This window comes from Pseudomonas sp. 11/12A, from assembly GCF_000800055.1.
In the GTDB taxonomy this organism is placed as follows: domain Bacteria; phylum Pseudomonadota; class Gammaproteobacteria; order Pseudomonadales; family Pseudomonadaceae; genus Aquipseudomonas; species Aquipseudomonas mohnii.
This window is the reverse complement of record NZ_JUGV01000001.1, coordinates 2,617,845-2,675,515: the sequence shown is the minus strand read 5'-3', so window position 1 is coordinate 2,675,515 and position 57,671 is coordinate 2,617,845. Positions and strand designations below refer to the sequence as shown.

At 61.3% G+C, this 57,671-nt stretch carries 50 protein-coding genes (2 of these 50 cut by a window edge); 31 read left to right on the top strand and 19 right to left on the bottom strand.

All coding sequences use genetic code 11. From position 1 onward, the window contains the following. The 16 genes from GQ39_RS12255 to GQ39_RS12180 all read left to right on the top strand — a co-directional run. Positions 1 to 695 carry the 3' portion of a VOC family protein gene (locus tag GQ39_RS12255; protein WP_047530141.1) on the top strand. The gene continues 247 nt to the left of window position 1, outside the view, so 695 of the gene's 942 nt are visible here — the last part of the coding sequence; its start codon lies beyond the left edge, outside the window; the stop codon is at positions 693 to 695. Positions 696 to 816: 121 nt separating this feature from the next. Next, positions 817 to 1,227 (top strand): Rieske (2Fe-2S) protein, encoded by a 411-nt coding sequence (locus tag GQ39_RS12250; RefSeq protein WP_047530139.1) that lies wholly within the window; start codon positions 817 to 819, stop codon positions 1,225 to 1,227. Between the two features lie 86 nt (positions 1,228 to 1,313). Beyond that, on the top strand, positions 1,314 to 2,438 hold the full coding sequence (locus GQ39_RS12245) for an FAD-dependent oxidoreductase (protein ID WP_047530137.1): 1,125 nt from the start codon (positions 1,314 to 1,316) through the stop codon (positions 2,436 to 2,438). 58 nt (positions 2,439 to 2,496) lie between these two features. Then, a complete protein-coding gene (locus tag GQ39_RS12240) occupies positions 2,497 to 4,194 on the top strand; it encodes a DUF1302 domain-containing protein (protein ID WP_047530135.1) in 1,698 nt (565 codons plus the stop codon). Between the two features lie 12 nt (positions 4,195 to 4,206). Beyond that, positions 4,207 to 5,595, top strand: coding sequence for a DUF1329 domain-containing protein (locus tag GQ39_RS12235; protein WP_047530133.1), 1,389 nt, complete (start codon positions 4,207 to 4,209; stop codon positions 5,593 to 5,595). Between the two features lie 58 nt (positions 5,596 to 5,653). Continuing rightward, the gene (locus GQ39_RS12230; RefSeq protein WP_047530131.1) at positions 5,654 to 6,760 is read left to right on the top strand and encodes a WD40/YVTN/BNR-like repeat-containing protein; all 1,107 of its coding nucleotides are present in this window, start codon (positions 5,654 to 5,656) and stop codon (positions 6,758 to 6,760) included. Positions 6,761 to 6,764: 4 nt separating this feature from the next. Further along, positions 6,765 to 9,239 (top strand): efflux RND transporter permease subunit, encoded by a 2,475-nt coding sequence (locus tag GQ39_RS12225; protein WP_047530129.1) that lies wholly within the window; start codon positions 6,765 to 6,767, stop codon positions 9,237 to 9,239. Then, on the top strand, positions 9,229 to 10,491 hold the full coding sequence (locus GQ39_RS12220; protein WP_052193567.1) for an MFS transporter: 1,263 nt from the start codon (positions 9,229 to 9,231) through the stop codon (positions 10,489 to 10,491). Before GQ39_RS12225 ends, GQ39_RS12220 begins: the two co-directional genes overlap by 11 nt. A 13-nt stretch (positions 10,492 to 10,504) precedes the next feature. After that, positions 10,505 to 11,086 carry a cupin domain-containing protein gene (locus tag GQ39_RS12215; RefSeq protein ID WP_047530127.1) on the top strand — a complete coding sequence of 194 codons (582 nt, stop codon included), beginning with the start codon at positions 10,505 to 10,507 and terminating at the stop codon, positions 11,084 to 11,086. Further along, positions 11,083 to 12,066 (top strand): fumarylacetoacetate hydrolase family protein, encoded by a 984-nt coding sequence (locus tag GQ39_RS12210; protein ID WP_047530125.1) that lies wholly within the window; start codon positions 11,083 to 11,085, stop codon positions 12,064 to 12,066. Before GQ39_RS12215 ends, GQ39_RS12210 begins: the two co-directional genes overlap by 4 nt. Positions 12,067 to 12,076: 10 nt before the next feature. Beyond that, positions 12,077 to 13,081, top strand: a complete 1,005-nt coding sequence (locus tag GQ39_RS12205) for an NAD-dependent epimerase/dehydratase family protein (RefSeq protein WP_047530123.1) — start codon at positions 12,077 to 12,079, stop codon at positions 13,079 to 13,081. Beyond that, on the top strand, positions 13,059 to 13,853 hold the full coding sequence (locus GQ39_RS12200) for a cyclase family protein (protein ID WP_047530121.1): 795 nt from the start codon (positions 13,059 to 13,061) through the stop codon (positions 13,851 to 13,853). The genes GQ39_RS12205 and GQ39_RS12200 overlap by 23 nt, the downstream gene beginning before the upstream one ends. A gap of 61 nt (positions 13,854 to 13,914) precedes the next feature. Next, positions 13,915 to 15,570 carry an arylsulfatase gene (locus GQ39_RS12195; RefSeq protein WP_047530120.1) on the top strand — a complete coding sequence of 552 codons (1,656 nt, stop codon included), beginning with the start codon at positions 13,915 to 13,917 and terminating at the stop codon, positions 15,568 to 15,570. Between the two features lie 132 nt (positions 15,571 to 15,702). Next, on the top strand, positions 15,703 to 16,992 hold the full coding sequence (locus GQ39_RS12190) for an NAD(P)/FAD-dependent oxidoreductase (RefSeq protein ID WP_047530118.1): 1,290 nt from the start codon (positions 15,703 to 15,705) through the stop codon (positions 16,990 to 16,992). Positions 16,993 to 17,017: 25 nt separating this feature from the next. After that, the gene (locus tag GQ39_RS12185) at positions 17,018 to 17,572 is read left to right on the top strand and encodes a helix-turn-helix domain-containing protein (RefSeq protein ID WP_047530116.1); all 555 of its coding nucleotides are present in this window, start codon (positions 17,018 to 17,020) and stop codon (positions 17,570 to 17,572) included. A 35-nt stretch (positions 17,573 to 17,607) separates the two neighbouring features. Then, positions 17,608 to 18,954 carry a glutamine synthetase family protein gene (locus tag GQ39_RS12180; RefSeq protein ID WP_047530114.1) on the top strand — a complete coding sequence of 449 codons (1,347 nt, stop codon included), beginning with the start codon at positions 17,608 to 17,610 and terminating at the stop codon, positions 18,952 to 18,954. 65 nt (positions 18,955 to 19,019) lie between these two features. Here GQ39_RS12180 and GQ39_RS12175 read toward each other — a convergent pair whose 3' ends face one another. Next, on the bottom strand, positions 19,020 to 19,520 hold the full coding sequence (locus GQ39_RS12175) for a PaaI family thioesterase (protein ID WP_047530113.1): 501 nt from the start codon (positions 19,518 to 19,520) through the stop codon (positions 19,020 to 19,022). Between the two features lie 373 nt (positions 19,521 to 19,893). Between GQ39_RS12175 and GQ39_RS12170 the strand changes: the two genes are divergently transcribed. The 6 genes from GQ39_RS12170 to GQ39_RS12145 all read left to right on the top strand — a co-directional run bounded on the left by GQ39_RS12170 (position 19,894) and on the right by GQ39_RS12145 (position 27,840). After that, entirely contained in the window at positions 19,894 to 22,092 is a 2,199-nt protein-coding gene (locus GQ39_RS12170) for an OsmC domain/YcaO domain-containing protein (protein WP_047530111.1), read from the top strand. A gap of 26 nt (positions 22,093 to 22,118) precedes the next feature. After that, positions 22,119 to 22,622 (top strand): GNAT family N-acetyltransferase, encoded by a 504-nt coding sequence (locus GQ39_RS12165; protein ID WP_047530109.1) that lies wholly within the window; start codon positions 22,119 to 22,121, stop codon positions 22,620 to 22,622. A 106-nt stretch (positions 22,623 to 22,728) separates the two neighbouring features. Then, positions 22,729 to 23,382 carry a hydrolase gene (locus GQ39_RS12160; RefSeq protein ID WP_047530107.1) on the top strand — a complete coding sequence of 218 codons (654 nt, stop codon included), beginning with the start codon at positions 22,729 to 22,731 and terminating at the stop codon, positions 23,380 to 23,382. Positions 23,383 to 23,597: 215 nt separating this feature from the next. Continuing rightward, a complete protein-coding gene (locus GQ39_RS12155; RefSeq protein ID WP_047530105.1) occupies positions 23,598 to 23,864 on the top strand; it encodes a ParD-like family protein in 267 nt (88 codons plus the stop codon). After that, positions 23,861 to 24,655: a type I methionyl aminopeptidase gene (map, locus tag GQ39_RS12150; protein WP_047530104.1), complete on the top strand. Its 795-nt coding sequence runs from the start codon at positions 23,861 to 23,863 to the stop codon at positions 24,653 to 24,655. The genes GQ39_RS12155 and map overlap by 4 nt, the downstream gene beginning before the upstream one ends. 287 nt (positions 24,656 to 24,942) lie before the next feature. Then, the gene (locus GQ39_RS12145) at positions 24,943 to 27,840 is read left to right on the top strand and encodes a sensor domain-containing phosphodiesterase (RefSeq protein WP_047530102.1); all 2,898 of its coding nucleotides are present in this window, start codon (positions 24,943 to 24,945) and stop codon (positions 27,838 to 27,840) included. 254 nt (positions 27,841 to 28,094) lie between these two features. Here the strand turns inward: GQ39_RS12145 and GQ39_RS12140 are convergent, their stop codons facing one another. Continuing rightward, positions 28,095 to 28,394 carry a DUF4189 domain-containing protein gene (locus GQ39_RS12140; RefSeq protein ID WP_047530100.1) on the bottom strand — a complete coding sequence of 100 codons (300 nt, stop codon included), beginning with the start codon at positions 28,392 to 28,394 and terminating at the stop codon, positions 28,095 to 28,097. Positions 28,395 to 28,617: 223 nt separating this feature from the next. Between GQ39_RS12140 and GQ39_RS12135 the strand changes: the two genes are divergently transcribed. Then, complete coding sequence (locus GQ39_RS12135; RefSeq protein WP_047538801.1) at positions 28,618 to 29,313, top strand: tRNA (adenine(22)-N(1))-methyltransferase; 696 nt, start codon at positions 28,618 to 28,620, stop codon at positions 29,311 to 29,313. A 219-nt stretch (positions 29,314 to 29,532) separates the two neighbouring features. On the opposite strand, the gene GQ39_RS12130 is transcribed toward GQ39_RS12135, so the two are convergent. Next, positions 29,533 to 30,195, bottom strand: coding sequence for a hypothetical protein (locus GQ39_RS12130; RefSeq protein WP_047530098.1), 663 nt, complete (start codon positions 30,193 to 30,195; stop codon positions 29,533 to 29,535). 239 nt (positions 30,196 to 30,434) lie between these two features. On the opposite strand from GQ39_RS12130, the gene GQ39_RS12125 reads away from it, so the two are divergent. Continuing rightward, positions 30,435 to 31,433, top strand: coding sequence for a bile acid:sodium symporter family protein (locus tag GQ39_RS12125; RefSeq protein WP_047538799.1), 999 nt, complete (start codon positions 30,435 to 30,437; stop codon positions 31,431 to 31,433). Positions 31,434 to 31,462: 29 nt separating this feature from the next. Here the strand turns inward: GQ39_RS12125 and GQ39_RS12120 are convergent, their stop codons facing one another. From GQ39_RS12120 to GQ39_RS12095, 6 genes are all read right to left on the bottom strand, one after another. Continuing rightward, positions 31,463 to 32,446, bottom strand: a complete 984-nt coding sequence (locus GQ39_RS12120; RefSeq protein WP_047530096.1) for a helix-turn-helix domain-containing protein — start codon at positions 32,444 to 32,446, stop codon at positions 31,463 to 31,465. Between the two features lie 95 nt (positions 32,447 to 32,541). After that, a complete protein-coding gene (gene capA, locus GQ39_RS12115) occupies positions 32,542 to 34,632 on the bottom strand; it encodes a caprolactamase subunit alpha (protein ID WP_047530094.1) in 2,091 nt (696 codons plus the stop codon). A gap of 39 nt (positions 34,633 to 34,671) precedes the next feature. Continuing rightward, positions 34,672 to 36,417, bottom strand: coding sequence for a caprolactamase subunit beta (gene capB / locus GQ39_RS12110; RefSeq protein ID WP_047530092.1), 1,746 nt, complete (start codon positions 36,415 to 36,417; stop codon positions 34,672 to 34,674). A gap of 180 nt (positions 36,418 to 36,597) precedes the next feature. Then, positions 36,598 to 37,959 carry a purine-cytosine permease family protein gene (locus GQ39_RS12105; RefSeq protein ID WP_047530091.1) on the bottom strand — a complete coding sequence of 454 codons (1,362 nt, stop codon included), beginning with the start codon at positions 37,957 to 37,959 and terminating at the stop codon, positions 36,598 to 36,600. Between the two features lie 167 nt (positions 37,960 to 38,126). Next, positions 38,127 to 39,914: an IlvD/Edd family dehydratase gene (locus GQ39_RS12100; RefSeq protein ID WP_047530089.1), complete on the bottom strand. Its 1,788-nt coding sequence runs from the start codon at positions 39,912 to 39,914 to the stop codon at positions 38,127 to 38,129. Positions 39,915 to 39,961: 47 nt separating this feature from the next. Then, positions 39,962 to 41,143 (bottom strand): fumarylacetoacetate hydrolase family protein, encoded by a 1,182-nt coding sequence (locus GQ39_RS12095; RefSeq protein WP_047530088.1) that lies wholly within the window; start codon positions 41,141 to 41,143, stop codon positions 39,962 to 39,964. A gap of 114 nt (positions 41,144 to 41,257) precedes the next feature. On the opposite strand from GQ39_RS12095, the gene GQ39_RS12090 reads away from it, so the two are divergent. The 5 genes from GQ39_RS12090 (at position 41,258) to GQ39_RS12070 (ending at position 47,036) form a co-directional block, all read left to right on the top strand. Next, the gene (locus GQ39_RS12090) at positions 41,258 to 42,208 is read left to right on the top strand and encodes a LysR family transcriptional regulator (RefSeq protein WP_047530086.1); all 951 of its coding nucleotides are present in this window, start codon (positions 41,258 to 41,260) and stop codon (positions 42,206 to 42,208) included. A 152-nt stretch (positions 42,209 to 42,360) separates the two neighbouring features. Next, a complete protein-coding gene (locus GQ39_RS12085; protein WP_047530084.1) occupies positions 42,361 to 43,941 on the top strand; it encodes an aldehyde dehydrogenase (NADP(+)) in 1,581 nt (526 codons plus the stop codon). Positions 43,942 to 44,030: 89 nt separating this feature from the next. Then, positions 44,031 to 45,413, top strand: a complete 1,383-nt coding sequence (locus GQ39_RS12080) for an MFS transporter (protein WP_047530083.1) — start codon at positions 44,031 to 44,033, stop codon at positions 45,411 to 45,413. Next, positions 45,410 to 46,150 (top strand): SDR family oxidoreductase, encoded by a 741-nt coding sequence (locus tag GQ39_RS12075; protein WP_047530081.1) that lies wholly within the window; start codon positions 45,410 to 45,412, stop codon positions 46,148 to 46,150. Before GQ39_RS12080 ends, GQ39_RS12075 begins: the two co-directional genes overlap by 4 nt. Before the next feature lie 37 nt (positions 46,151 to 46,187). Then, entirely contained in the window at positions 46,188 to 47,036 is an 849-nt protein-coding gene (locus tag GQ39_RS12070; protein ID WP_047530079.1) for an ureidoglycolate lyase, read from the top strand. Between the two features lie 133 nt (positions 47,037 to 47,169). Here the strand turns inward: GQ39_RS12070 and yghU are convergent, their stop codons facing one another. The 8 genes from yghU to GQ39_RS12035 form a co-directional block, all read right to left on the bottom strand. After that, positions 47,170 to 48,009, bottom strand: a complete 840-nt coding sequence (yghU, locus tag GQ39_RS12065; protein ID WP_047538796.1) for a glutathione-dependent disulfide-bond oxidoreductase — start codon at positions 48,007 to 48,009, stop codon at positions 47,170 to 47,172. Positions 48,010 to 48,057: 48 nt separating this feature from the next. Further along, positions 48,058 to 48,192 (bottom strand): DUF1330 domain-containing protein, encoded by a 135-nt coding sequence (locus tag GQ39_RS33765; protein WP_081997901.1) that lies wholly within the window; start codon positions 48,190 to 48,192, stop codon positions 48,058 to 48,060. A 43-nt stretch (positions 48,193 to 48,235) separates the two neighbouring features. After that, positions 48,236 to 49,003 (bottom strand): metallophosphoesterase, encoded by a 768-nt coding sequence (locus GQ39_RS12060; RefSeq protein WP_047530077.1) that lies wholly within the window; start codon positions 49,001 to 49,003, stop codon positions 48,236 to 48,238. Positions 49,004 to 49,229: 226 nt separating this feature from the next. Further along, entirely contained in the window at positions 49,230 to 50,702 is a 1,473-nt protein-coding gene (locus tag GQ39_RS12055; RefSeq protein WP_047530075.1) for an aldehyde dehydrogenase family protein, read from the bottom strand. Then, a complete protein-coding gene (locus tag GQ39_RS12050; RefSeq protein WP_047530073.1) occupies positions 50,695 to 51,522 on the bottom strand; it encodes an ABC transporter permease in 828 nt (275 codons plus the stop codon). Before GQ39_RS12050 ends, GQ39_RS12055 begins: the two co-directional genes overlap by 8 nt. Position 51,523: 1 nt before the next feature. Beyond that, the gene (locus tag GQ39_RS12045; RefSeq protein ID WP_047530071.1) at positions 51,524 to 52,441 is read right to left on the bottom strand and encodes an ABC transporter permease; all 918 of its coding nucleotides are present in this window, start codon (positions 52,439 to 52,441) and stop codon (positions 51,524 to 51,526) included. Between the two features lie 30 nt (positions 52,442 to 52,471). Then, positions 52,472 to 53,614 (bottom strand): ABC transporter substrate-binding protein, encoded by a 1,143-nt coding sequence (locus GQ39_RS12040; protein WP_047530069.1) that lies wholly within the window; start codon positions 53,612 to 53,614, stop codon positions 52,472 to 52,474. Positions 53,615 to 53,653: 39 nt separating this feature from the next. Beyond that, positions 53,654 to 54,769 carry an ABC transporter ATP-binding protein gene (locus tag GQ39_RS12035; protein WP_047530067.1) on the bottom strand — a complete coding sequence of 372 codons (1,116 nt, stop codon included), beginning with the start codon at positions 54,767 to 54,769 and terminating at the stop codon, positions 53,654 to 53,656. Positions 54,770 to 55,164: 395 nt separating this feature from the next. Here GQ39_RS12035 and parS point away from each other — a divergent pair, with 395 nt between their 5' ends. Then, on the top strand, positions 55,165 to 55,734 hold the full coding sequence (parS, locus tag GQ39_RS12030; protein ID WP_047530065.1) for a type II RES/Xre toxin-antitoxin system antitoxin: 570 nt from the start codon (positions 55,165 to 55,167) through the stop codon (positions 55,732 to 55,734). Beyond that, the gene (locus GQ39_RS12025) at positions 55,734 to 56,231 is read left to right on the top strand and encodes an RES family NAD+ phosphorylase (RefSeq protein ID WP_047530063.1); all 498 of its coding nucleotides are present in this window, start codon (positions 55,734 to 55,736) and stop codon (positions 56,229 to 56,231) included. The genes parS and GQ39_RS12025 overlap by 1 nt, the downstream gene beginning before the upstream one ends. Positions 56,232 to 56,307: 76 nt before the next feature. Here the strand turns inward: GQ39_RS12025 and GQ39_RS12020 are convergent, their stop codons facing one another. After that, positions 56,308 to 57,156, bottom strand: coding sequence for a response regulator transcription factor (locus GQ39_RS12020; RefSeq protein WP_047538793.1), 849 nt, complete (start codon positions 57,154 to 57,156; stop codon positions 56,308 to 56,310). A gap of 227 nt (positions 57,157 to 57,383) precedes the next feature. Further along, positions 57,384 to 57,671: the final stretch of a methyltransferase family protein gene (locus tag GQ39_RS12015; RefSeq protein ID WP_047530061.1), read on the bottom strand. The gene runs 372 nt beyond the window's last position; 288 of the gene's 660 nt are visible here — the last part of the coding sequence; its start codon lies beyond the right edge, outside the window — the gene reads right to left on this strand; it ends in the stop codon at positions 57,384 to 57,386.

Here is a 57,671-nt window from a genome sequence, read left to right as displayed (position 1 = left end):
CCATCGAAGACGAACTGGCGCGAGACCGCCAGGTCATCCGTGACGACAACGGCGTGCTGCACAGCGTTGACGACATGGGCTTTGCAATCGCCTTTCAGGTCACGGTGCGCAAGGCGTACAGCGCCCCGGACGATTTGACCAATGCCGCTGGCAATGCACCGCAGCGCCCGCTGAATCAGCCGGGCATTACCCTCGACATGAGTGCTGTGCCGCGCACCTTGTCCCACGTGGTGTATTTCGTCCCGGATGCGGCCAGAGCCGAGGCGTTCTACGCCGAACGCCTGGGCTTTCGGACCACGGACACGTTCATCGGCGCCGGGCCGTTCATGCGCCCCGCGAGCTCCGATGATCACCATTGCCTGTTCATGATCCAGACCCCGCCGCACATGAAGGGCTGCGAACATTTCACCTTCCACGTGGGCAGCGGTACCGAGGTGTTGTTGGCCGGCACGCGTTTCGAGCAAAAAGGCTGGACCAGTTTCTGGGGCCCTGGCCGCCATCTCTTTGGTTCCAACTGGTTCTGGTACTTCAACAGTCCCCTGGGTTGCCACATCGAATACGACGCCGACATGGACAAGCACGATGACGCTTGGGAGGCACGCCGCGCGCCGCTGTCGGCGGATAACTCGCAACTGTTCCTGTTCAGTTCGAAAGAAAAATGGGCACCCGGCGGCCCGCCTCCCAAACACTTGTAGGAGCGAGCCTGCTCGCGATGGTCGTTAACGATAAGGCGCGTTTGTTGGATAAACGCGTTGCCCTCAAGTCCATCGTCGGAGCGCCGCCCGGAGCAAGCTCGCGCCTACAAAGGTTTCTGTCATGAACCATAGCGATTTCCCCCTGTGCCGGGTGGACGAACTGGTGGAAGGGCAGGCGCGCGGATTCGACCCGTTGCAGCGCGGCAAGGACAGTGTCTTTGCCTTGGTGCACGAGGGACAACTGCGGCTTTATCGCAACAGTTGCCCGCATCTGGACGTACGCCTGGAGTACCGCAAAGACCGTTTTCTGTCCGCGGACGGCCAGTTGATTGTCTGTTACGCGCACGGTGCGCAGTTTCTGCCCGGCACCGGCGAATGTGTCTACGGCCCTTGTTTGGGCCAGAAGCTGGAGGCGCTGCCATGGCGTGTGGAGGAGGGCTGGCTGGTGCTGCAAATGCCCGGCATGAAGGCCGCGCCGCCTCACTTCCAGGTATCGCGTTTGACGATACATCGCATCCCTGATCGCGATTAGTCAAATCCCTGCTTTGACCGGAAGCTGAACCCAACGACGCAGTGCGTGGCGCTGCATCGAATCACAAGAATAAAAGTGAGAAAGCCATGAGTGCAGTGAACAAAGTTCTGATCGTGGGCGGTGGTATTGGTGGCTTGTGTGCGGCCATCGCACTGCGGCGCAAGGGCATTGAGGTCGACCTGATCGAACTCAAGTCAGAGTGGACCGTTTACGGCGTCGGCATCATCCAGCAGAGCAACGTGGTTCGTGAAATGGCCAGGCTGGGCGTGCTCGACGGTTATCTGGATGCGGCGTACGCCTTTGAAGACGTCGCCATTTATGGTCCGGCCGGCCAGCAGCTGGCGCGCATCCCGGGGCAGCGACTGGCCGGGCCTGAGTATCCGGCGAACGTGGGTATTTCGCGTCTGGCCTTGCACAAGGTCCTCAGTGAAACCGCCCTTGAACTGGGGGCCAGGGTACGTCTGGGGCTCAGTGTGGAATCCCTGACGGACCAGGGCGACAGCGTGGATGTGCTGTTTACCGATGGCACGGGCGCTGGCTACGACCTGGTGGTCGGCGCTGACGGTCTGTTCTCCAGGGTCCGCGATTTGCTGTTCGGCGACACCTACACGCCACGCTTCACGGGTCAATCGGTATGGCGCTACAACTTCCCCCGAGCACCGCAAATCGATCATCTGGCCAACTACCAGAGCGCCGAGGGCAATGCCGGTCTCGTTCCGTTGGCCGGTGACCTGATGTACCTGTTCCTGACCTCCCACGAACCGTCCAACCCCTGGATGGATCCCGCGACACTGGCCGGGCAAATGCGTCAGCGCCTGCAGGGTTTTACCGGCCTGATCGGGGAATTGCGCGAGCAAATCGGCGACAGCAGCCAGGTGGTCTACAAGCCGATGGAAGTGGTGTTCGTCGACGAACCCTGGTATCGCGGTCGCGTGCTGTTGATCGGTGACGCCGCCCATGCCACCACGCCGCACCTGGGCCAGGGCGCCGGCATGGCGATCGAAGACGCCATCGTGCTCAGTGAAGAACTGACCGGCGACGGCGGTGTTGAACAACAGCTCCAGCGCTTCATGGCGCGCCGTTTCGAGCGCTGCAAGTACATCAGCGAAAGCTCGATCCTCGCTGGCGACAAGGAGATGCAGCACGACCGCGAGTTCGACCGCATTGGCCTGGTCAAGCAGATGCTCGCGCGCACGGCGGAGCCCATCTGATTCTCAATCTGTAGCTCATCCACAGCAGTTACCACTATAAAAACAAGAGGTTAACGCGATGGTTAGTTCCGCGACTGCGACGCTTGCGCGCCGCCCGGTCAGCACGTCTGCACCCTTTGGTTTCAGTTTGGCCGCGGCGTTGGTGCTGTGCAGCCAGGCGGCCCACGCCTTTCAGGTGGATACCGGCAATCCGGATTTCAGCCTGCGTTGGGATAACACGGTGAAGTACAGCGCCGCATGGCGCACCGAGAATCCCAGCAGCAAACTGACCCAGGAGCAGGTGGCACTCAATCAGGACGACGGTGATCGTGCCTTCAAAAAAGGCCTGATCTCCAACCGCATGGACATCCTGTCCGAGCTGGATATGTCGTTCAAAAACGTCGGCGCGCGCCTCAGTGGTGCCGCGTGGTACGACACCGAATACCAGCAGGACAACGATAACAACGACCCGGCGCGCGCCAACGCACGTTCCGTGGCCTACGACGAATTCACCGATGACACCCGCCAACTGCATGGCGGTAACGGTGAATTGCTCGATGCCTTTGTGTACTGGAACGGCGAAGTGGCCGACCGCGCGACATCCGTGCGTGCCGGGCGCCACGGCTTGATCTGGGGTGAAAGCCTGTTCTTCGGCGCCAACGGCATTGCCGGTGGCATGGCGCCGGTCGACGTGGTCAAGGCGCAGTCGGTGCCTAACACCCAGTTCAAAGAGATCACCCGGCCGGTCAATCAACTCTCCGGCACCTTCCAACTGACCGATGACGTGTCACTCGGGGCGTTCTACCAGTTCGAATGGGAAGAGACACGCCTGCCGGGTGCCGGCAGTTACTTCTCCAACAGTGACACCATTGGTGAAGGCAACGAACGCCTGATCGTGGGCGCACCCTTTCCCACCTTCCTGGGGGGTAATCCCGGCAGCCCGGCCGCGTTCTTCCACGGCAAGGATGAAGACGCGCGCAACACCGGGCAGGGCGGCTTGCAGTTGAAGTACAACGCAGAGACCGTTGAATACGGCCTGTATGCGATCCAGTACCACGACAAAACCCCCAAGCTGTACCTGAAGCCGTCCACCGGTACGCCGAACTTCAGCACCGGACAAATAGGCGATTACTACTGGGTCTACCCGGAAGACATCCGCGCCTTCGGTACCAGTTTTTCGACGACTGTCGATGAATACAGCTTTGCCGGTGAAGCGTCGATGCGCTGGAACATGCCGCTGGTGTCCAACGGCGTCACCGTTCTGCCAGGTGTAGATGCCGACAACGACAGCCATCCGTTGTACGCCGTCGGCCGTACGGCCCACGTCAACCTCAACGTGCTGGCTTCGTTCGGGCCGAACTTCCTGGCCCAGGAGTCCGCCTTTGTCGGCGAAGTCGCTTGGAATCGCCTGCTCAGCGTGACCAAAAACAACAACGCCCTCGACCCCAATGCCACCCGCGACGGTCTTGGCATGAAGATGGTTTACACACCGACCTATCGCCAGTTTTTCCCCGGCATCGATATCAGCATCCCGGTCGGCCTGAGCTATTTCCCGATGGGTAAATCGGCGGTTGTCAGCTCTTTCGGGCCGGACAACGGCGGCGACATGAACATCGGCATTACCGCCACCTACCTGGACCGCATTACCGCGGGCCTGACTTACACGCACTACTACGGCCCTGAGAACACCAACCTCGACGCGGCCAGCCAGTTCAATTACGAGCAATCGCTGAAAGACCGGGACTACCTGGCTTTCTCCGTCAAGACCACGTTTTAAGAGGACTTGCGCATGACCCATAACAAGAAAACCGGAGCCTTCAAGCTCAAAGCCCTTTGCCTTGCACTGCTCGGTGGCCTGGCCATTTGCAGCCAACTGACAATGGCTGCCACGGCTGACGAAGCGAGCAAACTGTCCAAATCCCTCACGCCTCTAGGGGCCGAACGCGCCGGCAATGCCGACGGCACCATTCCCGCCTGGGACGGTGGTTACACCAAGGTCGACCCTTCGTACAAGGAAGGCGGAAAACGTTCCGATCCGTTCGCCGCGGACAAACCGCTGTTCAGCATTACCTCGAAAAATCTGGCGCAATACGCCGGCAAGCTCAGCGCCGGCACCCTGGAGATGTTCAAGCGTTTCCCGGAAACCTATCGCATCGATGTCTACCCGACCCGTCGTACCGCCGCAGCGCCGCAGTGGGTGTATGACAACACGCTGAAAAACGCCACCCGCGCCAAGCTGGTCGACAGCAGCGCCGGTCCGGTGCCCCAGGGCGCGTATGGCGGTATCCCGTTTCCGGTCCCGCACAACGGCGCCGAAGCCATGTGGAATCACCTGCTCAACTGGCGCGGCACCTCGGTGTCGATGCACTTTCGGCACTACCTGATGACCGCCGATGGCAAGCAGGTGTTGACCACTGACGGCCAGGCCATCCAGGAGATGCCGTATTACTACCAGGACGGTTCGCCGGAGTCGTTTGCCGGTGACTACTGGCTGTTCCGCCTGCTCAATGTCGGGCCACCGCTGCGTGCCGGCGAGCAGATCATGGGGCGCACCAACATCAATGGCGACCTGTCCCAGGCGCACGTTTACCTGACCGGTCAACGCCGGGTGCGCAAGTTGCCCAACGCCTGCTGCGATACACCGACACCGGCGACTGCCGGGGTCATGTCGTTCGACGAGTTGAGCGTGTTCCAGGGACGCATGGACCGCTTCAACTGGAAACTGGTAGGCAAGCAGGAGATGTACATCCCCTACAACACCAACAAGGTGCAAACCGCCGCCAAGCCTGAAGACCTGTTCCTCGCGCACCACATGAACCCGGACTACGTGCGTTGGGAACTGCACCGGGTATGGGTTGTAGAGGCGGAGCTGGCACCGGGCAAGCGTCACCAGCTGCCGAAGGGCCGTTACTACCTGGACGAAGACACCTGGCAGGCCATGTTGGGCGACCGTTGGGACGCCAACGGCCAGTTGGCCAAGACCCTGTGGTCGTTGCCGGCGGTCCTGCCGGACCTGCCCGCACAGGCGCAACTGTCTTCGGGCTTTTACGACCTGACCTCCGGCGCCTGGTTCATCCAGAACGTCTACACCGGCCTGCCCGAGCAGTACGGCAGGGTGGATCGCTACAAGGCCTCCGAGTTTTCGCCGGCGGCGATGGCGGGTGCCGGGGTTCGTTGAGTCAGACCGGATCATGGTTCACGGACCGTGATCCGGCCCACAGGTTTCGAGGTCGGTAATGAACAGAATCTGTCAGGTAGTGGGTCGGCTGATGTGGCTTGTGGCTCTACCGTTGGCGATGCCGTTGAGCCTCGCCCATGGCGCGGCGGTGACGGACGCGTTGAACACCCCGGCGATGCGGGCGCCGCAGGCGCAGCACGGGGTGCTGCTGGACCTGGCCCGTGCGGGAACGCGACTGGTGGCGGTGGGGGAGCGGGGCATCGTGCTGCTTTCCGATGACAACGGCAAAAGCTGGCGCCAGGCCCAGGTGCCGGTGTCGGTCAGTCTGACGGCCGTGCAGTTTACGGATGCCAATACGGGTTGGGCGGTCGGTCATGCCGGTGTCGTGCTCGCCTCGAATGACGGTGGTGAACACTGGCGCGTGCAACTGGACGGAGTTCGTGCGGCGCAACTTGAGTTGCAAGCCGCCAGGCAGCAACTGTCCAGCGCGAGCGATCCAGACGCAGCCGCCTCACGTGTGCAGACGGCTGAGCGGTTCGTCAGCGAAGGCCCGGATAAACCCTTCCTCGCCCTCAAGTTCGTCGATGAGCGCCACGGCCTGATTGTCGGTGCCTACGGTCTGGCATTCCACACAGACGATGGCGGCCGCACCTGGCAGTCGTTGGTGGGGCAAATCGACAATCCGATGGGCGTGCACCTCTATGCCATTGCACGGCAGGGCGAGCACTGGTTTATCGCGGGCGAGCAGGGTTTTCTGGCCCGTTCCGACGATGCCGGCCAGTCGTTCATGGCGCTCCAGAGTCCCTATGCCGGCAGCTTCTTTGCCCTGCAGATCCGCGACGACGGGACGCTGCTGGCGGCCGGGCTGAAGGGCAACGCGTTTATTTCCAGTGACTTGGGCGAAAGCTTCCAGCCCGCGCCGGTTGCACTGCCCATTTCCTTCAGCGATGCCATTCGCACCGACGACGGCCAGCTGCTGCTGGTCAATCAGAGCGGTGCGCTGTTTCGCTCCAGTGACCAGTCGGGTGCGTTTCTGAAGCCTTACGGCCAACCGCTGGGCATACCGGTCGCCAGTGTGGTCGAGGCCGCGGATGGCAGTCTGGTGCTGGCGGGTTTCACCGGTTTGGCGCGGGTTTCGCCGCCCACCGCTACTGCTTCGGAGTGAGGTTATGAAGCCATTCGACAACGCCAAGGCCAGCCTGGCGAATTTTGATCCACGTTCGGGCTCGGTGGTGGAGCGCACGCTGTTCAACCATCGCCTGTGGGTGCTGCTGGTCTGTGTACTGACCACCCTGGTGTTGGGTTATCAGGCGACGCGTATCGAGCTGAACGCCAGCTTCGAGAAGATGATCCCGACCCAACAGCCCTACATCGCCAATTACCTTGAGCACCAGAAGCAGCTAAGCGGCCTGGGCAATGCCTTGCGCATCGTGGTGGCCAACCGGCAGGGCGATATCTACGACGCCGAGTACCTGAAAACCCTGCAAGCCATGAGCGATAAGCTCTACCTGCTGCCGGGCGTCGACCGTGCGTACATGAAGTCGTTATGGACGCCGGCTACCCGCTGGGTGGCGGTCACCGAGGACGGCCTGGATGGCGGTCCGGTAATTCCCGATGACTACAGCGGTACCCCTGCCAACCTTGAAGCGTTGCGGCGCAATGTGCAGCGTTCCAATGAACTGGGGCAGCTGGTGGCCTATGACCAGACCTCGAGCATCATTTACGTGCCACTGTTGGCCAACACCGCCGATGGTCAACCGCTCAACTATTCGACCCTCTCGGATCAACTGGAGGCGCTGCGCGACACTTATCAAAACGACAGGATCGACATTCACATCACCGGGTTTGCGAAAAAGGTCGGTGACCTGATCGCCGGTTTGAAACAGATTCTGTTGTTCTTTGCCGTCGCGATCGTGATCACCACGGCGGTGCTCTTTTGGTACACCCGCTGCCTGCGCAGCACCTTGCTGGTGGTGTTCTGCTCCCTGGTGGCGGTGGTCTGGCAGCTCGGCTTGCTGCCATTGCTCAACTATCAACTGGACCCGTACTCGGTGCTGGTGCCGTTTTTGGTGTTCGCCATCGGCATGAGCCACGGCGCGCAAAAAATGAACGGCATCATGCAGGACATCGGCCGTGGCATGCATCGGGTGGTGGCGGCGCGCTACACGTTCCGGCGCCTGTTCCTGGCCGGGCTCACGGCGCTGCTGTGTGATGCCGTGGGGTTCGCGGTGCTGATGCTGATCAAGATCCAGGTCATACAAGACCTCGCGGTGATCGCCAGCATCGGCGTGGCGGTGCTGATCTTCACCAACCTGATCCTGCTCCCCGTGCTGCTTTCCTACATCGGCGTAACGCCCCGTGCGGCGCAACTGAGCCTCAAAAGCGAACAAACCGAACAGGCCGGCCAGCGTCGTCATGCCTTCTGGCGTTTCCTCGATCTGTTTACCCAGCGCCGTTGGGCCAGCCTGTGTATCGCCATCAGCCTGGCCCTGGCGGCCGTCGGTTTTGTGGTCAGCCTGCAATTGAAAATCGGCGATCTCGACGCCGGTGCGCCGGAGTTGCGCGCGGACTCGCGCTACAACCTGGACGATGCGTTCCTCACCCGTCATTACGGAGCCAGCAGCGATCTGTTTGCGGTGATGGTGAAAACCCCGGCCAGCAGCTGTGCGCGATACGACATTCTGGCCAAGGTGGATGCCCTGGACTGGCAACTGCGCGCCTTGCCGGGCGTGGATTCGACCAACTCCCTGGCACTGCTCAACCGGCGCATGCTGGTCGGCCTCAGCGAAGGCAACGCGAAGTGGTACGAGCTGCAGAACAACCAGGCGATGCTCAACATGATCACCGCCAGCGCGCCCCGTGGCCTGTACAACGAAGATTGCAGCCTGCTGACGCTGTACGCCTATCTCACCGACCACAAGGCCGAAACGCTGACACGCCTGGTCGAGCACGTTGAGCAGTTTGCCGCGGCCAACAACACCGACGAAGTTCAGTTCCTGCTGGCGGCGGGCAATGCCGGTATCGAGGCCGCCACCAATATCGTGGTCAAGCAAGCCAACCACGAGATGCTGTTCTGGGTGTATGGCGCGGTGATCCTGCTGTGCCTGATCACCTTTCGCTCCTGGCGCGCCACGCTGTGCGCGGTGATCCCGCTGATGGTCACGTCGATTCTCTGCGAAGCGCTGATGGTCTGGCTGAACATTGGCGTGAAGGTCGCCACGCTGCCGGTCATCGCTCTGGGCGTGGGCATCGGCGTCGACTACGCGCTGTACGTGATGAGCATTCTGCTCGGTCATCTGCGCCAGGGCGCGAGCCTGTCCGAAGCCTATTACCGGGCGCTGGTATCGACCGGCAAGGTGGTGATGCTGACGGGCATTACCCTGGCCATTGGCGTGGCCACCTGGATTTTTTCACCGATCAAATTTCAGGCCGACATGGGCGTTCTGCTGGCCTTCATGTTTGTCTGGAACATGGTCGGTGCCCTGGTGTTGCTGCCGGCGCTGGCGTACTTCCTGCTGCCGGCACGCCGCTCGGCGGCCGGTGCGGTGGCACCCGTGAATGTGATCAATGTGTCAGCACCTGCCGGTCCGGTGGTGGCTGACGTCCCGCACCTGTGCATCAAGGAGAGTTGCCATGGCCGTTGAGCCTTTGGTTGAAGGCACTGCCCAATTGACTGATCGGCAAGCGGGGATGGCGCAATCGCTGTTGCTGCTGCTGGGCAGTTGCCTGCCGGTATTGGGCGCGGTGTTGCTGGCGCCGGTGTTGCCGCGCATGCAGGCGCATTTTAGCGATGTCGCCGGCAGCGCCGTGCTGGTTCCGATCGTGCTGACCTTGCCGGCATTGGTGATCGCGCTGTTGGCGCCTTTCGCCGGGGTGATCGCTGATCGCCTCGGTCGCAAGCCGCTGTTGCTGGCGAGCATGTGTCTGTACGTCCTCTGCGGTGTGCTGCCACTGTGGCTTGAGTCACTGCTGGCCATCGTCCTCAGCCGGGCCGGAATCGGCCTGGCCGAGGCGGGCATCATGACCTGCTGCACCACGCTGATGGGTGACTACTACAGCGGTCGCAGGCGCGAGCGGTTGTTCGCCTTGCAGATGGTCGCCACGTCGCTGTCCGCCGCGGTGTTTATCGCGGCAGGTGGCTTTCTCGGCCAGAACGACTGGCGCACGCCTTTTGCGTTGTATGCAGTGGGTTTGATCTTCCTGCCACTGATGGCCTGGAAGCTTTGGGAACCCCAGGCCCGCGCGGTGGCTGCGCAACCTGTGCCGCCTGTGGCGCCCGGAGCATTTCCGTGGCGCGCGCTCACTCCGATGTATGCATTGGCGCTGCTGGCGGGTCTGAGTCTGTTCATCGTGCCGGTGCAGGCAGGCTATCTGCTCAACCTGTTGCGCGTGGATGCGCCGCAGCAAATCGGTATGACCATGGGCGCCAATCAGTTGGGTGTGCTCGTCGGTGCGTTGGGCTTTCGTTTGTTCAGCGGCCTGCGCAGGCCGCACGTGCTGTTGATTGCCTATGCGCTGGCGGGTGTTGGCGGCTTGTTGATGTCCGACGCCCAGAGCCATGTGCAAGTGGTGGTTGCCGTGCTGATCAATGGTCTGGGCATCGGTTTGATGCTGCCCACGTTGATCACCTGGATCATGGCGCAAGTCAATTTTCATCAGCGCGGACGGGCTTCGGGTTGCTTCACCGCCGCCATCTTCGCCGGTGAATTCATCAGCCCGCTGGTCGTGCTGGGCATCACCCAGGGCGTTGCCATGGCACTGCCCCATGCCTTGGCCATCGTGGGCGGGCTGCAACTGCTGGTGGCGGTGTTTTGTCTGGCCGTGCCCAGGCTTGGTGGACGGCAGGTCGAGGCCAACGTCGTGGTCGGTGGCACCCCCACCGGCAATGGAAACTGAACGAGGATTTTTCATGCAATCGCTTCCTGAATTCAAACGAGTGGTCACCGGCCACAATGCCCAGGGCCAGGCGATCGTCGCCATCAGCGGGCCGACGCCTAATGTGTTTCCCCTGCTGGCCGTGCCCGGCACGGTCTTTCATGAGCTGTGGAACAGCAGCACCAGTCCGGCATTGCTGGATAACGCCAGTGATCCCAGCAGCAAACCCTTGCAACTCAGCCCGGGACCGCAGGGCAGCGTGATTCGTGTGGTGGACATTCCACCGGACAGCGTGCAGAACCAGGTCAGCGACGAAAATGCCGCGGCAGTGTTTGCTGAAATCGGTGAGTCCCATGCCGGTACGGGCCAGGCCAACGCCCGGCACAAGCTGATGCACCGCACCGAAACCCTCGACTACGGGATCGTTATCGAGGGTGAAGTGTGGCTGGTGCTGGATGAGGAGGAAGTGCACCTCAAGCGCGGTGACGTGGTGGTGCAGCGCGGCACCAACCACGCCTGGAGTAATCGCACCGAGGCCATGGCGCGCATGGTCTTCATTCTTCTCGACGGGCGCTTCGCCCCTGAACTGGGCAATGACCGGGGAGCCAAGGCATGAAACTCGCCACCCTGAAAAACGGCAGTCGTGATGGCCGGCTGGTGATCGTCTCGCGGGACCTGATGTGGGCGCTGGACGCCAGCCCGGTCGCCCTGACCCTGCAACAGGCCATCGAAAACTGGGAGAGCGCCGAACCACGCTTGCAGGCACTGGCTGCCCGGCTGAATGCGCACCAGGCACAAGAGGCGTTTGCCTTCGACCCGGCCCAGGCGATGGCCCCGTTGCCGCGTGCCTACCAGTGGTGCGATGGCTCGGCATTTCTCAGCCATGGGGCGCTGATGCAAAAGGCTTTCAACCTTGACCCCATCGAAGGTGCCGAACACACACCGCTGATGTACCAGGGGGCGGGTGACGACTTCATCGGTGCGCACGACGATATTCCGTTGCCCAGCGAAAGCCAGGGCATCGACTTCGAAGGCGAGTACGTGGTGTTGGTCGATGACGTGCCAATGGGCTGCCCGGCCGAACAGGCGCTTCAACACATCAAGCTGATTCTGCAAATCAACGATGTCAGTCTGCGGGCCCTGGCACCACGGGAAATGACCACCGGGTTTGGTTTTCTGCAAGCCAAGCCCTCGTCCAGCTTCGCGCCGCTGGCCATTACACCGGATGAGCTGGGCGATGCCTGGCGCGACGGTCGCGTGCATTTGCCCTTGCAGGTGCAGTGGAACGGCCAGTGGTTCGGTCATCCCCACGGCGGGCAGATGACCTTCGGTTTTGGCCAGTTGATTGCCCATGCCGCGCTGACCCGCCGGTTGCGCGCCGGCACGCTGATTGGCTCGGGTACGGTCTCGAACGCCGGACGCGAGGCGGGATCGGCCTGCATTGCCGAGCGTCGCGCTATCGAGATGATCGAGCACGGCGTCGCCAAGACCGGCTACATGCGCTTTGGTGACCGTGTGCACATGGAGGTGCTGGGTAACGACGGGCAGTCGTTGTTCGGTGCGATCGATCAATGTGTCGTCAAGGCCGGGTGCTAAGGAGCGGCCTATGCGTGTATTGATTACCGGTGCCAACGGTTTTGTCGGGCGCGAATTGGTGCGCTGCCTGCTGGCGCGGGGCAGCCTGCGTGGTCAGGTCATCGACTCGTTGTTATTGCTCGATACCGATCTGCAAGGCGTGCCCCAGGACCCGCGTTTGCGTCGCCATTGCGGCAGCATTACCGATGCGGCCCTGATCCGCCGCGTTCTGGCCGATGGCATCGATGTCGTGTTCCATCTGGTGAGCATTGCCGGTGGCGCGGCGGAGGAGCACTACGAACTGGGGTACCAGGTCAATCTGTTGGCGAGCCTTGAATTGCTCAACCAGTTGCGCAACAAAACGCTGCCGCCAGTGCTGGTGTATGCCAGCAGTGTGGCGGTGTACGGCGGCAACTTGCCGACGAAAATGACCGAGCACGCCGAGCTGCGCCCGGAACTGTCCTATGGCACCCACAAAGCCATGGTCGAGCGTGTCGTGAGCGACCTCGGCCGGCGCGCGGAAGTGGACGGCCGCGTGCTGCGTCTGCCGGGCATCGTTGCACGCCCGCGTGAACCCAATGGCTTGCGCTCGGCGTTCATGAGCGACTTGCTGCGCTCCTTTGCCGAGGGCGAGGCTTATCGTTGCCCGGTTTCGGAGCAGGCAACGGCCTGGTGGATGTCGGCGCGCTGCTGTGTGAACAACCTGATTCATGCGGCCGAACTGGATTGCGCCGAGCCAGGATCGCAACGTATCTGGCAGCTGCCGGTGCTGCATCTGTCCATTGCCCAGGTGGTCGACGCATTGGCGGCCAGTTATGGGCAGGAGCGCCGCAGCCTTGTCAGCTACGTCCCTGACGCCCGGCTCGAAGCGTTGTTCGGGCGTCTGCCACCCCTGAAAACCCCGTTGGCGCGCGCCGCCGGTTTCAGTCATGACGGCAATGCCGCCGCGTTGATCCGCAACGCTTTGAACCCCGCTCACCCACGACCCTTGTCGCTTAACGGAGACAGCCTGTATGTCGCAACCAACCCAGCCTAAACGTCGCCTGGTGGATCTTTCGGTCACCCTCGACAACAACCCCTACACGGACCCGCCACCGCTGTTGCCGAAGATCGATTACATGGACCACCAGCAGGGGTGGCCGGAAATGGCGGCCATGTTCCCTGGCTTGCAACTGGAACAGATGCCGGGCAAGGAGTCCTGGGCGGCCGAGCGTTTGCAGATCACCACCCACAGTGGAACGCACATGGACGCGCCCTGGCATTACGCCTCGACCACCGATGGCGGTCAGCCGGCGTTTGGCATTGACGAGTTGCCGCTGGATTGGTGCCTGCAGCCGGGAGTGAAGCTGGACTTTCGGCATCTGCCGGACGGGCATGTGGTGACGGCCGATGAGATCGAAGCCGAACTGGCACGTATCGACCATGTCTTGCAGCCGTTGGATATCGTGCTGATCAACACCCGTGCCGGCGCCCTGTTTGGTCAACCGGGCTATCTGGATGCCGGCGTCGGCATTGGCCGGGAAGCCACCCTGTATCTCTTGGAGCGCGGTGTGCGGGTCGTGGGCACCGATGCCTGGAGCTGGGACGCCCCGTTCAAATACACCCGTGAACGTTTTGCCGCTGACGGTGATGCGTCGATCATTTGGGAAGGGCACAAGGCCGGGCGCGATATCGGTTATGGGCAAATGGAAAAACTCGCCAACCTCGACGCATTGCCGGCGAGCGGGTTCCTGGTGTCCTGCTTCCCTTACAAAATCAAGCATGCATCGGCAGGTTTTGTTCGCGCGGTGGCGATATTCGAAGAGTAAGCACTGCGCTGGGCGAGTAACGAAATCAACGGTCCTCAATGAACACAATAAGAGAGAAAACATGCCTCGTTTGCGTATGCCTCTAACCTTGCTGATGGGGGCGCTGGCACTGAGCAGTAGCCTGGCCATGGCGGCCAGTGCCGACCCGGCGCAGCCCAATATCCTGCTGATTGTCGCCGACGATCTGGGCTATTCCGACCTGGGCAGCTATGGCGGTGAAATCAGCACGCCAACGCTGGATACACTGGCCCGTGAAGGCATGCAGTTCACCGGCATGTACGCCGCACCCACCTGTTCGATCACACGCTCCATGCTGATGTCCGGCACCGACAACCACCTCGCCGGACTAGGCACCATGGCCGAGGCGTTGCAGCCCTTTCAGCGGGGCAAGCCTGGTTATGAGGGCTACCTGAATCGACGTTCCTACTCGATTGCCGAGTTGTTGAAAGAGGGCGGTTACAACACGCTCATGGTCGGGAAATGGCACTTGGGCCTGGAAGCTGATCAAGGACCGGATCAGCGTGGATTCGAGCAGTCGTTCACGCTGCTCGAAGGCGGTGCCCCACACTTCAAACCCTCGAGTGTCGAGCCGACAAAAATCGAGCAGGTGCACTACCGCGAGAACGGCAAGGCCGTGGAGTTACCGGATGATTTCTACTCCACGGATTTCTACACCGACAAGCTGATCAGCTATCTGCAAAACAACAAGAAGGACGGCAAGCCGTTTTTTGCCTACGCCGCCTACACCGCTCCGCACTGGCCCCTGCAAGCACCCCGGGAATATCTGGATAAATACAAAGGGCGATTCGATCAGGGCTACGACAGCGTGCGTCTGGCGCGCATCGAGCGGATGAAAAGCCTTGGCCTCATGGCCAGCGATGCGCAGCCGGCGAATCCGCTCCTGGTCAATCCAAGACTGCCGGGCTGGCAGCAGCTGAGCCCGGAACAACAACGTGTCGAGGCGCGGAAGATGGAAATCTACGCCGCCATGGTCGACAACCTCGACCATAACATCGGCCGGTTGCTGGATTACCTGCGAAAGAGCGGCCAGTACGACAACACCCTGATCGTGTTCATGTCGGACAACGGTGCGGCAGGGGAGAACCACGCCCAGTTCTATCCCCCTGGCGCGAGCACCGACAATAGCTATGCCAACCTCGGCCGCAAGGGATCACAGATCGACTACGGCCTGCGTTGGGCCGAGGTCAGCGCGGCACCGTTCCACCTGTTCAAAGGCACCACCGCAGAAGGCGGCATCAGTGTGCCGGCGATCATCCAGATGCCCAAGGCACTGCGTCGTCAGGGGCTGGAGCGCGGTATTGCACGGGTGGATGACCTGGCGCCGACCTTCTTGGACCTGGCGGGTATTCCCGTGCCGAGCGAGGCGCCAACGGACACGAGCAAACACCCGATCACCGGTCGGTCCATGCTGCCGATGCTCGCCGGCAAAGCAAGCCCGCACGGTAACGACAGCCTGGCCGGGGAGCTGTTCGGTAATGCCTATTATCGCGAGGGCAACCTCAAGCTGCTGGGCATGCGCCCCCAGGCGGGCTTTGGTGACAATGCGCAGCCGCTGCAATGGCAATTGTTCGATGTGGCGCAGGACCGGGGTGAAACCACCGACCTGGCCGCCAGCCAGCCGGAAACGGTGCAGCGACTCAAGGAGGCGTGGATGAAATATGCCGCGCAGGTGGGCGTCGTGTTTGCGCCGCATTAGGACGTCGGCAGGGCGGGAAGCTGGAGGTTGATCTGCCCGCCCGGGAACGATCAATGCAATCCGCATTGTCTTCGTGAAATTTATGGTGTATTTTTTCATGAAATTATAAGAAATTAATTTCATGAGGCCCGTATGTTTCAGCAGTCCACCCAGCATGTCGCGAGCTACTACGCCTACAGTTGCGCCAATCGCCTGACCACTCGACCTGCGCTGGTGGGAGACCATGACACTGAAATCGTGATCATCGGCGCTGGCTTCAGCGGGCTGCACACGGCGCTGCGTCTGGCGTTGGCCGGCAAACGGGTGACGCTGCTGGAAGCCAGCCGCGTGGCGTGGGCCGCCTCGGGGCGCAATGGCGGGCAGGCCATTCTCGGTTGGTCGTGTGACATGCCGCCGCTGGAAGCCGCGCTGGGTTATGAGCGTGCCCGGCGCCTGTGGGACGGCATGCGCTGGGCCTCCGGGGAGTTGCGTGAACTGCCCGGGCGTCATGGCTTCGACTGCGACTATCGGGCCGGGCACCTGTGGACTTCGGTCATGCCGCGCCGGGTCAGCCTGTTGACCGAATGGCAACGCGAAGCCAGTCACAAGTGGGGTCACGACGGCTTGCAGTTCATTCCCCGCGAGCAGTTGCCCGATTGGGTGGCCAGCGAGCGCTATCAGGCCGGCCTTTATGATCCCGAAGGCGCGCACCTCAATCCGTTGAAGCTGGCGCTGGGCCTGGCCGCCGCCATCGAGCGTGCCGGCGGCCGTATCCATGAACAAAGCAAGGCGTTGAACTATCGGGAAGAGGGCGGTCGGTTTCAGGTGAACACCGAACGTGGGGCGATCCGGGCCGATGTGCTGGTCCTGGCGTGCAACGCTTATCTGGATCGTCTCGACCCGAAGCTGGCCAGTTGTGTGTTGCCGGTCGGGACCTATCAGGTCGCCACCGCCCCCCTGACGCCCGAGAAAGCCACCTCGCTGCTGCCGACCAATGTGTGCGTCACCGATAACCAGTTCGTCCTCGATTACTTCCGCCGTACACCGGACAACCGCTTGCTGTTCGGCGGTGGCTGCACCTATCTGGGTGGCATGCCCAAGGACATCGCCAGGGCGACGCGACCATTCCTGGAGCGCGTGTTTCCACAGCTCAAAGGGGTCAAGGTGGAATTCGCCTGGGGCGGCCACATCGACCTCACCCTGAATCGCACACCGGATGTCGGGCGTCAGGGTAATCGCTACTGGCTACAGGGTTATTCCGGCCACGGCGTGCTGCCGACCCTGGCAGCGGCGCGCGCGGTGTCGGATGCGATTCTCGGCCAGGCGGATGAGTTGGCGTTGTATCAAGGTTTGAGTAATGGCAGCTTTCCCGGCGGCAAATACCTGGCGGCGCCGCTGGAGGCGATCGGCAAAGCCTGGTATCGACTGCGCGACAGCATTTGATGAGTCATTCAGCGGAATCCCGGTCATGAACAAGCAAGAAGAAATCGCCGCGCTGGCGATCCTGATTCACGATTTACGCAAGCACAAGAAGTTCACCCTGAAGGAGCTGGCAGACCGGATCGGTCGATCGGTGGGGTTTTTGTCTCAGGTCGAGCGCGGTTTGTCGCGGCCGACAGTGGCCGATCTGACGGCGATCAGTGAAACCCTCGGCGTGCCGACCACCTATTTCTATAGCTTGCCCAAACCCAAGGTCCTGCCGTGGGTGACCCGGCCGGACGAGCGCCGCACCGTGTATTACGCCAACGGGATTACCGACATCCTGGTATCGCCGAAGATGCGCGCTTCGTTCTCCATGCTCGAAAGCCATCTGGAAGCCGGCGCCAGCAGTGGTGACAGGCACCTGACCGACAGCTCGGAGCAGGGCGGCTACGTGCTCGAGGGCGAGTTGACGTTGTGGCTGGGCGACGACGACCCGGTCACGTTGCGCGCCGGCGACAGTTTTCAATTCGACAGCCACACCCGTTGCCGCTACGGCAACCTGACCGAGCAGCTGACGCGCGTGCTCTGGGTCTACACATGATCGCTACCCCAAGAACTTTCCAAGGAACAACCACGATGGATGCTGCCTGCTCTGATCTGCTCGCCGAAGTGCGTGCCTTTCGCCAACGCTACCCCGAGGTGCGTTATGTCGACCTGATTTCCCTGGACATTCCCGGGCACTTCTACGGCAAGCGTTATCCCGTAGAGATGCTGGAAAAAGTCGCGGCCGGCAGCGCGCTCAAGCTGCCGCAGAACTGCGTGTTGCTGGGCGTGCAGGGCGGGTTGTTCAAGATCGGTGACTACTGCTTCAACGACGGTGATCCGGACGCGCTGCGGCGCCTGGTCCCTGGCACGCTCAAACCGGTGACCTGGGAGGCACAGCCCCTGGGGCAGATGCTGATTACTTCCGACGGCACCGAAAAGCCGATCGTTTTCGAACCGCGCGAAGTGTTGGCGCAGGTGCTGGATCGACTGGCGCGCAAAGGCATTCATCCGGTGGTGGCCTTCGAGCTGGAGTTTTACCTGTTCGATAAAAAACTGCGTGACGGCTTGCCGCAATTCCCCCGCGATGACCTGACCGACGACGCCGACGATCAACCGAACATGCACATCGAGCGCCTGTCGCGCTTTGCGCCGGTGCTGGATGAGATGGTCGAGGCGACACGGGCCCAGGGCATCGATGCCACGGTGATTACGGCGGAACTGGGGCCGGGTCAGTTCGAGATCAATTTCGGGCATCTCGACGACGGTCTGCGAGCGGCCGACTGGGCCGCGCTGTTCTGTCGCAGTACCCGTGGCGTTGCGCTCAAGCATGGCTACCGCGCCAGCTTCATGGCCAAGCCTTACTTGCAGCACCCCGGCAGCGGCATGCATGTGCATGTCAGCCTGTACGATGCCGAGGGTAAAAACCTGCTGGCCGCCAACCAGCAGCAACCCCTGCGCCATGCCGTGGCCGGTTGCCTGGAGTTGCTGCCCCACAGCATGCCGATCTTCGCGCCGAACCAGAATGCCTATCGCCGCCTGGGCGGCACGACCAACGTGGCCACGCATGCGAGCTGGGGCTTTGAAGACCGCGATGCGTGCCTGCGCATTCCGGAGTCGGACGCGAAAAACCTGCGCATCGAATATCGCCTGGCCGGTGCCGATGCCAACCCTTATCTGGTGCTGGCGGCGATTCTGGTAGGGCTCGAGCATGGCCTGGAAGCAGGCAAGGAGCCGATCCCGCCACTCAACGAAGACCGCAACAGCGGCATCGATTTCCCGGTGGAAATGCTCGAGGCCGTGCGCGCGATGCAGCATCAGCCGCAACTGCGTGAAGGCTTGGGGGCGGAATTCGTCGATGTGTATTGCGAGAACAAACGTCAGGATCATCTGGCGTTCATGCAGGAAATCAGTGCCCGGGAATATCGCTGGTATCTGTGAAGCCTGGGTGTTGAGGTGGCATCCCGCTTCAACACCCACCGCCATCGCGCCTTGAATGGCAGTGCCTACGCGTCCCGCTCATGGGCGGCCGCCGCCAACTGCGCGGCGTCCACGCGAACGAAAATCGAGTCTCCGATCGCCGTGAGTACGTCCCCGGCGTAGACCTCGCAGATCACGCGACTCTTGCGTCCGACTTCACCTTCCACTTTCGCCCGCAGGGTCAGCGGAACGCCCATGGGGGTCGGTTTGATGAACTTGATGCCCAGGTTGCCCGTGACGCAATTGATGCGGGGCAGGCTGGCGACGTCGCGCTGTTCGGCGCGGTAGTGATAGGCCATTGCCGCCCAGTTTGAATGGCAATCCACCAGCATGGCGATCATTCCGCCGTAAACCAGATCGGGCCAGCCGCAATACTGCGCGTCGGGCAGATGCTCGGCCACGACATGCACGCCGTCCTCATGCCAGTAGCTTTTGATGTGCAGCCCGTGGGGATTGCTGCCGCCGCAACCATAACAAACGCCCTCGGGCGCAGCGGTGTCTTGCAGGGAGAGGTCGAGCCTGGACATACCTTGAGGATCCTCGAAAAGTGTGGGGCAAGCCTAGCGGATTTCCAGGTCGGACCGAAAGTGATGCGTGCGTTGTAACCTCAGGTGAATGCGCTGAAGCTATCCACAAATTGCGTGGGTATACCTGTGGATAACGCGCCAGGCAGCAGGAAACGTGGGGCTTGTAATGTGTTGGTCATTTATTGATCTTTTCCTGCGGAACGCGCTTCGTTGCCCATGACGGTCATCGGCTGACGAGGCTGGCGACGGGCTCGCCGGCGCGGGAGGGTCCTTCCATCAGCCCGTCACCTTCCCGTTCAAAGCACAAGACTTCCGGCCGAAAAGCCGGATAATGGCGGCCATTTCGTTTAGCTCGTCATTTTGGTAATCCCGCATGGAAATCAAGGTCAACTTTCTCGACAACCTTCGACTTGAAGCCAAGTTCGATGACTTCACTGTCGTGGCCGACCAACCTATTCGCTATAAGGGCGATGGCTCGGCGCCTGGTCCGTTCGATTACTTCTTGGCTTCTTCGGCTTTGTGCGCGGCTTATTTTGTGAAGCTGTATTGCGACACTCGCGGCATTCCCACGGAAAATATCCGCCTGTCGCAGAACAACATTGTTGACCCGGAAAACCGCTACAACCAGATTTTCAAGATCCAGGTCGAGTTGCCAGCCGATATCTCCGCCAAAGACCGCCAGGGCATTTTGCGTTCCATCGACCGTTGCACCGTGAAAAAAGTGGTGCAGACCGGGCCTGAGTTCGTGATCGAAGAAGTGGAAAACCTCGATGCCGATGCCCAGGCGTTGTTGATGCCTCATTCGGGGTCGCAAGAGGGCACCTATATTGCGGGCAAGGATCTGCCGCTGGAGCAGACCATCGCCAACATGTCGGGGATCCTGGCTGACCTGGGCATGAAGATCGAAATCGCATCGTGGCGCAACATCGTGCCCAATGTGTGGTCGCTGCACATTCGCGATGCGCACTCGCCAATGTGCTTTACCAATGGCAAGGGCGCGACCAAGGAAGGCGCGTTGGCGTCGGCGTTGGGCGAGTTTATCGAGCGACTCAATTGCAACTTCTTCTACAACGATCAGTTTTGGGGAGAAGACATCGCCAACGCGGCGTTCGTGCATTACCCGGATGAGCGCTGGTTCAAGCCTGGTCCCCAGGATGCGCTGCCGGCAGAAATACTCGACGAGTACTGCCTGGCGATTTACAACCCCGATGGCGAGTTGCGGGGCTCGCACCTGTACGACACCAACTCCGGCAATACACAGCGCGGTATCTGTTCGCTGCCGTTTGTGCGCCAGTCGGATGGCGAGGTGGTGTATTTCCCGTCCAACCTGATCGAGAACCTGTTCCTCAGCAATGGCATGAGTGCCGGTAACACCCTGGCCGAAGCCCAGGTGCAATGCCTGTCTGAAATCTTCGAGCGCGCGGTCAAGCGCGAAATTCTCGAAGGTGAAATGGCACTGCCGGATGTGCCGCAGCACGTGCTGGCAAAATACCCGAGCATTCTGGCCGGCATTCAAGGGCTGGAAGAGCAGGGCTTCCCGGTGCTGGTCAAGGATGCGTCGCTGGGAGGGGAGTTCCCGGTGATGTGCGTCACCTTGATGAACCCGCGTACCGGTGGCGTGTTTGCCTCGTTCGGCGCGCACCCAAGCTTTGAAGTGGCACTGGAACGCAGCCTCACCGAGTTGCTGCAGGGGCGCAGCTTTGAAGGTCTGAACGATCTCCCTCAGCCGACCTTTGAGGGGCAGGCCGTGACGGAGCCGAATAACTTCGTCGAGCACTTCATCGACTCCAGCGGTGTGGTGTCGTGGCGCTTCTTCAGTGCTAAGGCCGATTTCGAATTCGTTGAGTGGGACTTCTCCGGGCAAGGGGAAAATTCCAATGCCGAAGAAGCCGCCACCTTGTTCGGTATCCTTCAGGACATGGGCAAGGAAGTGTACATGGCGGTTTATGAGCACATCGGCGCCAAGGCCTGCCGCATTCTGGTGCCGGATTACTCGGAAATCTATCCGGTCGACGATCTGGTCTGGGACAACACCAACAAAGCGCTGACGTTCCGCGCCGACATTCTCAACCTGCACAACCTGAGCAAAGTCGGGCTCAGAACCCTGGCCAAGCGCCTGGAAGACAGCGAGCTGGACGACTACACCGACATCACCACCTTGATCGGCATCGAATTCGACGACAACACGCCGTGGGGCAAGTTGACGATCCTGGAGTTGAGGCTGCTCATTTACCTGGCCTTGCAGAAGTTTGAACAGGCGAAGGATCTGGTGGAAGCCTTCCTGCAGTACAACGACAACACCGTCGAGCGCGGCCTGTTCTATCAAGCCGTGAACGTGGTGCTGGAAATGCAGTTGGACGACGATCTGGAACTGGCCGACTACGAAGTCAATTTCCGCCGGATGTTCGGCAATGAGCGCATGGACGCTGCGATCGGCTCGGTGGACGGCAGTGTGCGCTTCTACGGCCTGACCCCGACGAGCATGAAGCTGGAAGGGCTCGATCGACATTTGCGTTTGATCGAAAGCTATAAAAAACTGCACACGGCGCGGGCCAGTGTGACGATTGCCTGACGCCACTCAGTCAAGGGATTGAACGAATGAAATCATTCAGCATTCGCGAGCTTGAAAGTACGGATACCGAAGCCTTGCTGGCCTTTGAACGCCATAATCGCGCCTGGTTTGAATCTCATATTGACGCGCGCGATCCTGCGTTTTATTCATTGCCGGGTGTCGCCGAGCACATTGCGGGCTATTTGTCCGATTTTGCTATCGGTGCCTGGCATCCGTTCGTTATCGAAGATTGCAGTGGGAACATAGTGGGGCGAGCCAATCTGAAAGACATTGGTTCGCCGCCAGGTTCTGCGCAAGTGGGCTACCGGATTGATCAAGGCGTGTGCGGGCAGGGACTGGCCACACTGGCGCTCAGGCACCTGATCCAGGCGGCACGGACCCGTTGGCGACTGACCCAATTGGTTGCCTGTGTATACGAGACAAATGTCGGCTCAAGAAAAGTGCTGGAACGGTGCGGATTCCTGCCCGAGCAACCCTCTTGCACCGACGAGACCGGGGGCGAACGCCGATTCGTCCTGTCGATCCAGTGAGCCGGCCCCGGCCACGGCCAAAACAAAGCACAGGGATACAAGTACGGCGCAGTCGGGCACTCCATAGTTGAAGGGTAGTTTTTCATTCAATAATGGAGCGACTCCCATGCCTACCGCATCCGCCGTGCCCGGCAAGACCCTGCTGAACCCTGACGATCACACCCTCATCATGATCGATCATCAGTCGCAAATGTCCTTTGCGACCAAGTCCATCGACGCTGTGAATCTGCGCAACAACGCTGCCCTGGTGGCCAAGGCGGCGAAAGAGTTCGGGGTCGCGACCATCCTGACCACGGTCGCAGAGAAAAGCTTTTCCGGACCCATCTTCGATGAAATCAAATCGGTCTTTCCCGAGCTGCCCGTCATCGACCGCACCAGCATGAACACCTGGGAAGATCCGCGCATTGCGGTGGAGGTGAACCGTCACGACAAGGCCAAGATCGTGCTGGCGGGCCTCTGGACATCCGTGTGCATCGTGGGCCCGGCGCTCTCTGCCCTGGATCAGGGTTTCGAGGTGTATTTCATTGCGGACGCTTGCGGTGATGTGTCGGTCGAGGCCCATGAAATGGCCATTCAGCGCATGATCCAGCTTGGCGCGCGCCCGATGACTTCCCTGCAATACCTGCTCGAGTTGCAACGTGACTGGGCTCGTACCGACACCTACGATGCCACGGTGAAAACTTCCATCGCCAATGGTGGCGCCTATGGTTTGGGACTGATCTATGCCAAAACCATGTTCAATGCGTCCGAAGGCCACTGATCGCCTGGCGTTACCGAACAGGTGAAGGGCAGCGGTGCTCCCCGACACACCTGAACGCTGGTTAAGGCGCCCCTTGATTGGGGCGTTTCCATTTATATCGAACGCTTTATCCCCCCCCGGGGGAGCGGGGCGCGCCCCCATTTCATGACGTTGATTTGATTCCACGCTCGAACCGGTTAATATACGGTTCATATGCATTTCATATAGTGGAAGTCATGGGAATCGTCAAAATTTCAGAAAACATGCATGAGAACCTGCGCGTCGCCAGCGACGCGCTGAGTCGCTCGATCAATGCGCAAGCCGAACACTGGATGCGCATTGGGATGCTCGCGGAATTACATCCAAACCTCGATCACAGCGATATTTGCCGCTTGCTGATTCGTGCCGAATCGGCGGGCGGACTGGATCTGAAACAGCTCTGCGCTGTCGCGGATATCGCTCAAGGCTCCCAGCCCCATGCAAGCTCAGGAGCCAGTCAATGAAGGCGAACGTCAGGATCAACAGCCTCGCGGAAATCGCCCAGTCGCGCGCTGCAGGCACGCTGGCCGCCGAAGTGCTGGCCATGATCACTCCCCATGTGAAAGCCGGGGTCACCACCAACGAACTCGATCGGCTCTGTCACGACCACATCGTCAACGTGCAGAAAGCCATCCCGGGCAACATTGGCTATCACGGTTTCCCGAAGACCGTGTGCGCATCCGTCAACGAAGTGGTCTGCCATGGCATCCCTTCGAACAGGACGTTGAAGGATGGCGACATCGTGAACATCGATATCGCTGTCATCAAGGATGGCTGGTATGGCGATACCAGCCGCATGTACTTCGTTGGCGAGCCCAGTGCGCAGGCTCGGCATTTGGTCAAGACAACCTATGAAGCCATGTGTGCCGGCATAAGACTCGTCCGCCCCGGTGCCACGTTGGGCGACATTGGTCATGCCATCCAGGCGGTCGCGGAAAGGGATGGGTTCAGCGTTGTGCGCGAATACTGCGGCCATGGTATCGGCAAGATCTACCACGACGAGCCGCAGGTCCTGCATTACGGTTATCCGGGCCAGGGCCTGAAATTGAAAGCCGGAATGATTTTCACCATTGAGCCCATGCTCAATGCGGGCAAACGTCATGTGAAAACCCTGGCGGATGGCTGGACGGTGGTCACCAAGGATCAATCGCTATCGGCCCAGTGGGAGCACATGGTGGCCGTCACTGACGAGGGTTTTCAGATTTTGACTCCCTGGCCCGATCGTAGCGACGAATATCCCGCCATCGGGCAGTAGCCGTTCAGGTGCACGGAAGACAGGATCTGTCTTCCGTGCATGGCGCTAGTGACTGCAACGGTGACTGGTCGGGCGGCACTGACGCAGAGACGAAAAGACAGCGAGTAAAGAGTTCCGGGTATTAATCGACAACTTTCGGCGAGCAATTTGTTGTCTGTCCCATTGTTGGCGTCAAAGCAAATAAAACCATTGAAAAAAATCTCCATAAGCTATAAACAAAAAGCTCACTGGCATATTGCTAGCAAACAGTAAGTGAGCATTGCCAGTTTTTGGCTCAGGGAGCGCTGATGAGTGTTCGTCAATTGACCGACTCCCCGCGGCAATCGAACGACTGCGACGTTGTCGCATCTCAACCAAAAGGGACGTCGGGTACTGTCGGCATGGCTTACGCTGGCAACGAGAACATGATCCAGCAAATGCTGGACTCAGCGCGCAACTGGGCCCACACCTCCGCGTGGGCGGTTTACCGCGCCGGTGAACAATTGCATCGGGTCGGTCAGGGCGACGCCTGGATTCAGTGGCCGTCCAGCATCCCGAACGAAGAGTTCGACGCCTTCTGCCGGACCCGGCGATTGCACCGCTGGCCCACCGGCAAGGGCGAAAGTGAATTGGGTTGGCTACTCGCGCCGGTCAGCGAGGCCGCAGACCCGGCGCTCGCCGACTTTGCCCAGCGGCTGGGCATTCAGGTCCAGACCAATACCCTTGCCCGTGCGCAGATCACTCAGCGAGTGCTGTATGAGATCACCTACCTGGCCAGTTCGACCCGCGACCGCTCAGTGTTTCTGGTGGGGGTTCACCGGCTGCTGGCCAGCCTGATCGATGCCGAGAACTTCTATCTTGCGTTGTATGACCCCCATAGCGGCAAGATCGACTACCCGTATTACGTCGACATCATCGACGTCGATGCCCTGGAGTCCGAAAACTACGAATACCTTGACCCTTCGCACCTGTCGTTGACCGGGCAGGTATTGACCACTGCCCAGCCATTGCTGATCGACGCCGCCGGTATCCTCGCGGCTGAAGCCGAAGGCCGTTTCTACTGTGTGGGTGACCGTCCCGAGTTCTGGATGGGCGCACCGTTGAAAAATGCCTCGGATGACGTGTTCGGCATGCTCGCGATGCAGGTCTACGACGTTTCTCGTATCTACAGCGCTGAAGACCGCGCGCTGTTCCTTGTGGTAGCCCGACACGTCGCCATGGCCCTGGACCGGATTCTGCACCGCGAGGACCTGGAAGAAACGGTGATGCGTCGCACCCTGGAGCTTTCGGCACTCAACGAAGCCTTGACGCAGGAAGTGGCGGATCGAGAGCGCGCCGAACACCTGCAGAGCGCATTGTTCCAGATCGCGGAGCTATCGAGTCAGCCGGGCGACATGGCTGAGTTGTTTCAAACCTTGCATGGCATCGTCGGTGATTTGCTGTTCGCGCAAAACTTCTACATCGCGCTGTTCGACGACGCGACCAGTGAAGTGACCTTTCCCTATTACGTCGATGAGCGGCAGACGACCCGCCCGGCAGCGCGACGTGGGTGCCGGGGCTTGACTGAATACGTTATTCGTCAGCGCCGACCTTGCCTGATTGACTCTGACAAAGCCGAGCGACTGGCGGCCGAAGGTGAAATAGAACTGGCCGACGAGTCCGTCCGATCCCACTCCTGGCTGGGCATTCCCTTGTTCGATGGCGACGTGGTGCGTGGCGTGCTGGCGGTGCAAAGCTACACCTCGCAGGTGCGCTATACCCTGCGGGATCAGGATCTGCTGACGTTCGTGTCGCGGCACATTGATACGGCGTTGTCGCGGCGCACGGCTGCCGAAGCGATCCACGCCGCCAACCTCAAGCTGGAAGCGCGGGTGCAGAACCGCACCCGCGAACTCGATCACGCCAATGCCAAGTTGCAACACGAAAACTCCCACGATGCGCTGACCGGGCTACCGAATCGCACTTACCTGCAACAGCGCCTCAATTCGGCCTGGTCGCAGTTCGGCAGGGAAGGCGGGCATCTGGCGGTCATGTTCATCGACCTGGACCGTTTCAAGATGGTCAACGACAGCCTCGGCCACCATTTTGGCGACCTGCTGTTGATGCAGGCCGCCCATCGTCTGCGCGGATGCCTGCGCGACGCCGACATGCTGGCGCGCCTGGGGGGCGATGAGTTTTCGGTCCTCGCTCCCGAAGCGCCGCTGGACGTGGTGATCGAAATCGCCGAACGGATCCTCGTGGCGTTTGACCTGCCGTTTTTCATCAATGGCTACGAAGTATTTTCGTCCTGCAGTATCGGCATTGTCAGTGCCGACAGTCAGTTCCATCACGAACCGGCGGATTTGCTGCGTGATGCCGACGCGGCGATGTACCGGGTCAAGAGCGCCGGGCGCGACAGTTACGCGGTGTTCAACCAGGAAGTGCGCCGGGAAGTCTCGGACCAGGTGGAGCGCGAAGGGGCCTTGCGCAACGCGCTCAAGCGTACGGACGAATTGCTGCCGTATTTCCAGCCGATCGTCAGCGTTGAAAGCGGCGAATTGCTGGCCCTTGAGGCACTGGTCCGCTGGCATCAACCGGGCGGCCGGGTGATCGCGCCGGGCGAGTTCCTGCCGGATGTCGAGGGTTTGCGCCTGATCGGCCGGCTGGATCTTTACATGCTCACCAGCGTTGCAATGATCCTCGCACAACCCGAGCACGCCAATTGGCCTGCGGTGCACGTCAATTGCTCCAGCTACAGCATGACGCGCCCGGACTTCGCCAATGAAGTGTTGGCGCTGCTGGCGCGACACGGGGTCGAACCGTCACGCATTTGCCTGGAGTTGACCGAAGGTGCGCTGGTCGCCGAGCCAGCGATTGCCCGGCTGACCATGCAGCAATTGGCCGACAACGGTATGTCGGTGATGCTCGATGACTTCGGCGCCGGGTTCTCTTCCCTGAGCTATGTGCATCAATACCGTTTCAGCGGCTTGAAGATCGACAAGTCGTTCATCCTCGAACTGACCACCAGCGCCCGCAGTCGCGCGATCGTCCGGGCGATCGTGCGGATGGCCGAATCGCTCGACCTCAGCGTGGTGGCCGAAGGTGTCGAGGATCAAGCGACGCTGGACTTGCTGCGCGAAATGGGCGCAGGGCAGGCCCAGGGATATCATTTTGCCAAGCCAATGGGACTGGAGGCGTTGCTGGCCAGTTCGCTGATCGGTCACTAAGGCTTGTCGGCGTTTTGCATCTGGAGAAACCGCGATTCAGAGCGGTAGAAGCGTTTTTTAAGGGGCATTGCAACGTGGGCACCGTCCTCTGTAGGAGCGAGCCTGCTCGCGATGAGCTGGAGAACACCGCGGGGCGTCAGGTTCCCCCGCGTTATCGTTCACGACCATCGCCAGCAAGCTGGCTCCTACAAGTATTGCATTAGCTTTGTATCCCGGGATTCCGTGAAGAACCTATTTTTTTTACTGCCGCGCCACTACTTTCTGCATTGCGCCAACACCACTTGGCAGGTGTCCGGCGTGCCACCGGACCGCCCGGCATAGCGTATGCAATTGTCCAGGGATTTTTTGCGAGCCATGTTCAAGGTGTCGCCCCATGCCAGACCGCCTTCACCGGAAGTGGGCAGCGCTTTTGCGTAACAGTTCGAGCCGGTGCTCGACGTGGAATAGCGAGCCTTGGCGGCTTTGCCTGAACATCCCGCTGTCAGCACCAGGTTGAGGGCGAGCAACGAGGGCAAGACCCATGACCAGCCTTGTCGTGTGGTGTTTGTGGTCATCCCGTTGCCCCCCGTATCAAACGGCTCAAAGCGTGATTGCGATCATACTGCACTCGGGCTGGACGGTGTTGCGCCTGACCTGGTTGACCTGCCGGGGGAAGGGACGGACGGGGGCAAACCATGGCCCTGGTCGCCGGGATTTGAAATCCAGGGCGTTGCTCGACAGAATTGCGTCCCGATCCGGCCTGCGGTGCTGGACGTTCGTAGTGAAAAGGGGCTGCAGTTGAACCAACAGACATTGTCCATGCGCCTGGAGCGTGTGGCGGCGCATGTGCCAGCCGATGCACGCCTGGCCGATATCGGCTCGGATCACGCCTACTTGCCGGTGGCCTTAATGCGTCGTGGCGCCATCGCGGCGGCGGTGGCCGGCGAGGTGGCATTGACGCCACTGCGCTCGGCCGAACGCACCGTGCGAGAGAACGGCCTGGAAAAGTGGATCACCGTGCGCCTGGCCAATGGCCTGGCGGCGATCGAGCCGGGAGACGGCATCACGGCGATCAGCCTCTGTGGCATGGGTGGCGAGACGATCCGCGACATCCTCGACAGCGGCAAGGCGCGCCTGAGCGGCCGGGAACGCTTGATCCTGCAGCCCAACGGCGGCGAGCAGCCGCTGCGTCAATGGTTGATGGACAATGGCTACCGAATCCTCTGCGAGGAAGTGCTGCGGGAAAACCGCTTTGACTACGAAATCATCGTCGCCGAGCGCGACGGACCGGTGACCTATACCGCCGAGGAGCTGTACTTCGGCCCGCTGCAGATGCAGGCACGCAGCCCGGCGTTCCTGACCAAGTGGCAGCGCCTGCTGCGCCATAAACAGCAGACCCTGACCCACTTCGCCCGGGCGCGACAGGCAGTGCCCGAAGAGAAGGCCGAGGAAATCGCCCGGCAGGCCCGGTGGATCACTGAGCTGCTGAATTGAGCCCGGCCCATGGTGCCCACAAAAAGTCACCAAGCGGACTTGAGCAGTTGGGCGGAAATTAGCTGGCCAACATGACGCGGCGCCGTGGTTGTCTGCTGCCTTACCTGCAATTCACACGCTCCGTTCAGACGCACCCCACCGGGTTTGATCCCGTTCAACCGGGGTTAGAGTCTGACCGGATGCTCGAGTTTATTCTCAAACTGAACTGCAATCCGGCGGTCATTCGGCCAATAAATTCAAGCTCGGACAGACCAGGCGTACCATCTTGTCCGCCTTGCGCCGATAGTTCATGTTTTCGTCCGAGGTCCAGACGTAAGCCTTCAACCAGATCGTCATGTTCAGGTATTGAAACCGGATGCAACTTTCACCATCGAGTTTTTTCAGCGTTCGCTTGACCTTCCGCTCACGCTCGAACACGGTGGCAACCAGGCCGACCCGATAGTCCAGTGCATTGTCCTGCAGGGCTTTGACGGACCGGAAATCCGCGTCGGAGAATCGGTAGTAGTGACCTCGTTCAAGTTCGAGTTCGGTTTTGATCTCGTCATTCTCGTGACTGTACGGATGACTGTGATAGTCCCCCAGATAGCAAACTTCCGGGAAAAACGTATCAATGAAGCCTTGTTTCAGGTCCTGAGCCTCATCGGTATAAATGACGGAGTTCTGATCTCTTTCAACGGCGGTGGAAGTGTCTGCCAATACCACTCGGTACATCATCTGGGTGCCGATGGTTCGCTGACAGTACCCCCACAAATGCCCGAACGTTTCGACTTCCGCCGCCGAGTCGCCGTTGGTTAAGACATGTTCCAGTTTGTAGGCTTCCAGTGCTGACGTGACGATGCTGAAAAACGCTTGTTCGGATATTGAAACAACGGAGTCAATCATGACGTTCCTTAGTCATTCAGAAGGTGCATTGCGACAGGAATCTATAGAAGAATGAAGAGGTTGTCAGTTGAATAGTGGCGAAATGATTCCTGTGAGTTCAGGCCCCGGAGTGGCATGAGCTTCAACTGACATGGCCGGCATGTCCTTTAGCCGACATCTGCTGGCTTGTTAGCGTTAGTCGGTAATCCGTCAGCGGGTTAGAGTTGTCGATACCTTCCTGGCAAAACCGGATGATCCTGATGACGCGCCCGCGCTTTTTACCCGACAACTTCACCCTGACCCTGATCGGCGTGGTCCTGCTCGCCAGCTTGCTGCCTGCCAGTGGCCAGGTGGCGGTAGGCTTTGGCTGGCTGACCAACATCGCCATTGCCCTGCTGTTTTTTCTGCATGGCGCCAAATTGTCCCGCGAATCGATCATCGCCGGTGCCGGCCACTGGCGTTTGCATTTGCTGGTGTTCAGCCTGACCTTCGTGCTGTTTCCGCTGCTTGGCCTGGCGCTCAAGCCTGTGTTGTCGCCGTTGATCGGTGATGACCTGTACATGGGCATGCTCTACCTCTGCGCGCTGCCTGCCACGGTGCAGTCGGCGATTGCCTTCACTTCCCTGGCACGCGGCAACATTCCGGCGGCGATCTGCAGCGCGGCGGCGTCCAGCCTGTTCGGGATTTTCCTCACGCCATTGCTGGTGACGTTGCTGTTGAACGTGCACGGCGACGGTGGTTCGACCCTCGATGCAATTGTGAAAATCAGCGTGCAACTGTTGCTGCCGTTCGTGGCCGGGCAGATCGCACGACGCTGGATCGGCGCCTGGGTCGGGCGCAACAAGAGTTGGCTGAAGTTCGTCGATCAGGGCTCAATTCTTCTGGTGGTCTACGGGGCGTTCAGTGAGGCGGTAAACGAGGGCATCTGGCACCAGATTCCGCTACGGGACCTGGCCGGGCTGGTGGTGGCTTGCTGCGTGGTGCTGGGGCTGGTGTTGGTGGCGTCGACCGTGCTGGGCAAGGCCTTTGGCTTTAGTCAGGAGGACCGCATCACCATTCTGTTCTGCGGCTCGAAGAAAAGCCTGGCGACCGGGGTGCCAATGGCCCAGGTGTTGTTCGCTGGCAGCACCATTGGCGTGTTGATCCTGCCCCTGATGTTGTTCCACCAGATTCAACTGATGGTCTGTGCGGTCCTGGCGCAGCGCTACGCCAATCGCCAGGAGTCGGTGGCCGAACTGATGGGGCAGGTCGATCCTTGATGCTCAAGGGCCGGGATCTGAACCCCGGCTCAGACACACAGCTTCGATGCACCCGGTGTCCGCGCGGCACCGCTGCGCACTTCCCTGGCGGTGCAGCCGAAATGCTGGCGAAAGCTTCGGGTGAATTGCGCCTGATCACTGAACCCCCAACGCATGGCCAGTTCGCCGATCGACAGGTGGCAATTGGGGTCGTGCAGGCCTCGGTGGACCGCTTCGAGGCGGCGCAGACGAATCCATTCGCCGAGGCTGTAAGGCGTGCTGCTGAAGAGTTTGTGCAAATAGCGCACGGACAGGCCGCAAGCCTGCGCGATCACTTGGGGCGCCAGGTCCGGGTTGCCCAGTTGTTTGTCGACGTAATGTTCGATGCGTTGCAAATGCATGGCCGCCAGGTTCGAACTTTCACTGCTAAGCACTCGCTCATCGTCGCGCAAGGCCATTAACAAGGTTGAAAGTGCCTGCTCCAACAGCATGTGGCGGGCGGGTTCGTCACATTCGTCGAAGCGGGCGGCACACATCGCCAGTTGATCGACGAAAATCCGCCCGAGTGCGCGCTTGGCATCGAAGCAGAAGCGGGTGTAGCGCTCGGCCCCGCGCAGTTGCCCATGCAACGCACGTTCGGGGAGCTTGAACACCCAGAGGTCGTTGTCGCTGGCATAGTGAAAGCGGTAGGGGGCATCGCCACGTTCGAAGATGAATCCGCCAGGCTGGCAATGCAGGGCGCGGCCGTCCTGCTCGAAATGCACTTCGCTGCGACGCGGTACGGTGACCAGGTAGCAGGCTTCATGATCTTCACTGACCTGGGCCTTGCTGCGCGAATAGCCGAGCTGACTGGAGCGCAAGCGTGACAGGGTCAGCGGGGTGCTGCCGGTTTCCCAGATCTGCAGGCTGCCGCTGAAGGTGCTGCTGGGGGCAAACTCCAGGGACAATGGGAAATAGGCGCTGCCGATGGCCTGGGCCCAGAGCGGCTGGCGTTGACTGTCGGGCCAGGAGCGGGTGGAAAGTTTGTACGCCATGGCGGCCCTCGTATCTTTTTATTATGAGGACGGTGCCGAGGTAGAGAACCCTCGGCACCGCTGGTTTGCCATCATTTGCCAATGCTTACGGGCGGTCAATCATCAGGCGTCAGCCGGTAGGTGGCCGAGGGCGCAAGCGTCGCCTGCCAGCCCGGAGGAACGACGATGTTGGTGGTCGACTCTTCGATCACACAAGGGCCTCGCACCCTTTGCCCGGATTGCAGCCGGTCACCGTTGTACACCGGGGTTTCCTGCCAGGGCGATTGGGCGCTGAACAGCATCGAGCGGTAGCCGCTCGCCTGGGGCGCGGCGTCTTCGTCGGGCGCCGGCAGCTCCGGCATCGGTGGGCGTTGCAGGCGCGCAATCACCGAACACTCAAGGTTGACCAGCTCGGCGGGGCTCTCAGGCTCGCTGTAGGAAAACAGTGCCTTGTGCCGCGTGTGGAACGCCTCACGCAGGACCACCAGACTCGACTGATCCAGTTGATCGCAGGTCAGCTCGACGCTGCATTCGTGAATCTGGCCGAGGTAGCGGATTTCCAGGTTGTACAGGCATTCCACCTTGTCGTCGGCACCGAAGCCATCGTCGCGCAGGTTGTTCATGCCGCGCTCGCGCAAGTCGCGCAGGGTCTGGTTGAGCAAGGGCAGGTCGACCAGATCGTCGTCCAGGCGCATGGGCAGGGTGGTCAACTGGTCGTATCGGATGTCCGAGAGAATCTGCCCGTAGGCGCACAGCCCGGAAGCCACCTTCGGAATCAGTACCACCTGGCTGCCGATTTCCTCGGCCAGACGCATGACGTGCATGCCCGCCGCACCGCCCGCACCGATCAGGGCGAAGTCCCGTGGGTCATAACCACGCTCCACCGAGACCCGGCGAATGCCGCTGACCATGTTCAGGTTGACCAGGGTGATGATGCCGATGGCCGCACGTTCGACACTGATGCCCAAAGGCTCGGCGATTTTGCTCCGGATCGCGTCGATGGCCGCTTTACGATTGAGGCGAATGCTGCCGCCCAGCAGCGCGCCGTCGGCCAGGTAGCCCAGGGCCAGGTTGGCGTCGGTCACGGTGGGCTCGGTGCCGCCCTTGCCGTAGCACACCGGGCCGGGGTTGGCACCCGCGCTGCGCGGGCCGACCTGAAGCATGCCGAAGTCATCGAGGTAGGCAATCGAGCCACCACCGGCACCGAGGGTTTCCACCTGGATCATCGGCACGCCGATGCGATAGCGCAGGAAGTCGGTGTCCTTGCTGAAGTTGGTGCGCCCGGATTTGCTCAGGGTGATGTCGAACGAGGTGCCGCCCATGTCCACGGTGATCACGTTATCGATGCCGAACGGCTGCGCGACACACAACCCCGCTTGCGGCGCGGAGGCCGGGCCGGAGTTGATGGCATTCACCGCCCGCTCGCGCATCACCACGCCCGGCGCCAGGCCGCCGTTGGACTGGAAGTAGCGCGTCGGTTGCTGCGCGCCAAGCTCCTCGAACAGCGCGTCGATCCGTTCGATGTAGCGGCCCATGACCGGGCTCAGGTACGCATTGACCACGGCGGTCGAGGTGCGGGTGTATTCGCGGATCTGCGGGAACACTTCGCTGCCGGTGCAGACGAACACCCCCGGCAATGCCGCGCGCACCATGGCGGCGGCGCGCAGTTCGTGGCTGGGGTTGCGCACCGACCAGACGAAGGAGATGGCCACGGCCTTGACGTCTTGTTCGCGGAAATACTCGATGGCCTGGCGAATCGCGTCTTCATCGAGCGCGGCGTATTCGCTGCCGTCACTGAGCATTCGGCCACCGATGGGGCGGCGCAGGTGCCGGGGCACCAGCATGTAGGCCGGCGGGTAGCTGGCGTCATAGCGATGCCCGTCTTCCTTGTGGCCCAGGCGGATTTCCAGGCTGTCCTCATGGCCGTCGGTGCACAGCAGGCCAACCTTGACCCCGGTCTTTTCGATCAAGGCGTTGAGGGCCACGGTGGTGCCGTTGATGCACAGGTCACAGTCGCCAATGATCTGGGCCGGCGTGCGGCCAATGGCATCGGCGATTTGCGCCAGCCCGTTGCGGATCGCGATCGTGCCATCCTGGGGCGTCGAGGGTGCCTTGAACAGCTGCACGTTGCCGGTGCGGTCGGCGAGGATGAAATCGGTGAAGGTGCCGCCGGCGTCGATGCCCAGACGATATTGTTGCTTGCTCATGATGAGGGATTCCAGATTGCTCAAAGGGGCCGGGCTCGATTAGTTCGCCGCACGGCAGGCGTGGGTCGCGGCGTCATCGACCTGGCCATTGCTGTCGATCACCACGCCGTACTCCAGGCGCGCGCCTTCGCGGGATACAAGGCCGTTGCGCACATCGTTGACGACGCTGGCCACCGGGCGACGCAGCGGATTGCCGTAGCCACCGCCGCCAGGGTTGACGTTGATCACCCGTTCGCCCGGTTGCGCGGTGAGTTGCGCGTTGTAGATGAAGGACTGTTCTTCACCATCGGCCTTGCGGTGGATCAGCCGCCCCAACTTCGGTTCGAGCAGGACGTTATTTGCGCCCGCGGCCCCCGATGTCGGCAGTTGCCGACCCTCGCCAAAACCCACCACCGTCATGGCGTGGTTCAGCGGTTCGATTTCGATGCGCGTACCCGAGCCACCGCGAAATTCGCCGGCACCACCGCTGTCGGTCATCAGGCTGTAGCGATGGATGAGGATCGGGTAGGAGTACTCCAGCAATTCGATGTCACCGGACATCAGCGCGCCAAAACAGCACAGCGGACCGCACGCCGGCCAACCGTCCATGGCCTTGTTCGCACCGGCACCGGAGATGATCGACGCGAGCACCATGGTTACGTACTCGTCGTTGCCATTGCGCGGGTCGTGGCCGGCAATGTTGATCCCGCTGGCGTGGCCCCAAGAGGCGGTCACACGGTCGGGAGCGGCTTGTTCCAGGGCCTGGCGCACCGCATCGGCCAGGGTTTCCATCGGCGTGGTGGTGCTGTTGACGTGGGGCGCCGGTTCCTGCGCGTTGCACAGGGTGCCCGGCGGGCCGAGATCGACGGACACGCAGCGGTACAGCCCTTCGTTATACGGCGGCGGCACCTGAGCGAACATCATCAGCCCCAGGTAAACCCCGGACACCGAGTTACCGGCATACGAGTTGATGAAATAGGGCACCTGGGGCGGACTTTCGATGAGGATGTGCGCTTCATCACCCCGAATCTCTACCTGCGCGGTGATCGACAGTTCGCCCAGCCCATGGCCCGAGTCTTCCAGCACCGCGGTGCCGGTGTAAAAGCCGTCCGGGACGTCACGCAGCAAGGCACGCATGTGCCGGTCCGCCATGTCCTTCAACTCGGCGATGCACGCGCGCACCTGTTCCACGCCATAGCGATCGAGCAATTCGAGCAAATGCCGTTCGCCGACGTTGCAGGCGCCGTATTGAGCGTTGAGATCGCCTTCCTGATAGGCACGGGCACGCATGTTGGTCAGCAGCAGGTTGATCACGTCCTCACGGCGCTTGCCCCGCGACCATAGTTTCACCGGCGGGATGCGCAAACCTTCGGCGTAGATTTCCTTGGCTTCGGGGTTGTAGCCGGCGGGCACCGGGCCGCCGATGTCGGTCAGGTGGCCTTTGCAAACGGCCCAGAACACCAGTTCGCCCTGGTAGAACACCGGTTTGTACATGCAGCAGTCGAGGATGTGGCTGCCCATGTAGGCCGGATCGTTGTGATAAATCACATCGCCTTCTTCGACCTCGTCACCGAAGAAACCGGCGACGCATTTCATTGCCGGAATCAGCGAGCCGAGGTGAATCGGGATGTCCTGACCTTGCAGGATCATTTCCGGAAGGTGGTCAAACAGTGCATTCGAATAGTCGTGAGCCAGGTTGAAAACGCTCGAACGACCGGTTTTCTCAAGGGTGATGGTCATTTCGCGTTGCGCGGTTTCCAGCGCGCCTCGCACGACGGCCAGGGTGATCGGATCTACTGTACTCATGGGTCACCAGAAATCTTGTTGTTATCCAGGTGAAGGTCAGGACGAACGTCTAACCCACGACACCAAACTACCTGCTCGAAGCCTTGGCTGGCTTGGCGCAAAGCGCACTGGAAGTTGATTGCCCGTGCACTGTTGGTGGGTTTGCGTTCGCCTGAAGATGGTCATTAGTGAACGAAGGGATCAGCCGCAACTGGCGCGCACGAACCAACTGCGCCTGGCGTTGTTCAGCAGCAGCCAATAGGCGCTGAAGGCGCTGAGGAAGGTCACGGGTGCAGACCAGGTGGCCAGGGCCGCATGGCCACAGTTGAGCAGCGCAATGCCCAGGGCGGCGGCAAGGAACCACGCCCCGAGGCCACAGGGGTTGAAGGCGCTGACTCTATCCACCTGGTATTCGATCCGGTCCTGGAACAGCAGGGGGTAGCGGGGCGAGAAAATGTGCGCCAGGGCAATCGCCACCCAGGCCACCACGAAGATGCTCTGGTACGACAGCGCTTGCAGGATGTAATCGAAAACGTTCAGGCGCATCAGGGTGTAGACCAGCACGCCGACGGCGATGGCCCAGGCGATGTAAGGCACTTTCGCCAGTCCGATGCCGCCGAAAAAGGCCTGCATGTTGGTGGCCGCCAGGTAGAAGTTCGCCGAGTTGATGCGCGTCTGGCTGATCCAGACGAAGATCAGGCCCCAGATCCCCATCAGCTCGACGATCGCCATCACCACCGACACCTCGCTCAGGCCGCCGGGGGTAGGAATGGTTCCGGCCAGGAAAATCCCGACCAGGCCATTGATCAAAAAGGTGAAGGTGTAGAAGGGCAGGCCGAAGTTGAAGCGGGCATGGTAGGTGGCGTCTTCCTTGCGGCCGAAACGTGCGTAGTCCCAGGTGTACATCATCAGGATCCACACGCCCATGAAGTAGCTGAAACAATCCCACCAGCCATTCGCCACCGGGCCGCTCGCCGGTCCCATCTGCAGCCAGGCAGCGCTGTAGCCGTATTGTTCGATGGTCACCACTACCAGCGCGACCAGACCGATCAGGTAGAAGGGCAGCAACACGCCGTTGAGCTTGTCCATCCAGTTTTGCACGCTGCCGAAAATCAACGGCACGCTGTACAGCACCACCAACAGGTAGGCCTGATTGATCGACAAGGTCGGCACGTACTGTTGAATTGCAATGGCAATTACCGAGCCTTCGAACACGCTGTAATAGGTCGCGGTGGCGAAGAAGATCAAGGTCGCGAGGATCGCGCCCTTGCGCCCGAACAGGACCCGCGAAAACAGCGCGACCGACAGTCCGGTCTTGATCGCATAGCGCGCAATCACGCCATTGATGGCGGCGTAGGTCACGACCGACAACAGCAGGCCGATGATCGCGTTTTGAGTGCCGAAGGTCATTGCCAGGGTGGCGGAAACGACAAGCCAGAACATCGCGCTGCAAATGCCCCACCAGGCCATCGTCAGCGAGCGTTGACTCATGCGGTGTGTGTCGGCGACGGCGGCGACCGAAAAATCGCTGCTGTCGCCCTGTTTCTGAAGGATGGCGGCCATGGTTCTTCTCTTGTTTTGGGATGAAGAACCAGGATGGTAAGAGGCCTTTGGCGCCGAATGATTGCTATTGGCGGCCCTGTCTTTTGTCGTGGAGTGAAGCGTATGGACAGTCACTACGGCCTGCCAACCCGGCCGGCGCCGGGACAGCAGAGCCGTGCTGCGTCCCGTCAGTGCGAATGCCGGGGTTCGCCGCCACTGCGGGCGATGACTCGCAGGTGCAGGGTCGCCGGTTCCAGGCAGCCGCCGGTGGACAGTTGCCCGACCAGTTGGCGGTATAGCTCCTGCCAGGGGGTTTGCGAGGCGGGGATGTTCGGCGTCCACTCGGCGCGGCGCCGCGCCATTTCGGCTTCATCGACCAACAGGTTGACCGATCTGGCGTTGAGGTCGACGCGCAGGCGGTCGTTGGTTTTCAGCAACGCCAGGCCGCCACCGACCGCCGCTTCCGGCGACATGTTGAGGATCGACGGGCTGGCGGAAGTGCCGCTCTGGCGACCGTCGCCCAGGCAGGGCAGGGAGTCGATGCCTTGTTTGATCAGTGCCGCCGGCGGGGCCATGTTCACCACTTCGGCACTGCCGGGATAGCCCACGGTGCCAGCGCCACGAATCACCAGGATGCAGCGTTCGTCGATATCCAGCGACGGGTCGTCGATCCGCGCGTGATAGTCCTCCGGCCCTTCGAACACGATGGCCCGCGCTTCGAAGCTGTTTTCCGCGCCGGGTTCGGACAGGTAGGTCTTGCGGAACGCCTCGCCGACCACCGACATCTTCATGATCGCGCTGTCGAAGAAGTTGCCGCTGAGCACGATGAAACCGGCGCGGTGCTTGAGCGGGGTCTCGAAGGGATAGATCACGTCGGCGTTGCTGGTCAGGGTGCCGCTGACGATTTCACCGATGGTCTTGCCGCTGACCGTGGCGCAGTCTTCGTGCAGGCGCCCGGCTTTTTGCAGTTCATGCATGACCGCCGGCACACCGCCCGCGCGGTGGAAACCTTCGCCCAGGTACTTGCCGGCCGGCATGCAGTTGACCAGCAACGGCACGTCTTCGCCAATGCGCTGCCAGTCATCCAGGCTCAATTCCACGCCCATGTGCCGGGCGATGGCGATCAGGTGCGGAGGGCAGTTGCTTGAGGCCCCCAGTGCCGAGGCCACGGCAATGGCGTTCTCGAAGGCCTCGCGGGTCATGATCTGTGACGGGCGCACATCCTGCATCACCAGTTCGCAGATGCGCTTGCCGGTGGCATAGGCCATTTGTCCGCGTTCCCGATAGGGCGCCGGAATGCTCGCGCAGCCGGGCAGTGACATGCCCAGGGCTTCGGCCAGCGCATTCATCGACAGGGCGGTGCCCATGGTGTTGCAGTGGCCCACCGAAGGCGATGCTGCGGTGGTCATTTCCATGAAGCCTTCGTAATCGATTTCTCCGGCCGCCATCAGATTGCGTGCGTGCCAGAGCACGGTGCCGGAGCCGATCAGTTCACCCTTGTGGTGACCGTCGAGCATCGGCCCGCCGGAGAGGACGATAGAGGGCAGGTCGGTGGTTGCGGCGGCCATCAGGCAGGCGGGGGTGGTTTTGTCGCAACCGGTGGTGAGCACCACGCCGTCCAGCGGGTAGCCGTGTAGGATTTCCACCAGCCCCAGATAGGCCAGGTTACGGTCCAGCGCGGCGGTTGGTCGACGGGATTGCTCGGCGATCGGGTGCACCGGAAACTCCATGGGAATGCCCCCGGCGTCACGAATGCCGGCCTTGACCCGCTGGGCCAGTTCCAGGTGATGGCGGTTGCACGGCGTCAGGTCGCTGCCGGTCTGGGCGATCCCGATGATCGGGCGGCCCGACTGCAACTCTTCACGGGTCATGCCGTAGTTCATGTAGCGTTCGACGTACAGGGCAGTCATGTCCGCGTGGGCAGGGTCGTTGAACCATTGCTCGCTGCGCAGGCGGCGTTTTGGAATGTCACTCATGATCGGGTCTCTCTTGTCATTGGATGAATCGACAATCTGTCGTGGCTTCAGCGCGCGAGCAGTCCTCGGGCTGCCAGGTTACGCATCAGGGCGTTCACACCAAAGGTCCAGGGCTCGGCGTCACAGCTGTGAGTGACGCGGTTGTGCAGACTGCCGAGCAGCGGACTGCTGATGCTGACCCGGTCGCCGAGTTTGTGGGTGAAGCCGCTTCCGGCATGATCGCGATCCTCGGTCGGGGCGAACAGAGTACCGAGAAACAGCAGGAAGCCGTCAGGGTATTGGTGATTGGCGTTGAGGGTCTGGTTCGCCAGGTCCTGCGGGTCGCGGCTGATCTGGTTCATGGAACTCGAGCCCTGCATCCGGTAACCGTCCTCGCCCTGCACCTCGAGGTCGACCACGCAGGCACGCACGTCGTCGAGGCTGAAGTGTTCATCGAACAGGCGAATGAACGGCCCGATGGAGCAAGAAGCGTTGTTGTCCTTGGCCTTGCTCAGCAACAAGGCGCTACGGCCTTCGAAATCCCGCAGGTTCACATCGTTGCCCAGGGTCGCGCCATGGATCTGGCCACGGCTGTTTACCGCCAGCACCACTTCCGGTTCCGGGTTGTTCCACTGCGAACCGGGGTGAATGCCGATGCGGCTGCCACTGCCGACGGCGGCGAGTACCGGTGCCTTGGTGAAAATCTCCGCGTCCGGACCGATACCGACTTCAAGGTATTGCGACCACATGCCCTGTTCGATCAGCAAGGCTTTCAAACGCATGGCCTGCTCGGAGCCGGGGACGATCGAACGCAGGTTGTCACCGATGACCCCATGCACGGTGGCGCGAACGGCTTCGGCCTTTGCAGCGTCACCGCCGGCCTGCTCCTCGATCACCCGTTCGATCATGCTGGCGGCGAAGGTGACACCGGCCGCCTTGATCACCTGTAAATCCAGGGGCGGCAGCAGGTAAGGCCTGGACAGGTCCGCATCGGGGCCCGTGTTGGCCAGCAGGGCCTCGACACTGGCGATGAAGGTGCCGGGTGTCTGGCGTACGGCCGACAGCGGCGAGTCCGATTCCAGCAAGTCGCTCAAGGTCGCGAAACGGTCCGACAGATCGAACACACCGTCCGTGCGCAGAACAATCGGCGAAGGCCCGGCGATCCGGCCAGGAACCCAGGCGCGGCCGATCAGAGTACCGGCCACACCGTCGACCGGCAGGGTGTTTTCAGGCGTAAGCAGTAGCGACATGAGGAATCTTCCTGGTTCGTAAAGCCTTCACGCTAGGGCGGCCAGTCGATAAACTCCAATGAGATATATTCAGTATTCGATAACTTCCGGTTATTGCTTCTTCGGGGAATGCCCATGTCAGAACTGTCCTTTTCCAGCGTCTGCGGCTGGCTCAAATTCCGCCACCTGTTGCTGATCGACACGCTGGGGCGCACGCGCAACATGCACCTGGCGGCGCAGCAGATGAACCTCAGCCAGCCGGCCATCAGCAAGATGCTCAAGGAAATCGAAAGCCTGCTCGGCTTTGCCCTGTTCGAACGCCAGCCGCGGAGCATGCCGCCCACGGCGCTGGGCGAGCATGTGCTGCGTTACGCGCAGATCGCACTGAACGATGCCCGCTCGTTCGTCGAGCAGATCAGCAGTCTGCGCGAGGGCGGTCATGGCCACCTCAAGGTCGGCGGGATTTTTGCCGCCACGGCGGTGGCGCTGCCGGAGGCGATCTTGCAGATCAAGCAACGCTGGCCCTTGCTGTCGATTGAAGTGGTGGAGCAAACCAGTAATCACCTGATGGAAATGCTCGAAGAGAAAAAGCTCGATCTGGCGGTTGCCCGCTTCACCGATCAAAGCCAGCAGCAGCGCTATGATTTCCAGCCACTGGCGCCCGAACCGTTCTGCATTGTGGTCAACAGCCGTCATCCATTGGCCGACGCTGGCCCGACCTCGTTGCAGCAATTGGTGGATTTGCCCTGGATTCTCTATCCGGTCGGCACGCCGATTCGCGCACGCATGGAGCTGGCCTTCGCCGAAGCCGGGGTAGGGATGCCGAAAAACACCGTCGATACCATTTCCATGCAGACCTTCCTCCAGGTTCTGCAACGCGGGGCGATGATCGGTATGTTGCCCAATGCCATGGTCAATCCGCTGCTCGACAGCGGACAGTTGAAAACCCTGGATACGCCATTGCACCTAGTGCCACAGGACTACGGCATCCTCACGCGCAAGGGCGAGCATCTGCTCGGTTCGGCCCTGGAGTTCGCCGAAATCCTCAAGGAAAACGCGCGGCTGGCCAGCGATACGGCCCATTGAAACGTGCCGGCTCCTGCGGGGCTGGCCGTTGCCAGAAAAACGCGATTTTCGATAACGTTTCGTTATCGGTTAATCCAAAAATGCCATTGGGAAAGAATCGGTTCGCGACAGTAGAGTATCGACCAGCTTCCAATCAGGGTCAGGAGACTGTCATGCCCGAACTGTCCGGACACAATTTCATCGCCGGTGGCCGTAGCGCCGCCGGGTCGGTGGTGCTGCACAGCATTGATGCGACCACCGGGCAACCACTGCCCACGGCTTTTATTCAGGCTACGGTCGAGGAAGTGGATGCCGCTGCCTCGGCTGCCGCCCAGGCCAGCCCGATTTACCGCAATCTGTCCGCCGAGCGCCGGGCACAATTTCTCGAAGCGATCGCCGCTGAACTGGATGCGCTGGGCGATGATTTCGTCGCCCTGGTCGGCCAGGAGACCGCGTTGCCAGCCGCCCGTATCCAGGGCGAACGAGCCCGTACCAGCGGTCAGATGCGCCTGTTTGCCCAGGCGTTGCGGCGCGGTGATTTCTACGGCGCCCGCATCGATCTGCCGCTTCCGGCACGCCAACCGTTGCCGCGAGTCGATCTGCGTCAATGCCGCCTGGGCATCGGCCCGGTGGCGGTGTTCGGCGCCAGCAATTTTCCCTTGGCCTTCTCCACCGCCGGCGGTGACACCGCCGCCGCGCTGGCTGCTGGCTGTCCGGTCGTGTTCAAGGCCCACAGCGGGCATATGGCGACAGCGCAACGGGTCGCCGAAGCGATCATTCGTGCCGCCGAGAAAACCGGGATGCCGGCGGGTGTGTTCAACATGATTTTCGGCGCCGGCGTCGGTGAGGCGCTGGTCAAGCATCCACAGATTCAGGCGGTCGGCTTCACCGGCTCGCTCAAGGGCGGTCGGGCGCTGTGCGACATGGCGGCTGCACGTGCGCAACCGATCCCGGTGTTCGCCGAGATGAGCAGCATTAACCCGGTGCTGGTCCTGCCCGAGGCCCTGCAAGTGCGTGGCGAGCGTATCGCCAGCGAGTTGGCCGCGTCGGTGGTGATGGGCGCCGGGCAGTTCTGTACCAACCCCGGCCTGGTCATCGGCATACGCTCTGCGGCACTCACCCGCTTCGTACAGACACTCAGTGCCCTGATGGCCGATCAACCGGGGCAAACCATGCTCAACGCCGGCGGTCTGCGCAGCTATGTGCACGGTTGCGAAACCTTGCTGGCGCATCCGCAGATCACCCACCTGGCCGGGCAGGCGCAGGCAGGCAATCAAGCCCGGGCGCAATTGTTCCAGGCGGATGTCAACCTGTTGCTGACGGGCAACGAATTGCTCCAGGAAGAAATCTTCGGCCCGGCCACCGTGGTGGTTGAGGTGGCTGACCGGACTGAGTTGTTGGCGGCCCTGCAAGGGTTGCGCGGGCAGCTGACCGCCACCCTGATCGGTGAACCGGCGGAGTTGGAACAATCTGCCGACCTGGTGGCCGTGCTCGAACAGAAGGTCGGCCGCGTGCTGGTCAACGGGTATCCCACCGGCGTGGAAGTCTGCGATGCCATGGTTCACGGCGGGCCCTGGCCGGCGACTTCCGATGCCCGTGGCACCTCGGTGGGCACCCTGGCCATCGACCGCTTCCTGCGCCCGGTGTGCTACCAGAACTTCCCCGACGCCTTGCTCCCCGAGGCGCTCAAAAATCGCAATCCGCTGGGGCTGACGCGCCTGGTCAACGGAGAGAAAACCACCCAGGCGCTGTAGCCGGCATCACCGCCGAGTGAACCGCTCACTCGGCGTAACCCATTCGATAAAAACAATCAGGCATGTCCACATGCCCAGGGGTTACCTCCATGCAAACCATATCCGAGCATTTGCCCGCGCAGGCGCACGCCAGCGAACAAGACTTTGAAGACCGGACCTACCGCAAGGTCATCTGGCGCATCCTTCCCGTCCTGCTCCTGTGCTACATGGCCGCGTACCTGGACCGGGTCAACATCGGCTTCGCCAAGCTCGACATGCTCAACGAGCTGCAATTCAGCAACACCGTCTACGCCTTGGGCGCCAGTATGTTCTTCTGGGGCTATTTCCTGTTTGAAGTACCGAGCAACCTGTTGCTGCATCGCTTCGGCGCACGCTTCTGGATCGCCCGGATCATGTTGACCTGGGCCGTGATCTCCATGGCCGTGGCATTCACCGTGCCGCTGGCGGGCGTGTTCCACATCGAATCGAGCACGATGTTCTACGTGCTGCGCTTCCTGTTGGGCATTTGCGAAGCGGGCTTCTTCCCCGGGGTGATTCTGTACCTCAATTATTGGTTTCCGACGCACCGCCAGAGCCGCGTGATGTCCGGCTTCCTGATGGCCATGCCGATCAGCCTGACCCTGGGCGGAATACTGTCCGGTTGGTTGATGAACAGCATGCAGGGCGTGCACGGCATGTCCGGCTGGCAGTGGATGCTGATCATCGAGGGCATTCCTTCGATCATCATGGCGTTCGTCGTGATCGTCTGCCTGGCGAACAACATCGACTCCGCCAAATGGCTGTCCGCAGCAGAGAAGGCCTTGCTCAAGGCCAATTTGCAAACCGATAACCAAGGCAAGGCTTCACGCCTGAGCGAAGTGTTCTTCAATCCACGGGTGTGGTTGCTGGTACTGATCCTGCTGACCTTCAATACCGGCTTTTACGGCCTGGCGTTCTGGATGCCCTCGATCATCAAGAGCACCGGTATCACCAACAGCCTGCACATCGGTTTGCTGACCGCCATTCCTTACGCGGTGGCCGTGGTCGCGATGCTGCTCAACGCGCGGCACTCCAACCGTACCGGAGAGCGACGCATGCATGCGGCGATTCCGGCGTTCATCGGTGGCCTGGGGCTGATGCTCAGTGCCTATTTCGCCGACAACCTGGTGCTGTCCGTGCTGTTCCTTAGCGTATCCGCCTCGGGGATTCTCAGCCTGATGCCGATTTTCTGGACCCTGCCGGGGACAGTCTTGTCCGGCGTCGCCGCAGCGGCCGGTATCGGCATGATCAACGCCTTCGGCAACCTGTCCGGCTTCACGGGGTCGATGATCACCGCCGTGGCGGAAAACCTCACCGGCAATATCAATAACGGCACCTACGTATTGGCGGTCTGCCTGTTCGTCAGCGGTGGGCTGATCCTGGCCATCCCCGCCTCGATGCTCGGCCGGTCCCCGAAAGTCGCCATCGCCACCGCCAAACTTGAAACAGCATGAACATGCAACACAAGCGGGTGCTGGTCACGGCGGCCGGGCAGGGCATCGGCATGGCCAGCGCCATCGCCTTTGCCCGGGCCGGTGCCGAGGTGTTTGCCAGTGATATCGATATCCGCGCGCTGGAGGGCGTCGAAGGCATCACCGCCCTCAGGCTGGACGTGACGTCGGCGAGCGCCATCAGCCAGGCCTGTGAACGCATCGGTGGCCTGGATGTGCTGTTCAACTGCGCTGGCTACGTGCACAGCGGCAACATCCTCGAGTGCGACGAAGCGGCCTGGGCGCGTTCGATGGACATCAATGTCACCGCCATGTACCGGATGATCCGCACGTTTCTGCCGGGCATGCTGGCGCGTGGCGGCGGCTCGATCATCAACATGTCGTCGGTGGTGTCCAGCATCAAGGGCGTGCCCAACCGGTTCGCCTATGCTGCCAGCAAGGCGGCGGTGGTGGGGCTGACCAAGGCCGTCGCGGCGGACTTCATCGGCCAGGGCATTCGCTGCAACGCGATCTGCCCCGGCACCGTGGAGTCTCCGTCGTTGCGCCAGCGTATCTCGGCCCAGGCGGCACAACAGGGCGTCGACGAAACCCGGGTCTACCAGCAATTCCTCGACCGCCAGCCGATGGGGCGTATCGGTAGCCCCGAGGAAATTGCCCGATTGGCCCTGTACCTGGGCAGCGACGCGTCCAGCTACACCACCGGTGGTGTGCATGTCATCGATGGCGGCATGAGCATCTGAAACCGGTCTGTATTTTTCGATCAAGCAGGAGAACCCCATGAAACTGTTGCGTTATGGCGAAAAAGGTTCGGAGAAACCCGGCCTGCTGGATGCCGACAATCGGCTCCGCGACCTCTCGGGTCATGTGCCGGATATCGCCGGACAGGTCCTGTACCCGGACAGCCTGGCGGCGCTTGCGGCCATCGACCCGCTGAGCTTGCCCCTCGTTGAAGGGCAGCCACGGATCGGTGCCTGTGTCGGGCAGGTCGGTAAATTTATCTGCATCGGTTTGAACTACGCCGACCATGCGGCCGAGTCGAACATGGAAGTGCCGAAAGAGCCGATCATCTTCAGCAAATGGACCAGTGCCATCGGCGGCCCCAATGACAACATCGAGATCCCTCGCGGCTCGCTCAAGACCGATTGGGAAGTCGAACTCGGGGTGGTCATCGGCAAAGGCGGGCGCTACATCGACGAGGCGAACGCCATGGAGCACGTCGCCGGTTATTGCGTCATCAACGACGTGTCGGAACGAGAGTGGCAACTGGAGCGCGGCGGCACCTGGGACAAGGGCAAAGGCTTCGACACCTTCGGCCCGCTCGGCCCGTGGCTGGTGACCCGCGATGAAGTCGCTGATCCCCATGTGCTGGACCTGTGGCTGGAGGTCGACGGCCACCGCTACCAGCAAGGCAATACGCGGACATTTATCTTCACTGTGCCACAGCTGATCGCCTACCTCAGTCGTTGCATGAGCCTGCAACCTGGCGATGTGATTTCCACCGGCACGCCGCCTGGCGTGGGCCTGGGGATCAAGCCTGCCCCTGTCTTCCTGCGCCCCGGCCAGACCATTCGTCTGGGAATTACCGGCCTGGGGGAGCAGCACCAGGTCACCGTGCAGGCGGATTGATCGGAGCGCTGGCCCTGATTCCGGCACGGCCGCCTCATCCGTGGCGTAATGGTCATGTCGTTGGCAAGCGTCCCAGTCGATCTTGCCGCCGACTGGTGACGCTGCTGGTTGAGGCGGTGGCTAGCGGGCGCCGTTAATTCAGATCTTCAGCCTGATGCCGTTCAGGCACCTGGCTCGCCTCGTCCCCCCACGTCCGGTTGACACGCTGACCCCGAATGACCGCAGGCCGGTTGGCGATCTCCTCGGCCCAGCGTTGCACATGGGTGTACTCATGCGCAGACAAAAACTCGGCAGCCGAGTACACGTTGTCCCGCACCAACTGGCCGTACCAGGGCCAGACCGCAATATCGGCGATGGTGTAGCGGTCACCGGCCAGGTACGGGCTTTGGGCAAGACGGCGGTCGAGGACGTCCAACTGACGCTTGGCTTCCATGGCGAAACGGTTGATCGGGTACTCGAACTTCTCCGGCGCATAGGCGTAAAAATGCCCGAACCCGCCACCCAGGTAGGGCGCCGCACCCATCTGCCAGAACAGCCAGTTCAGGGTTTCGGTACGCCCTGCGGGATCGGTGGGCAGGAAGGCGCCGAATTTTTCCGCCAGGTAAAGCAGGATCGAACCGGACTCGAAGACACGGATCGGCGGCTCGACGCTGCGGTCCAGCAGTGCCGGAATCTTCGAGTTCGGATTGATCTCGACGAAGCCGCTGGAGAACTGATCACCCTCGCCGATGCGGATCAGCCAGGCGTCGTACTCGGCGTCGGTTTCGCCCAGCGCCAGCAGTTCCTCAAGCAGGATGGTCACCTTCACGCCATTGGGCGTGGCCAGTGAATAAAGCTGCAGGGGATGCTTGCCGATCGGCAACGCCTTGTCATGGGTCGGGCCCGCGATCGGGCGGTTGATGCTGGCGAACTGGCCGCCGGACGGGGCGTCGTTTTTCCAGACCTTGGGTGGGACGTAGGGCTTATTGCTCACGAGATGGACCCCCATAGTGTGTTTGCTGTGATCACGTGGTTCGTGGACTCAATACCACCCGGGTGCGGCGGTCAAGCCGATACTGCGCGCGTCCTGGTAGACAGGGCTGTTGTACCACGCGCGTGCGGCGGCCATGGCGGGAAAGCAGCTGAATGTCGAATAGGGACGACCCTCAGCGCGCATGATTGTCCTGATCAGACACACCGGGGGAGGCTTGATTGACGCGTCAGGTATCCAGCTCAATCACACAGGCATCATCAAAGTCCGGGTTTTCATTGATGCCATTTTTTGCGTAGCCCCGGGCATTGCAAATGACGCGGGTGTTGCCCACCCGATAATCAAAGCTCCCGTGGGTGTGGCCATGCAACCAAAGCGCCGGCTGCCAGTCCTTGATCCGCTGTTCGAGGTCTGAAACAAAACTCGAATTGATCGGTGAATTCGCGAAGGCCGGGCTGATGCTGGAGCGTGTCGGCGCGAAATGGGAAACCACCACCGTGGGAAGGGCGCTGTCGCGGCTGAAGCAATCATCCAGCCAGGCGACGGTCTGCAGGAACATCAACTGGGAGATGGCCGGCGTGAACAGGTCGGGAAAGTCGGGGGCGATTTTGATGTGGCTGAAGTCGCGGATGAGCGCTGTCGCTAGGTCTACGCCCTGGGCCCGGTCCTGTGCGTCATCGAACAAACGATAGTCAGACCACAAGGTGCAGCCCAAAAACCGTACGCCGTCGTGGACATACTCCGAGCGCTCCAATACGTGAATCCCTGTGCCTTGGGACAACCGTTTCAACTGCTCGCAGGTGGAGGTCAGGTCGCTGCCATAAAACTCATGATTGCCGGCGACGTACACGATCGGAGCAGGACAGGCTTTGGCCCACTCGATGGCGGCGGCCGGCCGGGCGATGTCTCCGGCGAGCACGACAATATCGGCATCCACGACGGGAAAAGGGATCGCGTTGACGGACAAGTGGACATCGGACAGCAAAGCAATGCGCATTGATCAACTCCGTCGTGTATTGAAGGGCGGTTCATCTTAACCCTTCACTACGAATGTGGGAGCGAGACTGTTCGCAATGGCGGCCTGGCGGTCGACAGTTTTGTGGGCGGTGCCGACGTCATCGCTGGCAAGCCAGCGCCCACAAGGGCCGTGAGCGACCTCGGTTTTTGAGGTCGTTGAAGATCACATTGTGGAAGCAAGCCTGCTCGCGAAGCGGTCGGTCTGTTTACTTCAAATACCAGCCCCAGGGTTGCTCGCTGACGTACTCGGTGACCTGCTTGACCTCCAGATAATTGTGCAGGCCCCATTCCCCCAACTCACGGCCGATCCCGCTGTGTTTCATGCCGCCCCACGGCGCTTCGACGAAGGTCGGTTGCGAGCAGTTGACCCAGACAATCCCGGCGCGCAACTGGTTGGCCACCCGTGCGCTGCGTTGCAGGTCGGCGCTCATCACCGCGGCGGCGAGGCCGAAGCGGCTGGCGTTGGCCATTTGCACGGCTTGTTCTTCAGTGTTGAAGCGCTTGATGCACAGCAGCGGGCCGAAGACTTCTTCGCGCCAGAGAATGCTGCTGGTTCCCGGTTCGTCGAAGATCGCCGGCTCGATGAAATAGCCCTGGGGTAAATGCGCCGGCCGGCGGCCTCCGGTGAGCAGGCGCGCACCGCTGGCCAGGCCCTGATCGATAAAACCGAGCACCTTGTCGTACTGGCCCTGGCTGACCAGTGGCCCCAGTAGCACGCCGGGCTCCAGGCCCGGGCCGATGGTGATCTTGCGGGTTTCTTCCACCAGGCGTTCGATCAGCCTCGGGGCGATGCTGTCCTGCACCAACAGGCGCGAGGTGGCGCTGCACACCTGGCCCTGGTTCCAGAAGATCCCGAACAGAATCCACTCCACGGCAGCTTCGACATCCGCGTCGTCGAACACGATGAACGCCGACTTGCCGCCCAGTTCGAGGCTGATGTTCTTGATGTCACGGGCCGCGGCCGACATGATTTTCGCCCCGGTGGGCACGCTGCCGGTGAAGGCCAGTTTGTCCACGCCGGGGTGCTCGGTCAGCGGGCTGCCAGCCTCGGCACCGAGCCCGGTGACCAGGTTGAGCACGCCCGCCGGCAGGCCGATGCGGTCGGCGGCGGCGGCCAGTTCCAGCGCTGTCAATGGCGTCAGCTCGGACGGCTTCAATACCACCGTGGCGCCCGCCGCCAGGGCTGGAGCCACTTTCCAGGCGGCCATCAGCAGCGGGTAGTTCCACGGGATGATCTGCCCGGCCACGCCAATCGGTTCGTGGCGGATACGGCAGCGAAAACGGGCGTCCGGCAGGGCCAGTGGCTGGTCCTGTCGTTCGTCGAGTTCACGGGCCAGACCGGCGTAATAGCGAAAGCAGCCAATCGCATCGCCGATGTCCCACTGCGCTTCGGGCAATGGTTTGCCGTTGTCGCGCACCTCCAGTTCCGCCAGCGCGGACTGGCCGTTTTCCAGTTCATCGGCCAGGGCCTCCAGCCACTGCGCGCGCTCGGCGCCGGTGGTTTGGCTCCAGCCATTGTCGAAGGCGCGCCTGGCGGCGCGCACGGCATGGTCGACGTCCTCTTCGGTGCCGGCCGCCACACGGTGGAATACCTGTTCGGTGGCCGGGTCGACGACCTCCAGATAGCCGCCCAGGTCCGGGCTGACCCACTCGCCGTTGATGTATAGCTGATCACGCATGGTGCGACTCCTGAACGCCGGTCTGGCGGTTTTGCAGAGAGCGGGAAGTGAATAACAGGGCCAGCGACACGCAGATGATCACCGTCGAGATCGCGTTGATCTCTGGCGTCACGCCGCGGCGAATGGATGAAAAAATGTAGATCGGCAAGGTCGTCTCGGAACCGGCGACGAAGAAGGCGATGATGAAGTCGTCGAAGCTGAAGGTGAACGCCAGCAGGAACCCGGCCATGATCGCGGGGCTGATCTGCGGCAGGGTCACCCGCCAGAAGGTTTGCATGGGCGGGGCGTACAGGTCGGCCGAGGCTTCCAGCAACGCCTTGTCCAGCGAGTCGACACGGCTGCGCACAATCACCATCACCAGCGCCATGGTGAACAGTGAGTGGGCGGCGATCACGGTGAAGAACCCCATGTTCAACCGAGGCACGCTGGGCATCCAGCTCGCCAGCAGCGGGTTGATCAGGTCGAACAGGCTGATGAAGGCAATCAGGGTCGAGATGCCGATGACGATGCCCGGGACAATGATCGCGCAGTAGGTCAGGGCATCGAACAGCAGGCGAACCTTGCGTCCGGCACGCTGCAGACCGAACACCGCGAGGGTGCCGAACAGCGTCGCCAGCACCGCCGAACAGAAGGCAATGAAGGCGCTGTGACCGAGGGCTTCCATGATGAACGGGTTGTCGAAGGCGCGGCCAAACCATTGCACCGAGCAGCACTCGAAGGCCAGGCCACTGCGCCCGGCGTTGAAGCTGAACAGGATGATCAGGGCGATCGGCGCGTAGAGAAACATGTACAGCGAAGTCGAATAGCTGCGCAGCCACATGTCACAGGCCTCCGTCGGCAGGGCGGCCGCCGTAGCGCGCCACGAGCTTCAAATACAGGCCGATGATCAGCAACATCATCGCCACCAGGGTCATCGCCAGCGCACTGCCGAAGGGCCAGTTGCGCGACTGCAGGAACAGGTCGACCAGCGCGTTGCCGACAAAGAACACCTTGCCGCCACCGAGAATGGCCGGGATCAGGAACTCACCCATCAGCAGGATAAAGACCAGCATCACCCCGGTGATGATCCCCGGTGCAGAGAGGGGCAGGGTGATCCTGCGAAAGCTTTCGAAGGCACTGGCGCCCAGGTCCGCCGAGGCTTCGAGCAGGCGCTTGTCGAGTTTTTCCAGGCTGACGTAGATCGGGAACACCATCAGCGGCAGGTAGCCGTAGACGATGCCGATCAGCACGGCCCAGGGCGTGTTGATCAGCCGCACGTCTTCCAGGCCAAGGCTGGCCAGCAACGCCGGAATACCCTTGCCGCTGAGGATGAAAATCCACGCGTAGGTGCGGATCAGGAAACTGGTCCAGAACGGCACGATCACCAGCGTCAGCAACAGCGAACGGTTTTTGCTGACCTTGACGGCGAGGAAGTACGCCAGCGGGTAGGCCGCCACCAGGCACACCAGGGTGCCCAGTGGCGCCAACACCAGCGTGTTGCCGAACGCCGCCGCCCGTGAACCGAGGTTCAGGTAGTTGGCCAGCGTGAAGCCCCCGGCATACCCGCCCACGGCGCTGCGCTCGCCGAAACTGAAGACCAGGATGATCAACAGCGGCATCAGTAACAGCAGCAGGAACCACAGGGTCGAAGGCAAGAGCATCAGCAGGGTGATCCGCCGGCCGAGGCTGCGCCGTGGGCGCACCTCGACTGACAGGGCACTGCCCGGCTGCACCGTTTGCGGGTGGGCGGCGGCATTCATGGGCGACTCCTCGTTGGCCATGGCAAGTGATCAGGCGGATTTGAAACGGGCCATCAGTTCGGCGCGGGCCGGGCTGGTGAGCGTCGCTGCCGCACCGAACTCCAGTGGGCTGAGGGCTTCGGCGGCTGGGTACATGATCGGATCACTGAGCATGGCCGTCGGCAGCAGGGCATCGACCCGCTTGTCACCGCTCGGGTAGCCGTGGCTCAGCACTTCGAGCTTGTTGTGCTGCGGATCGAGCAGGTAGTTGATGAAGGCGTAGGCGGCGTCCTTGTGCTCCGAGTTTTTCGGAATGGCGAAGAAGTCGCTCCACAGCTCACCGCCTTCCTTGCCTAGCTCGAACTGCATCTGCGCGTTGTCGCGATGCAGCTGCGAGGCGTCACCGGTCCACGACATGGCCAGCCAGGCATCGCCGCTGCGCATCGACGGCTGGATGTCGGAGTTGATGGCGAACAGGTGCGGCTTGACTTCGATCAGCAGCTTTTCGGCATCGGCCAGTTCTTTGGGGTCCAGGGAGTTGAAGCTGTAGCCGAAGCTTTTCAGGGCGTTGCCGATGGCGGTCAGTTGATAGTCGTGGACCATGGTGCGGCCACTGGCTGGACCCTGGGCGGCGGCCCAGAATTCTTTCCAGCTGGTCGGGCCGTTCTTCAGCTTGCCGGTGTCATAAAGCATGCCGGTGGTGCCCCAGTTTTTCGGTACCGCATAGACCTTGCCGTCGACCGTGCCCTGGGCCATGAACTTCTGCTGGAACGCCGAGGCATCGAAATTGGGAATGCGCGACAGGTCCAGGGGTTCGATCAAGCCCAGGCCGACGTAGGTGCTGATGGTGTAGTTGGTCGGCACTAGCACGTCCCAGCCACTGCCGCCGGCCTGCAACTTGGCGAGCATTTCTTCGTTGGAGCCGAACACGCTCATCGATACCCGCGCACCCGTGGTCTTGGCGAACGCGTCGAGGTTTTCCTGACTGTGGTAGTTCGGCCAGGTCGCCAGCGACAGGCGATCCCCCAGTTTGCCCTGCTCGGCGGCCTCGGCCGTGGAGGTCAGCAGGCCGGGCATATGGGTCGCGACCACCGCCGCAGCGATCCCGAGGCCGGTGCGGCCAAGAAAATCGCGGCGACTGATCGAGCCGTTCTGCCAGCTGCGCAGGGTTTTGATAAAGGTCTTCTGGTCCATAGCACGCTCCCCATCCGGTTGATGAAACGAATCGACGACTTACAACGCCATGGCCAGGCCATTGGCGTGATCCCAGCCGACGCGCACTGCCGCGCCGTGTTCGAATGCGTTGGCGCCGTGGTCCTGCTGGCGCGGCACGCGCACGCAGACCACGCCGAAGGCCTGGGTGCGCACGCGGTATTCGGTGGTGTTGCCCAGGTAGATCCGGTCCTCGACGCAGCCTTGCAGGGTCACTTCCCGCGCCATGTCGGCGCTGGCACCGGCAATGCTGATCAGTTCGGGGCGCACGGCGATGCAGCCGTCGGCGTTCGCGCTCAGGGCCTTGCCGGTGGGCGTGAGCGGGCTGGTCAGTTCCAGTCCCTGCTCGGTGCGCAGGACCACCGAACGGCCATTCAGATGGCGGACGGTGCCGTTGAACAGGTTGGACTCACCGATGAAGTCAGCCACGTATCGGCTGGCCGGGGCTTCGTACAATTGTTCCGGGGTGGCGGTCTGGATGATCGAGCCGTTGTGCATCACGCTGATGCTGTCGCTCATGGACAGCGCTTCTTCCTGATCGTGAGTGACCAGCACGAAGGTGATGCCGACCTCACGTTGCAGGCGCAGCAATTCGGACTGCATCTCCTTGCGCAACTTGCGGTCCAGTGCCGCCAGCGGCTCATCGAGCAGCAGCACGGTGGGCTTGTTGACCAGCGCCCGGGCCAGGGCCACGCGCTGTTGTTGGCCGCCGGAAAGCTCACTCGGTTTGCGCTGGCCGAAGCCGCTGAGGCGCACCATTTCCAGGGCTTCATCGGCCATGCGCAGCTGTTGTTTCTTGTCGGGACGCGGGGTGCGATAGCGCAGGCCATAGGCGATGTTCTGTGCCACGGTCAGGTGCGGGAACAGCGCGTAATGCTGGAACACCATGTTCACCGGCCGCTCGAAGGCCGGAACGCCGGCAACGTTCCTGCCCGCCAGGCGCACTTCGCCGCTGGTGGGCTGTTCGAACCCGGCGATCATGCGCAGGGTGGTGGTTTTGCCACAGCCCGAGCCGCCTAGGAAAGAATGGAACGAACCGCGCCGCACGGCGAAATTCAAACCACTGACAGCCTGTACCTGGCCATAGCGTTTGACCACGTTGCAGAATTCGATATCGCTTGGCTGGTTGTCGTTCACGAGGCGGGCTCCCTTGCAGTGATGAATCAGTGCGTCGGGGGCCAAACTAGCAATGAGGGTTTTGCGGCGTATATATCCCTTGGGGGGTAGGAGAGGGTATGCGGAGCCTGGGTAGGCACCGTCCTTTGTAGGAGCGAGCCTGCTCGCGATGGTCGTGAACGATGGCGCGTGCTTGCAGGCTAAACGCGGTGCCCATGGGTCCATCGCGAGCAGGCTCGCTCCTACAAGTATGCATTAGCGTCTTATTCAGTCCGGTAGCTGGCTGCATCGGGCCTGGCGCTTCGCGAGTCAGCGTTGCTTCTGCAGGGCGTGTTGCAGGTAAACGTTTTTGGATTGGATAGCATTGCCATTTGGCACTATAGTTACTGCCATATGTCAGAGTGACGGAGGCTGCCGTGAGCGCCAAGAAAAAAGATGATGCAGCTGATGAGGCTGTCAAAAATGCCGGTCGCTCCACGAGTATTCAACTGGGCCAGCTTGAAGCAACCGCCAGTTTTATACGCCGCAAGAAGCCTGCGGTGACCACTACTGCGACAGATCACCCGCCACGCATGGTCGCGATCTTGCTCTCCGGGAATGTGGGTGATGATCGTATGGAGATTTACCGAGCGGTAAGAAACGGTTTTCCGTTGCAGTCAGTGCTCAACATGATCGAAAACAGCGAGGTGTATAAGCAACGCGGCGTGCTGTCGAAAATCGTTGGCGCTTCTGATCGCACGCTGGCGCGGCGGCTGAAAACGCCCAATGAAATCTTGACCTCGGAGCAAAGCACGCGCGCGCTTAACTATGCCGAAGTCTTGGAAAAAGCCACGGAGGTGCTGGGCTCGCGCGAGCTGGCCGAGCAATGGATGGTCAAACCTGCTCGTGGCCTGGACGGTGAAATACCCATCGATTTGATTTCTAACTCGGTGGGCTATGAGTTGGTGACTGATTTTCTGACGCGCATCGAATATGGGGTCTATTGATGGCTAAAGACCCCTTCAGCAGTGAGATTCACTTCTGGCGTCTCGACCCTGCCGAGTATGCCCCCACATGGCATTTGGGCGTGGGGGCAGAAAAGGTCGGTGGACGCTGGAACCCCAAAGGCATGGCCACGGTTTATGCGAGCCTGGATGCCTCTACGGCCATTCTCGAGGTGGCGGTGCACAAGGATTTCGACGCGTTGGATTGCAAGCCTCATCGCCTGACGCAGGCCCGTGTGCTGGACCCGTCCAGGATTCACGTGGTACGGCCCGAAACCATCGCAAACCCCAATTGGTTGGTACCTGGCACCCCAAGCCGCAGCCAGCAACAGTTCGGTGCCGACCTGCTGCGCCAGCATCCGTTTGTTTTGGTGCCATCGAGCGTGTCGCCGCATAGCTGGAATTTGCTGATGAACCCGCAAATGGCCAATGGTTTGTACGAGCTAGTGTTGCAAGAGCCTTTTGGTCTGGATGGTCGGCTTAACAAGCCTCAAGCCTGAAGCGCATCATCCCCTCAAGGACCCGTCCAGCGATGTTTAATGAACGGATACGTGCTGCTGACAAGCACTGCGCAAGCTACCAGCCAACGGCGCGACCTCGATCCCCTTGCAGCCTGTCGCTTGAAGCTTGCAGCTGATTTTCAGTGAGGTCGCGGATAAACAGTCCGAGCAACTCCGACTGGCTGCCGATGCCGAGCTTGGCGTAGAGGTTCTTGCGGTGGATTTTTACCGTGCCCGGACTGATGTTCAGTTGTTCGGCAACCGATGCGCTGGAGTGACCGCGCAACAGCAGCTGCACAATCTCCTGTTCGCGTCCGGTGAGAATGTGCGCGCCGAACTGATCGAAGGCTTCGCGGATCTTGAAGTCCAGATCCTGCGCGGGGCGCGGTTGCTGGGCCTGACGCAAGCGCCAGGCTTCATTGATGACCTGCTCGACCACCGCTTGCGCGCACTCGATCAACTGCATTTCGTCACGGCTGAACGCGCAACTGGCCGAGGAACGCATCAGCGACAGCACGGCCGTGGCACCGGCGCCGAGGTCGACGAAAAACGCCACTTCTTCTGCCAGACCGGTTTGCTGGTAATAAGTCAGGTAGTACTCGCCGAGGTAGAAGTGGTCGGGCGCAAACTGGCGCAATCGCCACAATCCGGGTGCCTGCCCGCGCGTACAGGCCAGGTAGAACGGATCGAGCAAATACGGTCCGCACTGATAGTCATCAACATACACCGCGCGTTTGTCCGCCGAGAAGGTGTCGAACAACGCCAGGGGCCGGTGATTGCCTTCGTAGACAAACAGGACGAAATGATCGACCGGGCAGACTTGCCGCAACCAGTGGCTAAGGCCCGACAGCCGTGCATGCCCGGCGGGCAGGTCGAGCAGGTGGGCGACACCGGTGGTCCAGAGTTTCAGTTCCTTGGGGCGCATGGTGGCTTCAAGCAAGGGAGGATCGCCTTGAGATGCACAAAGTACGCCATGCCTGTTTTGGCCGTGCGGGGCAGGGCGGGGGGATCGAAATGCTTGAAAAAGATGCACTGCAATGGGGCCGGGTGTTACCGAGTGCTACAGCTTTGGTAGCAGAAGTGATGGGTTTCAATCACGTTCGAGAACGTCGAATGAGCAAGCGGTTGGCGCCGACACCGGCTGCGGTTGTTTCAATAGATTTTCGGAATCAACCGCCAGCTCCGGGTGCAATAAGCCTCGTAGTCAGCACCAAACTGCGCCCGCAATAGCGCCTCCTCTGAATGGATCCGCGCAATCAGAGGGATCACCGTCAGCGCGGCCAGCAACAGTCCGACTGCCGAACGGAACGCCAGCGCCCAGCCCACAACGATGATCAACATCCCCAGATAACTGGGGTTACGCAGGCGGCGATAAATTCCGTCGGTGACCAGGCTGTGCCCCGGTTGAATCGCCACCAGCCCGCTGAAGCGCTTGCCCAG

Coding starts and splice junctions, on each gene's coding strand:
- GQ39_RS12160 (WP_047530107.1), top strand. CDS start 22,729: ATGCCTACCGCATCCGCCGTGCCCGGCAAGACCCTGCTGAACCCTGAC.
- GQ39_RS12120 (WP_047530096.1), bottom strand. CDS start 32,446: ATGGCGTACAAACTTTCCACCCGCTCCTGGCCCGACAGTCAACGCCAG.
- map (WP_047530104.1), top strand. CDS start 23,861: ATGAAGGCGAACGTCAGGATCAACAGCCTCGCGGAAATCGCCCAGTCG.
- GQ39_RS12180 (WP_047530114.1), top strand. CDS start 17,608: ATGGATGCTGCCTGCTCTGATCTGCTCGCCGAAGTGCGTGCCTTTCGC.
- GQ39_RS12020 (WP_047538793.1), bottom strand. CDS start 57,156: ATGCGCCCCAAGGAACTGAAACTCTGGACCACCGGTGTCGCCCACCTG.
- GQ39_RS12170 (WP_047530111.1), top strand. CDS start 19,894: ATGGAAATCAAGGTCAACTTTCTCGACAACCTTCGACTTGAAGCCAAG.
- GQ39_RS12060 (WP_047530077.1), bottom strand. CDS start 49,003: ATGCGCATTGCTTTGCTGTCCGATGTCCACTTGTCCGTCAACGCGATC.
- GQ39_RS12210 (WP_047530125.1), top strand. CDS start 11,083: ATGAAACTCGCCACCCTGAAAAACGGCAGTCGTGATGGCCGGCTGGTG.
- GQ39_RS12095 (WP_047530088.1), bottom strand. CDS start 41,143: ATGTCGCTACTGCTTACGCCTGAAAACACCCTGCCGGTCGACGGTGTG.
- GQ39_RS12220 (WP_052193567.1), top strand. CDS start 9,229: ATGGCCGTTGAGCCTTTGGTTGAAGGCACTGCCCAATTGACTGATCGG.
- GQ39_RS12025 (WP_047530063.1), top strand. CDS start 55,734: ATGGCTAAAGACCCCTTCAGCAGTGAGATTCACTTCTGGCGTCTCGAC.
- GQ39_RS12155 (WP_047530105.1), top strand. CDS start 23,598: ATGGGAATCGTCAAAATTTCAGAAAACATGCATGAGAACCTGCGCGTC.
- GQ39_RS33765 (WP_081997901.1), bottom strand. CDS start 48,192: ATGCGCGCTGAGGGTCGTCCCTATTCGACATTCAGCTGCTTTCCCGCC.
- GQ39_RS12235 (WP_047530133.1), top strand. CDS start 4,207: ATGACCCATAACAAGAAAACCGGAGCCTTCAAGCTCAAAGCCCTTTGC.
- GQ39_RS12080 (WP_047530083.1), top strand. CDS start 44,031: ATGCAAACCATATCCGAGCATTTGCCCGCGCAGGCGCACGCCAGCGAA.
- GQ39_RS12045 (WP_047530071.1), bottom strand. CDS start 52,441: ATGAATGCCGCCGCCCACCCGCAAACGGTGCAGCCGGGCAGTGCCCTG.
- GQ39_RS12100 (WP_047530089.1), bottom strand. CDS start 39,914: ATGAGTGACATTCCAAAACGCCGCCTGCGCAGCGAGCAATGGTTCAAC.
- GQ39_RS12200 (WP_047530121.1), top strand. CDS start 13,059: ATGTCGCAACCAACCCAGCCTAAACGTCGCCTGGTGGATCTTTCGGTC.
- GQ39_RS12125 (WP_047538799.1), top strand. CDS start 30,435: ATGACGCGCCCGCGCTTTTTACCCGACAACTTCACCCTGACCCTGATC.
- GQ39_RS12215 (WP_047530127.1), top strand. CDS start 10,505: ATGCAATCGCTTCCTGAATTCAAACGAGTGGTCACCGGCCACAATGCC.
- GQ39_RS12205 (WP_047530123.1), top strand. CDS start 12,077: ATGCGTGTATTGATTACCGGTGCCAACGGTTTTGTCGGGCGCGAATTG.
- GQ39_RS12040 (WP_047530069.1), bottom strand. CDS start 53,614: ATGGACCAGAAGACCTTTATCAAAACCCTGCGCAGCTGGCAGAACGGC.
- GQ39_RS12195 (WP_047530120.1), top strand. CDS start 13,915: ATGCCTCGTTTGCGTATGCCTCTAACCTTGCTGATGGGGGCGCTGGCA.
- GQ39_RS12055 (WP_047530075.1), bottom strand. CDS start 50,702: ATGCGTGATCAGCTATACATCAACGGCGAGTGGGTCAGCCCGGACCTG.
- GQ39_RS12105 (WP_047530091.1), bottom strand. CDS start 37,959: ATGGCCGCCATCCTTCAGAAACAGGGCGACAGCAGCGATTTTTCGGTC.
- GQ39_RS12130 (WP_047530098.1), bottom strand. CDS start 30,195: ATGATTGACTCCGTTGTTTCAATATCCGAACAAGCGTTTTTCAGCATC.
- GQ39_RS12175 (WP_047530113.1), bottom strand. CDS start 19,520: ATGTCCAGGCTCGACCTCTCCCTGCAAGACACCGCTGCGCCCGAGGGC.
- GQ39_RS12085 (WP_047530084.1), top strand. CDS start 42,361: ATGCCCGAACTGTCCGGACACAATTTCATCGCCGGTGGCCGTAGCGCC.
- GQ39_RS12225 (WP_047530129.1), top strand. CDS start 6,765: ATGAAGCCATTCGACAACGCCAAGGCCAGCCTGGCGAATTTTGATCCA.
- GQ39_RS12145 (WP_047530102.1), top strand. CDS start 24,943: ATGAGTGTTCGTCAATTGACCGACTCCCCGCGGCAATCGAACGACTGC.
- GQ39_RS12240 (WP_047530135.1), top strand. CDS start 2,497: ATGGTTAGTTCCGCGACTGCGACGCTTGCGCGCCGCCCGGTCAGCACG.
- GQ39_RS12070 (WP_047530079.1), top strand. CDS start 46,188: ATGAAACTGTTGCGTTATGGCGAAAAAGGTTCGGAGAAACCCGGCCTG.
- GQ39_RS12075 (WP_047530081.1), top strand. CDS start 45,410: ATGAACATGCAACACAAGCGGGTGCTGGTCACGGCGGCCGGGCAGGGC.
- capA (WP_047530094.1), bottom strand. CDS start 34,632: ATGAGCAAGCAACAATATCGTCTGGGCATCGACGCCGGCGGCACCTTC.
- capB (WP_047530092.1), bottom strand. CDS start 36,417: ATGAGTACAGTAGATCCGATCACCCTGGCCGTCGTGCGAGGCGCGCTG.
- GQ39_RS12050 (WP_047530073.1), bottom strand. CDS start 51,522: ATGTGGCTGCGCAGCTATTCGACTTCGCTGTACATGTTTCTCTACGCG.
- GQ39_RS12230 (WP_047530131.1), top strand. CDS start 5,654: ATGAACAGAATCTGTCAGGTAGTGGGTCGGCTGATGTGGCTTGTGGCT.
- GQ39_RS12190 (WP_047530118.1), top strand. CDS start 15,703: ATGTTTCAGCAGTCCACCCAGCATGTCGCGAGCTACTACGCCTACAGT.
- GQ39_RS12245 (WP_047530137.1), top strand. CDS start 1,314: ATGAGTGCAGTGAACAAAGTTCTGATCGTGGGCGGTGGTATTGGTGGC.
- GQ39_RS12140 (WP_047530100.1), bottom strand. CDS start 28,394: ATGACCACAAACACCACACGACAAGGCTGGTCATGGGTCTTGCCCTCG.
- GQ39_RS12250 (WP_047530139.1), top strand. CDS start 817: ATGAACCATAGCGATTTCCCCCTGTGCCGGGTGGACGAACTGGTGGAA.
- GQ39_RS12165 (WP_047530109.1), top strand. CDS start 22,119: ATGAAATCATTCAGCATTCGCGAGCTTGAAAGTACGGATACCGAAGCC.
- GQ39_RS12090 (WP_047530086.1), top strand. CDS start 41,258: ATGTCAGAACTGTCCTTTTCCAGCGTCTGCGGCTGGCTCAAATTCCGC.
- GQ39_RS12185 (WP_047530116.1), top strand. CDS start 17,018: ATGAACAAGCAAGAAGAAATCGCCGCGCTGGCGATCCTGATTCACGAT.